The organism is Burkholderia sp. MSMB1826 (assembly GCF_001526325.1).
Classification (GTDB): domain Bacteria; phylum Pseudomonadota; class Gammaproteobacteria; order Burkholderiales; family Burkholderiaceae; genus Burkholderia.
Window position 1 is genome coordinate 1 of sequence record NZ_LOYN01000057.1, and the last position, 57,671, is coordinate 57,671.

At 64.7% G+C, this 57,671-nt stretch carries 47 protein-coding genes and 6 pseudogenes (1 of these 53 running past the window's edge); 25 read left to right on the plus strand and 28 right to left on the minus strand.

Going from position 1 to position 57,671, the window contains the following annotated elements; translation table 11 throughout:
• Window positions 1–122: 122 nt before the first annotated feature.
• A pseudogene (locus WS95_RS36205) lies at window positions 123–1,117 on the minus strand (IS110 family transposase); the annotation flags it as partial.
• 234 nt (window positions 1,118–1,351) lie between these two features.
• On the opposite strand from WS95_RS36205, the pseudogene WS95_RS34385 reads away from it, so the two are divergent.
• Window positions 1,352–1,573 (plus strand): annotated as a pseudogene (locus tag WS95_RS34385) (transposase); the annotation flags it as partial.
• On the opposite strand, the gene WS95_RS36160 reads toward WS95_RS34385, so the two are convergent.
• The 10 genes and pseudogenes from WS95_RS36160 to WS95_RS34410 form a co-directional block, all read right to left on the minus strand.
• Window positions 1,466–1,834, minus strand: coding sequence for an FRG domain-containing protein (locus tag WS95_RS36160; RefSeq protein WP_373557174.1), 369 nt, complete (start codon window positions 1,832–1,834; stop codon window positions 1,466–1,468). The pseudogene WS95_RS34385 and the gene WS95_RS36160 sit on opposite strands and share 108 nt — an antisense overlap.
• 33 nt (window positions 1,835–1,867) lie before the next feature.
• Window positions 1,868–2,143, minus strand: coding sequence for a hypothetical protein (locus tag WS95_RS36165; RefSeq protein ID WP_373557171.1), 276 nt, complete (start codon window positions 2,141–2,143; stop codon window positions 1,868–1,870).
• A 275-nt stretch (window positions 2,144–2,418) separates the two neighbouring features.
• Window positions 2,419–2,847, minus strand: a complete 429-nt coding sequence (locus tag WS95_RS34390) for a hypothetical protein (RefSeq protein ID WP_082747032.1) — start codon at window positions 2,845–2,847, stop codon at window positions 2,419–2,421.
• Window positions 2,848–2,950: 103 nt separating this feature from the next.
• Window positions 2,951–3,944 (minus strand): annotated as a pseudogene (locus WS95_RS30250) (PDDEXK nuclease domain-containing protein); the annotation flags it as partial.
• A gap of 159 nt (window positions 3,945–4,103) precedes the next feature.
• Window positions 4,104–4,298: pseudogene (locus tag WS95_RS34395) on the minus strand (HU family DNA-binding protein); the annotation flags it as partial.
• 546 nt (window positions 4,299–4,844) lie between these two features.
• Window positions 4,845–5,469 (minus strand): annotated as a pseudogene (locus WS95_RS34400) (porin).
• Window positions 5,470–5,520: 51 nt separating this feature from the next.
• Complete coding sequence (locus WS95_RS34405) at window positions 5,521–6,066, minus strand: amino acid synthesis family protein (RefSeq protein WP_082747040.1); 546 nt, start codon at window positions 6,064–6,066, stop codon at window positions 5,521–5,523.
• A gap of 2 nt (window positions 6,067–6,068) precedes the next feature.
• Window positions 6,069–7,478: an amidase family protein gene (locus WS95_RS30255; protein WP_059827706.1), complete on the minus strand. Its 1,410-nt coding sequence runs from the start codon at window positions 7,476–7,478 to the stop codon at window positions 6,069–6,071.
• A 51-nt stretch (window positions 7,479–7,529) separates the two neighbouring features.
• A complete protein-coding gene (locus WS95_RS30260) occupies window positions 7,530–8,708 on the minus strand; it encodes an ABC transporter substrate-binding protein (protein ID WP_059827885.1) in 1,179 nt (392 codons plus the stop codon).
• Between the two features lie 7 nt (window positions 8,709–8,715).
• Window positions 8,716–9,324: pseudogene (locus WS95_RS34410) on the minus strand (ABC transporter ATP-binding protein); the annotation flags it as partial.
• A 198-nt stretch (window positions 9,325–9,522) separates the two neighbouring features.
• On the opposite strand from WS95_RS34410, the gene WS95_RS30270 reads away from it, so the two are divergent.
• From WS95_RS30270 to WS95_RS34415, 3 genes are all read left to right on the plus strand, one after another.
• Window positions 9,523–10,452: a 3-oxoacyl-ACP synthase gene (locus WS95_RS30270; RefSeq protein ID WP_059827710.1), complete on the plus strand. Its 930-nt coding sequence runs from the start codon at window positions 9,523–9,525 to the stop codon at window positions 10,450–10,452.
• Between the two features lie 256 nt (window positions 10,453–10,708).
• Window positions 10,709–11,524, plus strand: coding sequence for a LuxR family transcriptional regulator (locus WS95_RS30275; RefSeq protein ID WP_082747034.1), 816 nt, complete (start codon window positions 10,709–10,711; stop codon window positions 11,522–11,524).
• A 238-nt stretch (window positions 11,525–11,762) separates the two neighbouring features.
• A complete protein-coding gene (locus WS95_RS34415) occupies window positions 11,763–12,425 on the plus strand; it encodes an acyl-homoserine-lactone synthase (protein WP_082747041.1) in 663 nt (220 codons plus the stop codon).
• A gap of 107 nt (window positions 12,426–12,532) precedes the next feature.
• Here WS95_RS34415 and WS95_RS30280 read toward each other — a convergent pair whose 3' ends face one another.
• On the minus strand, window positions 12,533–13,099 hold the full coding sequence (locus tag WS95_RS30280; RefSeq protein ID WP_059827714.1) for a hypothetical protein: 567 nt from the start codon (window positions 13,097–13,099) through the stop codon (window positions 12,533–12,535).
• Window positions 13,100–13,553: 454 nt separating this feature from the next.
• On the opposite strand from WS95_RS30280, the gene WS95_RS34420 reads away from it, so the two are divergent.
• Window positions 13,554–13,850, plus strand: a complete 297-nt coding sequence (locus tag WS95_RS34420; protein ID WP_082742129.1) for an H-NS histone family protein — start codon at window positions 13,554–13,556, stop codon at window positions 13,848–13,850.
• 408 nt (window positions 13,851–14,258) lie between these two features.
• Here the strand turns inward: WS95_RS34420 and WS95_RS30285 are convergent, their stop codons facing one another.
• Together WS95_RS30285 and WS95_RS30290 are read right to left on the minus strand one after the other, a co-directional pair.
• Window positions 14,259–15,842, minus strand: coding sequence for a DHA2 family efflux MFS transporter permease subunit (locus WS95_RS30285; RefSeq protein ID WP_059827716.1), 1,584 nt, complete (start codon window positions 15,840–15,842; stop codon window positions 14,259–14,261).
• Window positions 15,839–16,252 carry an efflux RND transporter periplasmic adaptor subunit gene (locus WS95_RS30290; RefSeq protein WP_373557173.1) on the minus strand — a complete coding sequence of 138 codons (414 nt, stop codon included), beginning with the start codon at window positions 16,250–16,252 and terminating at the stop codon, window positions 15,839–15,841. Before WS95_RS30290 ends, WS95_RS30285 begins: the two co-directional genes overlap by 4 nt.
• Window positions 16,253–16,446: 194 nt before the next feature.
• Between WS95_RS30290 and WS95_RS30295 the strand changes: the two genes are divergently transcribed.
• Together WS95_RS30295 and WS95_RS30300 are read left to right on the plus strand one after the other, a co-directional pair.
• The gene (locus tag WS95_RS30295; RefSeq protein WP_059827718.1) at window positions 16,447–17,433 is read left to right on the plus strand and encodes a LysR family transcriptional regulator; all 987 of its coding nucleotides are present in this window, start codon (window positions 16,447–16,449) and stop codon (window positions 17,431–17,433) included.
• A 68-nt stretch (window positions 17,434–17,501) separates the two neighbouring features.
• Window positions 17,502–18,215 carry an autoinducer binding domain-containing protein gene (locus tag WS95_RS30300; protein ID WP_257139970.1) on the plus strand — a complete coding sequence of 238 codons (714 nt, stop codon included), beginning with the start codon at window positions 17,502–17,504 and terminating at the stop codon, window positions 18,213–18,215.
• A 69-nt stretch (window positions 18,216–18,284) separates the two neighbouring features.
• On the opposite strand, the gene leuA is transcribed toward WS95_RS30300, so the two are convergent.
• Window positions 18,285–19,994 carry a 2-isopropylmalate synthase gene (leuA, locus tag WS95_RS30305; protein WP_179950243.1) on the minus strand — a complete coding sequence of 570 codons (1,710 nt, stop codon included), beginning with the start codon at window positions 19,992–19,994 and terminating at the stop codon, window positions 18,285–18,287.
• A gap of 935 nt (window positions 19,995–20,929) precedes the next feature.
• On the opposite strand from leuA, the gene WS95_RS30310 reads away from it, so the two are divergent.
• Window positions 20,930–21,319, plus strand: coding sequence for a fucose-binding lectin II (locus tag WS95_RS30310; protein ID WP_059827722.1), 390 nt, complete (start codon window positions 20,930–20,932; stop codon window positions 21,317–21,319).
• Between the two features lie 106 nt (window positions 21,320–21,425).
• Complete coding sequence (locus WS95_RS30315) at window positions 21,426–22,262, plus strand: fucose-binding lectin II (protein ID WP_059827725.1); 837 nt, start codon at window positions 21,426–21,428, stop codon at window positions 22,260–22,262.
• 72 nt (window positions 22,263–22,334) lie between these two features.
• Here WS95_RS30315 and WS95_RS30320 read toward each other — a convergent pair whose 3' ends face one another.
• The 4 genes from WS95_RS30320 to WS95_RS30335 all read right to left on the minus strand — a co-directional run bounded on the left by WS95_RS30320 (window position 22,335) and on the right by WS95_RS30335 (window position 32,970).
• A complete protein-coding gene (locus tag WS95_RS30320) occupies window positions 22,335–24,089 on the minus strand; it encodes a ShlB/FhaC/HecB family hemolysin secretion/activation protein (protein ID WP_156444615.1) in 1,755 nt (584 codons plus the stop codon).
• 318 nt (window positions 24,090–24,407) lie between these two features.
• Window positions 24,408–27,260 (minus strand): two-partner secretion domain-containing protein, encoded by a 2,853-nt coding sequence (locus tag WS95_RS30325; RefSeq protein ID WP_059827729.1) that lies wholly within the window; start codon window positions 27,258–27,260, stop codon window positions 24,408–24,410.
• A 724-nt stretch (window positions 27,261–27,984) separates the two neighbouring features.
• The gene (locus WS95_RS30330) at window positions 27,985–31,284 is read right to left on the minus strand and encodes an autotransporter outer membrane beta-barrel domain-containing protein (RefSeq protein WP_059827731.1); all 3,300 of its coding nucleotides are present in this window, start codon (window positions 31,282–31,284) and stop codon (window positions 27,985–27,987) included.
• Between the two features lie 495 nt (window positions 31,285–31,779).
• A complete protein-coding gene (locus WS95_RS30335) occupies window positions 31,780–32,970 on the minus strand; it encodes a M23 family metallopeptidase (RefSeq protein ID WP_257139972.1) in 1,191 nt (396 codons plus the stop codon).
• A 24-nt stretch (window positions 32,971–32,994) separates the two neighbouring features.
• Between WS95_RS30335 and WS95_RS35955 the strand changes: the two genes are divergently transcribed.
• The 8 genes from WS95_RS35955 to dbpA all read left to right on the plus strand — a co-directional run bounded on the left by WS95_RS35955 (window position 32,995) and on the right by dbpA (window position 40,648).
• Window positions 32,995–33,267: a hypothetical protein gene (locus WS95_RS35955; RefSeq protein WP_257128007.1), complete on the plus strand. Its 273-nt coding sequence runs from the start codon at window positions 32,995–32,997 to the stop codon at window positions 33,265–33,267.
• A gap of 186 nt (window positions 33,268–33,453) precedes the next feature.
• Window positions 33,454–34,323 carry a mechanosensitive ion channel family protein gene (locus WS95_RS30340; protein ID WP_059827735.1) on the plus strand — a complete coding sequence of 290 codons (870 nt, stop codon included), beginning with the start codon at window positions 33,454–33,456 and terminating at the stop codon, window positions 34,321–34,323.
• Between the two features lie 287 nt (window positions 34,324–34,610).
• Window positions 34,611–35,033, plus strand: coding sequence for an NUDIX hydrolase (locus WS95_RS30345; protein WP_059827737.1), 423 nt, complete (start codon window positions 34,611–34,613; stop codon window positions 35,031–35,033).
• A 536-nt stretch (window positions 35,034–35,569) separates the two neighbouring features.
• Complete coding sequence (locus tag WS95_RS30350; protein ID WP_059827889.1) at window positions 35,570–35,797, plus strand: DUF2191 domain-containing protein; 228 nt, start codon at window positions 35,570–35,572, stop codon at window positions 35,795–35,797.
• Between the two features lie 148 nt (window positions 35,798–35,945).
• The gene (locus WS95_RS35960; protein ID WP_257139973.1) at window positions 35,946–36,203 is read left to right on the plus strand and encodes a hypothetical protein; all 258 of its coding nucleotides are present in this window, start codon (window positions 35,946–35,948) and stop codon (window positions 36,201–36,203) included.
• A 763-nt stretch (window positions 36,204–36,966) separates the two neighbouring features.
• Window positions 36,967–38,613 carry a malate dehydrogenase (quinone) gene (gene mqo, locus WS95_RS30360; protein ID WP_034205692.1) on the plus strand — a complete coding sequence of 549 codons (1,647 nt, stop codon included), beginning with the start codon at window positions 36,967–36,969 and terminating at the stop codon, window positions 38,611–38,613.
• Window positions 38,614–39,056: 443 nt separating this feature from the next.
• Window positions 39,057–39,254, plus strand: coding sequence for a hypothetical protein (locus WS95_RS30365; protein WP_006483193.1), 198 nt, complete (start codon window positions 39,057–39,059; stop codon window positions 39,252–39,254).
• Window positions 39,251–40,648 (plus strand): ATP-dependent RNA helicase DbpA, encoded by a 1,398-nt coding sequence (dbpA, locus tag WS95_RS30370; RefSeq protein WP_059827739.1) that lies wholly within the window; start codon window positions 39,251–39,253, stop codon window positions 40,646–40,648. Before WS95_RS30365 ends, dbpA begins: the two co-directional genes overlap by 4 nt.
• A gap of 45 nt (window positions 40,649–40,693) precedes the next feature.
• Here dbpA and WS95_RS30375 read toward each other — a convergent pair whose 3' ends face one another.
• The gene (locus WS95_RS30375) at window positions 40,694–41,518 is read right to left on the minus strand and encodes a phosphate/phosphite/phosphonate ABC transporter substrate-binding protein (RefSeq protein WP_059827741.1); all 825 of its coding nucleotides are present in this window, start codon (window positions 41,516–41,518) and stop codon (window positions 40,694–40,696) included.
• A 244-nt stretch (window positions 41,519–41,762) separates the two neighbouring features.
• Between WS95_RS30375 and WS95_RS30380 the strand changes: the two genes are divergently transcribed.
• Both WS95_RS30380 and WS95_RS30385 read left to right on the plus strand, forming a co-directional pair.
• A complete protein-coding gene (locus WS95_RS30380; RefSeq protein ID WP_059827743.1) occupies window positions 41,763–42,788 on the plus strand; it encodes a fatty acid desaturase in 1,026 nt (341 codons plus the stop codon).
• A gap of 190 nt (window positions 42,789–42,978) precedes the next feature.
• A complete protein-coding gene (locus tag WS95_RS30385) occupies window positions 42,979–44,181 on the plus strand; it encodes a benzoate/H(+) symporter BenE family transporter (RefSeq protein ID WP_059827745.1) in 1,203 nt (400 codons plus the stop codon).
• A 23-nt stretch (window positions 44,182–44,204) separates the two neighbouring features.
• Here WS95_RS30385 and WS95_RS30390 read toward each other — a convergent pair whose 3' ends face one another.
• Together WS95_RS30390 and WS95_RS30395 are read right to left on the minus strand one after the other, a co-directional pair.
• A complete protein-coding gene (locus tag WS95_RS30390) occupies window positions 44,205–45,092 on the minus strand; it encodes an NAD(P)H-binding protein (protein WP_059827747.1) in 888 nt (295 codons plus the stop codon).
• Between the two features lie 324 nt (window positions 45,093–45,416).
• Window positions 45,417–46,334 (minus strand): AraC family transcriptional regulator, encoded by a 918-nt coding sequence (locus WS95_RS30395; RefSeq protein ID WP_059827749.1) that lies wholly within the window; start codon window positions 46,332–46,334, stop codon window positions 45,417–45,419.
• Window positions 46,335–46,526: 192 nt separating this feature from the next.
• On the opposite strand from WS95_RS30395, the gene WS95_RS30400 reads away from it, so the two are divergent.
• Window positions 46,527–46,721, plus strand: coding sequence for a hypothetical protein (locus tag WS95_RS30400; protein ID WP_059827751.1), 195 nt, complete (start codon window positions 46,527–46,529; stop codon window positions 46,719–46,721).
• Window positions 46,722–46,768: 47 nt separating this feature from the next.
• On the opposite strand, the gene WS95_RS30405 is transcribed toward WS95_RS30400, so the two are convergent.
• The gene (locus WS95_RS30405) at window positions 46,769–47,722 is read right to left on the minus strand and encodes a LysR family transcriptional regulator (RefSeq protein WP_059827753.1); all 954 of its coding nucleotides are present in this window, start codon (window positions 47,720–47,722) and stop codon (window positions 46,769–46,771) included.
• Window positions 47,723–47,822: 100 nt separating this feature from the next.
• Here WS95_RS30405 and WS95_RS30410 point away from each other — a divergent pair, with 100 nt between their 5' ends.
• The 3 genes from WS95_RS30410 (at window position 47,823) to WS95_RS30420 (ending at window position 51,750) form a co-directional block, all read left to right on the plus strand.
• Window positions 47,823–49,181: an NAD(P)/FAD-dependent oxidoreductase gene (locus tag WS95_RS30410; protein WP_059827755.1), complete on the plus strand. Its 1,359-nt coding sequence runs from the start codon at window positions 47,823–47,825 to the stop codon at window positions 49,179–49,181.
• A gap of 326 nt (window positions 49,182–49,507) precedes the next feature.
• Window positions 49,508–49,942 carry a phosphatase gene (locus tag WS95_RS30415; protein ID WP_059827757.1) on the plus strand — a complete coding sequence of 145 codons (435 nt, stop codon included), beginning with the start codon at window positions 49,508–49,510 and terminating at the stop codon, window positions 49,940–49,942.
• A gap of 182 nt (window positions 49,943–50,124) precedes the next feature.
• A complete protein-coding gene (locus tag WS95_RS30420) occupies window positions 50,125–51,750 on the plus strand; it encodes a histidine-type phosphatase (RefSeq protein WP_059827760.1) in 1,626 nt (541 codons plus the stop codon).
• 89 nt (window positions 51,751–51,839) lie between these two features.
• On the opposite strand, the gene WS95_RS30425 is transcribed toward WS95_RS30420, so the two are convergent.
• Complete coding sequence (locus WS95_RS30425; protein ID WP_059827762.1) at window positions 51,840–52,370, minus strand: YcxB family protein; 531 nt, start codon at window positions 52,368–52,370, stop codon at window positions 51,840–51,842.
• Window positions 52,371–52,696: 326 nt separating this feature from the next.
• Between WS95_RS30425 and WS95_RS30430 the strand changes: the two genes are divergently transcribed.
• Both WS95_RS30430 and WS95_RS30435 read left to right on the plus strand, forming a co-directional pair.
• Window positions 52,697–53,008, plus strand: a complete 312-nt coding sequence (locus tag WS95_RS30430) for a hypothetical protein (RefSeq protein ID WP_059827764.1) — start codon at window positions 52,697–52,699, stop codon at window positions 53,006–53,008.
• Window positions 53,009–53,442: 434 nt separating this feature from the next.
• On the plus strand, window positions 53,443–55,047 hold the full coding sequence (locus WS95_RS30435) for an EAL domain-containing protein (protein ID WP_059827891.1): 1,605 nt from the start codon (window positions 53,443–53,445) through the stop codon (window positions 55,045–55,047).
• 18 nt (window positions 55,048–55,065) lie between these two features.
• Here the strand turns inward: WS95_RS30435 and WS95_RS30440 are convergent, their stop codons facing one another.
• The 4 genes from WS95_RS30440 to kduI all read right to left on the minus strand — a co-directional run.
• Window positions 55,066–55,437, minus strand: a complete 372-nt coding sequence (locus WS95_RS30440) for a hypothetical protein (protein ID WP_059827892.1) — start codon at window positions 55,435–55,437, stop codon at window positions 55,066–55,068.
• Window positions 55,438–55,499: 62 nt separating this feature from the next.
• Window positions 55,500–56,381: a DNA-binding transcriptional regulator KdgR gene (kdgR, locus tag WS95_RS30445; RefSeq protein ID WP_059786455.1), complete on the minus strand. Its 882-nt coding sequence runs from the start codon at window positions 56,379–56,381 to the stop codon at window positions 55,500–55,502.
• Window positions 56,382–56,440: 59 nt separating this feature from the next.
• Window positions 56,441–57,247, minus strand: a complete 807-nt coding sequence (gene kduD / locus WS95_RS30450) for a 2-dehydro-3-deoxy-D-gluconate 5-dehydrogenase KduD (RefSeq protein ID WP_059827766.1) — start codon at window positions 57,245–57,247, stop codon at window positions 56,441–56,443.
• A 4-nt stretch (window positions 57,248–57,251) separates the two neighbouring features.
• Window positions 57,252–57,671: the 3' portion of a 5-dehydro-4-deoxy-D-glucuronate isomerase gene (gene kduI / locus WS95_RS30455; protein ID WP_059827768.1), read on the minus strand. Its footprint extends 417 nt past the window's final position; the window shows 420 of its 837 coding nt (coding positions 418–837); its start codon lies off the right edge, out of view; its stop codon occupies window positions 57,252–57,254.

The following is a 57,671-nucleotide window of genomic DNA, read 5'->3' on the forward strand; positions in this document are numbered from 1 at the left end:
AGGCCGGCTTCGGCTTCCTTCAGAAAGCCGATGATTTGCTCTTCCGTAAAGCGCTTCTTCATGTTCGTCTTCTCCGAAAACGAACTTTACTAGGTTCCGGTTGGCCCTGTTTACTGGGGGCAGGTCAACGCGGGACGGTCCCACGCGAACGGCTCGTCGCGTGTCAGCACATACCATACGATCACTGCGAGTTTCCGAGCGGTCGCGACGACGGCAATTTGCTGGCCGCGGCGATCGCGCACGCGCAGGAAGAAGGCGCGCAGCGGCCCAGGCGCCTGCGTGGCGCCCCAGGCAGCCTCGACCAGCATCGCCCGTGCGTAAGAGCGCCCGCGCTTGGTGATGTGGCCGTGCCTGGCCGGTGTCGGGCCGGACTGATAGACCGACGGATTGAGTCCGAAGTAGCTCACCAGCTTCTCCGGATTCGGAAACCGCTCGATGTCGCCAATGGCAGATAGCAGCCCGATCGCCACCGTGGTGTTGACGCCGGTGATCGTCAGCATCACGCGCAATCGCGCGTCGTCGATGGTCGCTTGCGCGAGTGCTTGCTCGACCTCGCGCAGATCCTCGCCGAGGCGGTCCAGTTCGCGCAGACGCTGCTCAACACCGAGTCGCTCGTCCAACGGAAGCGGTTGAACGTCGAGCCAGGCACGCCTCTTCTTGCCAAACAGATCGGTGGCGGGGCATCGCTCGATCAGATGCGCGACCAGAACCGCATGAATCTCGTTCTTCAACCGCGTGCGCTGCCGCACCAGCTGTGAACGACGCGAGATCTGTCGACGCAACGCCAGCGTGTGCTCGTCCGGCATCCATACTTCCGGCAGAAAGCCGCTTGCATACAGCTGATCTTGTCCGTCTTGACGCGAGCCTCCGCGATCAGCCGAACTTGCAGCGGATTGGCAATTGCCACGCGCGCGACGTGTTGACGAAGCACGTTGACGATGGCGGCAGTGTTGCCGGTTGCTTCGAGCACGACATGATCGGTGGCGCGCAGCTTCTCGGCAAAACGCTCCAGTTCGTCGCGTCGCAACCCGGTGCGGCCGCCTGCATGCAGCGTGCCATCCTCCAGGTACGCGATCTCGGCCACTGAGCGCGAGACATCAAACCCCACGATTCGCATAACCGTCTCCCGTATCAGATCACTGCTGGGAGCCGGTGGGACAGCACGACAACTACGGATTCGCGCTCACAGCGCAACCGGGCGGGTCGCAGGGGCGGCCAACTACAAACACGAGCTCGCGGCTCATCGTGTAACAACGGCCTGCCCACCCGAAGTGCTCCCCAGTGCCCCTGTCCCGGATGGTCACACCATACGCTCAAACCGCTCGGCGCGGGAACGCGAGGCACCGGCTATATCATGCCGGTTACGAACGCGATTGAAAATATCAACTCGCAGTAGCGCAAGATCATCAAGACCCGTGGTCACTTCCCGACCGACGAGGCCGCCACCAAGCTCATCTGGCTGGCCTTACGCAACATCACCGCGAATTGGGGAAGCGCCGCGCATGACTGGAAGACGGCCATGAACCAGTTCGCTATCCTTTATGCAGATCGGTTCGTTCGACCTTCCGTGTAATTGTTCCACCCGCTTTGAACACGGAAATCCTGCCCCCCCAGCCCGCGGATCTTTGCTCTCCTCGGAGGAGATCAGATCGCCATGCGTCACGGGCAGCATCCAGCCCGCGCCCGGCCACACGCCGCAGCCCTCCTCGCTTTCACACGAGCGGTTCTTGCACGGTTTCTCGGCGGCCGGCTTTCTCACAGCGAACCAGAGTGCCGACAATGCACTCCCCGACCAATCCAGCAAGCGGGTTGGCATCGCGTGGTGTTGCGCGATCGCGAGTCAGTCGGCATTCGTCAGCTCCACGGTCTATTCGACGTGAGGTACGGCACGCTGCCTGAACTCGTCGAGCATGCGTTGCTCGGTGCCCGGCCGAAGCCGCATCTGGTACGGTGCACGTCCAATGGAGGGCAGGAGCCGCCACGACTCGACTTCCTGACCGCGAAACAACGGGAAATCGAGATCCATCCCAGGGACGCTGGCAAGCCACTTGTCGACGTGTTGTAGAAAGCTCACGAGGTCCGTCGCTTCCCCGACACATTGGGCATCGCGGAGATTGGGATCGAGACTGGATGAAGTGCTCATCGGGGAGTCCTTTGTTCTTGGGTCAGGGGTACCGTCATCCTGATGCCCCTTCATTCCACTAGATCCCGCCACGGAATAGAACCACTTCGACAAAGAGCATAGCGGTGCCCTTTGACGATATAACTACACACGTCGTGACTCGCTTCCTAGAGTTTCTACGTAGAAACTGTCGACTACCAGGTCCACACACGGATCACGCATTGGCAGCCTCGCAGATTTATCCGTGCACATCAACCGACGGCGTATTCGCCACGACAGGCAGAAAATGTTCAGCATCAGTCCGATTCGATCGGCGGGTTAAAGGAAGGCGTGCCAACATGCTGCACCTGCTCCAACGCTTCAAGATAGCGATGGACCGCTACCGCAGCAAGTTGCTTATCATGAACAAGAAGCAACGCTTCGAGTGCAGTTCGTTCCGCGTCTGTCAAAGTCCACTTACCACCCCGCTCTGCCCGCGCAATGCATTGGTTGAGTGCGGAATCCGCGGAGCGATACAGTTCCGCTTCGCCGTCGGAACGCAAATAGAACGCGAGCGCGAGCATATTGGACAGCGTGGCGATCGACTCAACATCACCACTGCCGTCGCAAAGCAGCGCAAGTGCGAGATGGTGCTTGAGAGAAAGACGACGGACTTGGTCAACCGGAAGAGGTAGTAGTTGCGCCTTCGTCAGTGGTCGTCGGCGCACGGTAGAGTGTTTTCGCATAGCTTGATTGCCCTGCCAGTAACATCAAATTTTACCGCGCGACCGCTTCATCGTATTCGCCGATCCGCGCGCGTTTAAGCACTTCGGAACCTCGGACGGGAAGTCACGCCTTGCGGCCCCGGCGCTCCAGTTCGATCCTGGTACGTTCCAATTCTCGCGCGAACGTGGCCTCATCCGGGAGGACCGTCTGATACTCCGCCGCGAGTATCTTGTTCGGCAAGTTGTCGAGTGCATAATGCGCCTCGGCCGCGCCTTTTTCAGCACACAGAATCAAGCCAACCGGGGGGTTTTCACCGGGCTTCATCCAATGTTCACGCGCGTAGTTGAGGTAGAGATGCATCTGCCCCGCGTCCGCATAGCTGAAGCGCCCAACCTTCAAATCGATAATGAGCAGGCATCGCAAGCGCCGGTGAAAAAACACGAGATCGACTCGAAACCAGGCGTCATCGATCCGTAGACGCCGCTGCCGACCTATGAACGCAAAGTCATCGCCGAGCTCGAGGAGGAAATCCGCCAAATGCTGGATCAAGGCCGCCTCGAGATCCGACTCCGAATATTCGTCCTTCATGTCAAGAAATTCGAGGACAAACGGATCGCGGATCGCTTCCTCAGGCGATAGAAGATCGCCGGGTTGCGCTACAGCCGCCTTCCCGAGCAAGGACGCCTTGTTGCGTGATAGCACCAGCCGCTCATAGAGCTGACTGCTGATCTGACGGTCAAGCTGTCGCGCTGACCAGCCCCCACGCAACGCTTCAGCCTCGTAAAAGTCGCGAGCAGCTTGCGCTTTCACCGCGAGGAGGCGAACGTAGGCGGACCAGGGCAACGGAAAAGCCTGAGCGATAGAATTTAGCTCAAACGCCACGCCCGGCGGCGCCTTCTCCGCCGCCTTGGTTGATTTTGCAGACGCTGTCGGGACAATCCGGGCGGGCGTGGATTGTGCAGACAGTGCCTGCACAATTAAATAAGGGTCGAATTATATAAAATGCGCGCATTGCTCTAGATTTCTGCCAACAGAAGCCTTGGGGCAAGCGCTCTGACAGGTCAGCACTCAGACCGCCGATTATGGCCTCGCCACATGCCGCCCTTTCCCCGCCGCCTGCGCGAACTCCACAATACGCCATACCATCTACCAAGTGGTGGTCGCCATCAGAGTGGCCACTGTGCATGCCGTGGACGCGCCGGTACAGTGACTTCGGCAATTTCACGATGCAGCCCGCCATAGACTGCCTCCGCCTTCGGGTAGCGTCATGGGCTGCTCACCGCATCCTTGAACACCTTGCCGGCAGTGAACTCACGGCATTTGCCGCTGCAATGGGATTCTCGGCGCCTGTCGTCGGATTGCGACCGGTACGTATGGCACGCTGCCCTTGCGAGACCGCGCCGAAATCAATCAGCTGTACCGTTTCGCCGCGACTCACTGCGTCCGTAATGACATCCAGCACCGCCTGGACAGTATTGCTCTCTTCGCTTTTACCGGCACCCGTGCCAGCAGCAGCCGCGTCGACGAGTTCCTATCTGTTCATTGACGGTTTCGCTCCTAAAGTCAAAGTCGCACCCTACCGCATCCGAAGATCAACAAACAAACCGCGGGGCCAATGCGGGGCACCCATCCCAGTCCGCCCACTTATAGTCGCGGTCACGAGACAGTTAGCGGTGAGCCCACGACGCATCAGCGTCGGCTCTATAACTCATGCCGGCGCTGCGCCATCGGCGCCGGCACGCCGAAAACTCGCGGGGAACAGCAATGGAACAGAAATTTTCCGACCTTCCGCGGCGTTTTAACCGTGATAAGTCGTATGTTTTATCACGATTGCATTTAACGACCGAAGAATGGGCCTATGCGCGTCGCCGACGGCCAGTTCATACCTCATACGAGCGCGCACGTCGCACTGAAATGCAACTACGTAGTGACGCCGCCTGGCACCGCAGGTCGAGGCTCGTCGCCCCGGAATGATTGATGAATGATTCTGCTCTCGCCCCGTAGCATCGTAGGTGGATCAAAATCGCATCCGCATTCCAGCCCCCAAGCTATTACCCGACGATGCGCCTGTGATGCAGTCGTAGCGCCACGCTGCATAGACATCCGTGCGTTTCGACAGTGGATAGTCGTATCCCAAGGCGAGCGTCGACCAGCGCAGTGCGGAACCAACGGCGGGACGTCGGCGCGTAGCTATGCGCCACTATCGGCGAGAACGCGAACGAATTGCCAAACGGGTTGAACAGCAGCGTCGATACGAACAATGGCGCCGTATTGCGACCTATCGTTACCTCGCCGAAACGCCCGCTCAATCCAACAAAGGCGTTGCGGCCAAAGAATGACTGGCCATTGAACGATCCGATCTGACCGCTATTGACCCTAAAAAAGCTCTCCAACGTGAATACCGCCTTCATCCCACGTCCGAGATCCTCCGACCCGGACAGGCCCCAATATGAAGTCGTCATCCCACCTGAACTGACCTGCCAGGCACTTCCGGCGCTGCCGGGCATGTGCGTGTCGCCAACAAAAGCATCGACCAACCCGTAAAGCGACACTGAAGATTGAGCGTGTGCGATCGTTGCGAAACCCCATATCCCCATTACCATCGCACACACCCGGCCTAAACCACGAAACGCTTTCTGCATTGGTTCTCCTCGCTGTCGTTTGTTTTCTTTGCCGAAACACGTGTGTGTGCGCTACGCCGGTGTGACGCGCGCAAGCGGCCGCCCTCGCTCGGACAGCGCGACGGCTACCACGATCTCATGCGGTGCAGGTGAATCCGGCACAACGAGCGACGCCGTATCAAAGTGGTCAAAGCTCCACATATCCAGAGCACCATGCACAGGAATATCCATGCATGCGCCGGCCGCACCGCGCTTGGTAACAGACGGGATAAGCGATATGGTGCCGGGCAGACACGCACGTATTGCCTTGCCCATTCGCGGATGCAGAATCGCCGCCGCACATTCAAGCGGCACGGCAGTGCCCACGAGCGCGGCCTTGCCATACGCCTGAATCTGCGCGCGCGGTGCGTCCAGAACATCTCTCGCACGCTCGCTCAATAGCGTCCCGAGCTCCGCACCAACTTCGTACAGAGGCTCGAGCGAAGTATCCGTACGCCAGTTTTTCGATGTCAGAACCGCGGCTGCAATCGCTTGGCGATGTGCCGGATGGACCGCAATACCAAGCTCCGCGCGCCGTTCGATCACGTGAACAACAATCTTCTCAATCTGTATGTTCACGGTCATACCTCAGCGACCATCGCATTCTCGGCTGGTGCTGCGGCCGGTATGGGAAACGCCCCGCGTGCAGACTCATAAGCCCGTGCCGCGCGCAGCACAAGAGCATCTCCGTGCAAGGGGCCAACAATCTGAACGCCGGTCGGCAGCCCTGCGGGCAATCCACAAGGAACACTGATGGCGGGCAACCCAGTTTGGTTGCACCACGACGTCTGCTGAGGTGCCGTAAGCAGCGTCTCAGGCAGACCTGGAACGGGCAGCGGCCCACAGTGGAACACTGGCGTCACAAGCAAGTCATAGCGCTCAAAAAACGCCGCCATCTCGACGCCGAGCGCGTGGCGCGCACGCAATGCGTCGGCAAGCTCGAGCGCGGTGACGCGCAAACCGGCCCGCACAAGCGCTTGTACGTCCGCATCGAGCTGCATGCGTTGTGGCTCCGTCAATGCGCAGGCGCGCTGCGCAAAAAACACCGACCATTGGATCGCGTGCATGCGACTACCCAGATAGTCGCCGAGCGGCTTTACGTCGACTTGCTCGACCTGTGCGCCCAATGTTTCGATCACCTCTGCGGCGTGCGCCACACTCGCGGCAATCACAGGGTCCACGATGACACCCGGGATGGATGGGCAATATGCAATACGCAGCCCCGCGACGCCCTCTTCCAGACCCACTCGATAATCCTGCGGGGCGACATAGCCCGATGGCCCAGATCCATGTTGACCGGCTACCACACTCAGCATCAACGCTGCATCGCGCACATTGCGCGCCATCGGCCCGAACGTAGACAGGCGTGTCCACGAACCGGCCACGCCCGTCGGAACACGGTCGAACGTTGGTTTAAATCCCACCACCCCAGTCCAGCAGGCGGGCACACGAATCGACCCACCACCATCGGTCGCCAGCGCGAGCGGCCCCATACCGAGCGCGATTGCCACTGATGAACCACCGCTACTCCCACCTGGCGTTAAACGCCGGTCCCAAGGATTGCGCGTGATGCCGGTCAGCGGACAATCAGTCACGATCTTGTTGCCGTATTCCGAAGTGGTTGTCTTGCCAAAAAGCAGCGCACCGGCCCGCCGCAGACGCGCCACGGCGGGCCCGTCCTCGCGCTGGGGCGTGTCCGACGTCGTCAACGATCCGTATCGCGTCGGAAATCCGGCTACATCGATCAAATCCTTGACCGATACAGGCACGCCATCGAGCAGCCCGCATGGCTCACGCCGCATCCAGCGCCGCTCCGATTCGCGCGCCGCCTCCAGCGCCGCCTCCTCGTCAAGGGCGCACATACAGTTCACAAGGGGATTGAAGCGCTCAACGCGGTCCAGGACCGCTTTCATGCTCTCAAGCGGAGAAAGCGCATGACGCCGATACTCAGTAATCAGCTCTTCCGCGCTCATCGATGCAATGTCACTCATATGTATTCCTAATTGATAAAATTAAGTTGATAGAAGCGCCCCGAGACTGCCCTACCTCTGACACACTGCTTGGATCGACCCGATCGAATCCAAAACTACAAAGCTGTTGTCGGCGCGCGCCTGAGCAATACGTGCCTCACAAGTAACGTGGTCGCCGCCTTGGCTCACACCCGCCTTGCCTCGCGGCAAATCCAGCGAAATGCTCGGCAAGACGGACTTGATGCGCGCCACATCGAGACTGCCGGCTGCGCGCACGGCCTGCGCGAAGAGCCGGACGCCTGCGTACGTGCATTCGCCGTGCGGAAGCATCACCGCATAAGAGCCCAATCGGGGAACATGAGTATCGGCTACGCGCGCGGTATAACGTGCAAGGAAGGTTCGGTTTTCGAAACTATCGAGACTCATAAAGTAGGACGAGACACCGACGATGCCCGTCGACGCACCGGCAGTAGCAATCGACAGCGACTCGTGCGCAATATCCGTCACCAACTGCGGCTTCATCGCAAATGACCGATACTGCTTGACGAACGTCACCGGATCGTCGCCGACGCTGTGCCAAACAAGCTGCGGCTGCTCCCCAGCAATCCGCTGAAGCACTGCCCCATAGTCACGCGTGCCGAACGGCAACCAGTACACACTGAGAAACCGACCGCCGTGACGCGTGACGGCCGCCTCCAGCGAGGGAATCAGTACCTTACGGTTGCTGCCGACGTCCGACACCACCGCGCTCACGCTCTTGCCGCCGGCACGCATCAGCCAACCAATGAGCGGCTCGACCCGTTGCGCGACACTGAGCCCCGTGCTCAACAACTGCGGATCACAGCGCCCCTCGTCGAAGTTCGGGTAGACGACAAGACGAGCCGCGCCTCTGGCCGCCTGCAGCGCTGCTTCGCGTTCGGCTGGCAGCACCATGCCCGTAATCATTGCCGCCTCATCGCGCATAAAGAGTTGCCGCGCTTTCTCGAGCGTCACGGTCGTCGACATCTGCGTGTCCTCGACAGCCAGTTGCAGCGGTCGCCCCAGTAGTCCGCCCGCTGCATTGATTTCTTCGATAGCAAGCGCCGCACAATGTCGATTTGTTTCACCCACACGGGTGAGCGGCCCGCTCAACGGCGCGAGCAAACCGATCTTGATGGGCGCCACCGTACGCGCGCGCGTCGGATAAGTGGAGGCGGCCAATGCGCCAACCACACCGAGCATCGTCATACGTGAAAAATCGCGTCGATTCATGATCATTTCATTCGATAGGCGCTGCCGGCGAACCCATGGTTCGTTCCGCAGCAGGTGACAGAAAGTGAGCCAGCGGGTGGGCGCTGCTAGCACCGTGTCGGGGTTCAACTGCGCCTGCATGCACAAGTCGACCGTTTTTCAGAACGATGCATCGTTGCGCGCAGCGCAATACCAGATTGAGGTTCTGCTCGACCAGAAGCACAGCGAGCTTCGATCGATGACAAAGCGTCGGAATGACGTCACCGATCAGCTCAACAAGATTTGGTTGCACGCCGTCTGAGGGTTCGTCCAACAGCAACAACTTCGGGCGGCCGCACAACGCTCGCGCGATGGCCAGGACCTGCTGTTCGCCTCCTGACAATGTCCCTCCATGCTGAGCAAGTCTTGATTTCAATACTGGGAAATACTCGAATACCTCGTCCAGAATCTCGCCGTCACCAGCGGCCGCGGTACCCATTGCTAGGTTCTCCCGCACTGTGAGCTTGGGAAAAATCCAACGTCCCTGCGGCACCAGGCCGATGCCCAGTCGAGCGATTTCATGCGTGCGCAAACCCCGAATGGCCCGCCCGCCGAAGCGAATATCACCACTCACGCGCGGCAACAGTCCCATGCGCGCCCATGCGCGCTGTCATGATGCGCACCTCGGTGCAGTAGAACCAATCATCCAACTGACCGAGAGGCTGGAGGCCAACACACTGCCTACACGCGGTCCTGTCCTGATATGGGGGATGAGCGTGTGCGGCTACGTGGGCTGCGCACTGCTCGAGGCGCGCGATGCGACCACCATCTCGCGCGACCCCGGTCGGAGCAATCGATGACGGACGTGTCAATCGGTATTCCGTACGTCGCATACTATCTGCCCGAGCGTGTCGACACGGTCCGGGCATGGGGCCGCCGTACGCGCCAGCCAGACACGATCATCGCAAAGCTCGAACGATCTGGCGTACGCGATTTTCACGTGGCATATGAGCAAAGTGCGCTAAGCCTTGCGATCAATGCCGTCGAGTCGTTGTTGCGCACCGCACCAATAGCACCAGACTCGATCGACTATCTCGTGTACACCCATACGCTGCAAGGCAGCATCGCGCCGCCGCCGCAGTCGCTGCCGCGCGCGCTATGCGAGCGATTCGGGTTGAGCCGAGCGCAGTCGTTCTCGTTTGCCCAACAGCACTGCGCGTCCTCGCTCGGCGCGCTGCGCATTGTGCGCGCGCTATTCGCCGCGCACCGCTCGCTCAATCGCGTGCTGCTCGTCGGAGCAGACACGATGCCCATTGAGGCAGAGCGCCGCATGGGTACCTCCGCGCTTCTGGGCGACGGGGCGTTTGCTGCAGCGATTGAGCGCCACGCCCATATCAACCGCCTTGTTGCGATAGCCACGCATGCCACCGGACAAGGTTGGCGCGGCATGCTTGACCAGGCCGATCCGAATTTCGTCGCCCAATACCAGCTTGCCGCCAGAAAGCTCATTACGCATCTCGCGAACAGCGCCCAGATCGCGCTAGCCGATGCGTGTCACATCTTGCCACCGCATCTCGACCTGCCGTCGTGGCAGCGGCTCGTTCAGTCGCTGGGCCTGCCACCTGTCCGTCTTTTTATTCGCAACTTCTCGCGCATCGCACACGTGACGGTGAGCGATCCCTTTATCAACCTTGCCGACTGCCATGCGCTCGCGCCAGGCACCCCGCTCATACTCTACGCGCAGGGTGTAGGCGGTTTTTCCGCGGCAACGCTACTCATTCATTAGGCGCGCCGTTCGAACGCAGCCATGGGCAAGCGCGCAACCTGAGGCCCGGATATAGCGAATCGCCCTACTGTGTATGCTGGCTGGTTGCTCGTTGATGTATCGCGACGCTAAATATTGATACCCACGATTGGCCCACAAGCGTCTAGAATAATGGCGGGCAACACGCATATATTCGTCACGATTAAAACAAGCGCCATTGCCAAGCATTGTGTTGTTTGAGTCTGAATTTTGCGCGCATGGTCATCACGCGAATGCGATGCGCGACGATTTTCTGCGAGGAACATCGGTGGATCAGATCTTTCCCTGCAGCGTGGGCAACACGCCCGTCGCGGCGCTGCAACCTTCACACGCGATTGCGCGATGGGCACCACTGGCTACATCCTTTCTCGATACCGTGGATCTCTCGTCACTCGTGAAGCTCTTCGGTGACGTGGCCGCTTCGTTAGGGTTTCCTCGTTTTGCCGTCAGCCGGCTCTCGCGCGCACGTGCTCGCTCGCGCGCAGCGATGGCCGTCGATACGCTTTGCGCGCGCTATCCCGATAATTGGGTTTTTCATTATGCGAAGCACGACTATGGTCCGGTCGATCCCGTTCATCGCATGGCGCTCGTGCACGCCACACCCTATCGCTGGACCGATATAGCGGGGTTAAACCACATCGAGCAGCGCGTGCTCGACGAAGCGCGCGAAGCCGGATTGGCTAATGGGGTAAGCATCCCGATTCACGAGCCCGATGGCAACATCTTGCTCGTCAATCTCGCAAGCCCCTCACCGGAGATCAAGACCGAGGTCAACTTGCGGCTCGCAAGCCTCATTAGCGCACTGTTTCACCAAGAGCTGAATCGATTGGCCCGCCCGCGCTGTGTCAGTCCCTTGCCCAAGCTATCCCCGCGCCAAAAAGAATGTCTTGCGTGGGTCGCGCGCGGCAAATCATCATGGGAGATCGCTGGCATTCTCGGGATATCGCCCCATACGGTTGACTACCACATCGACGAGGCAAAGAGGAGCCTGCGCATCAATAGCCGAACCGCCGCGGCCGTGTATGCGGCCGCCCGCGGATTGATTCTGGTCTGATCGGCAGTTCGTCAGCCCAGCGCGCCGCATCATCTCACGCGGCATCTCGCACATGCCTTACGCTGCCGGCATACCCGATGCCTCTCGCGCACACACATCACAGCGGCACTAACGTTCGCACTCTCGTGTGCGCATCCGCACGCGCCTTTCCCGACCTACACCCTCCCTATATCACTAGTTCCGTTCAAACTGCCTGCTTGCTAGCGTGATACGGTTTCTTGAGTGCGAGGGAAAAATCGTGCAATCGATCTTTGCAGGCAGGCTTGTCGATATACCCGATCCATTACGCCTTGGTCTTGGCAAGTTCCGATATGAAGTCTTCGTTAAGCGCCTCGGTTGGCAGTTGCCCAATGCCGATGCCCTCAGCGCCACCGAATGGGACCACTTCGACCGAGGAGATACGATCCACGTTGTGTTACTGGATCCGATGGAACAAGTCTGCGGCTGTGCGAGGCTGATGCCAACGACCAAACCGTATTTGCTCCAGACGCTGCACGCACATGCACCGAATTGCGCATTACCCATCTCGCACACCGTATGGGAGCTATCTCGGTTTGCCGCCAGCACCCCGCTCGTTCGATCAAAGGGCCGCTCGAACGGGATGCAGTTCTTCCCACCAGTCCTTGCGATCGCGGCTTCATTAGGTGCAACGCGCGTTATCGGTGCGCTTTCTCACGCGATAGCGCGCCTTTACCGCCGCGCCGGGCTTGAACTCGAAACTCTGCCAATTGCCGAACGTGCGAATGTGGCGAACTATCTCGTCTGCGCCATCAATCTCCGCGCTTCGACGTTCGAGCGGTTGGGCTGCGATGCCAGCGCATTGCTACGCAATGTGACCTGGCTCAGCCCGTGCTCTGCCGCCTTGTTTGCGAGCTCGGCCGGTCACACCCCCATCCCATGATCGTTGGGCATACAACCGTTCTCAAAGTGACCCGTTGAGCGTGGTGCTCGGTGCCGGCCTTAAATCGTGCGGCAATTTTGCATCTGCAACGCCAGTCCGTGGCCGGCTCAGTGTCGCTGCCCGTGACGACGATGTCGGCGATCTGCGTCTTTGACCCAATCGGGGCGAATTGCCGACGCATATGCCTGACCGCTGCGAGACGCTTCGCCGTTAGTTTGAGCGGCCAGCCCCAGGCGCGCATCGATCGCATGCGCGACAGCAGAGGATTTGGGTAAGCGCTGAGGATCGCAGTCAGCCCAGAATTCGAACATGCTATCGAACAACACGGACAGGATGCTGGTTATATAAGGCAGCTTTACAGTGATGAGACTATCCGACGAATCAACATTGACGAAGGCGTTGGAATTCGACACTGCGCTACTGCACACGCCGGTGCGCGCCGCGTCGAGCTCACGTTGCAACCTTGTCTCAACATCACAATGAACAATCGAGAAATTGACGATGACCCGACTCAGCCTGTCAAGCTCCTGGGTCTTGAGCCCCAGGCAGTTTTGCAACCGACCGATTTCCAGTTCCGCAAGCCGCAGCCGCTCGCGCAACTCCGCGCACTCGTCAGTCGGCAGCGTGCATGCCACCTTCTCATCGGATTGACACGTATTCTCACGTTGCTCCATGGATTTGCCTCAACCTGAATGCGAACATTCTCAAGTCGTACCGGCATTCGCTCATCACGTACCATTTCGCTCGAGACGGTCCACTTGCACCACACACCCATTTGTCAGGGGCTTGCCACGGCATTGTTGGTTCGTGTATTGCGGATCGTCAACTACCAAACTCGGGAGGATAGAGGCGCTCGATCTTCGTGACAAAATGTCATTCGCACGTATCACACATCATTCTTAAAAACGCATTACCAAAATTTCGCTCGATATTTCTGAAATTGAAACAGTTTCTGGTTATTTTACGATGACGTTGCAAATTTTTCATCCAGCACCGGCCGATACCGGTAAATTCATGTCGGTGATTGAAATTTAAATATATGTAGCCACATCGTATTGCTCGCGCTTCACGTGTTTGAGTGGGACAGTCCCGTCTATAGTCGCAGTACATCCGACAGGAGGAACTTCGATGGCAACGTATCTCGAGCTGAAAGCCCAAGCAGAACAACTGATGCAGCAAGCGGAGCAAGCACGACAAGCGGAGCTTGAAGCCGTCCTTCAGGAAGTGCGCGCCCGCGTGGCCGAATATGGGATAACGCCTGAGCAAGTCTTCGGGCGTCGCCGGGCGGCACCTGGCACACGTGCAGCTCAAAGCAGCGTGCCACCCAAATATCGTGATCCAAAGACAGGCGCAACGTGGAGCGGTCGCGGACGCGAACCGGGTTGGATTAGGGGTAAAAGGCGTGAGCGGTTCCTGATCGAGTAGGAGTAAGCGCGTGCTAGATGGCCCGTGGCGCGAAATACCGTGGCCACGGGTCGCATCAGACGCGTTCGTTACATGCGTTGCGCGATGTTGCCGTCTTACTGCGGTGCCTCACGTGCCCTCGGCGTGCCCGCCACGCCGCTATGCGCTCCGCACTACGCTCGTCGATTGAGTGCGCGGAAAACACGCGATACCCCCGTGACATCGGCCGAGAACAACTACCCACGACACCCAACGAGATCGGCATCGCCGCGCGACAATGTGTAGCGCCAGGCTTGACGTTCGATCCGCATCGCTTCTCAGACGCCGCGTGTCGCCAATTGAAAGCGGGGCGAGCTACGCGAAGCTAGCCGTACGGGCCGGCCCTGTGGAGGCGCGAACGGCCGCCTTCGACATGTCCCATCTGCTGCGTCATGCCTGCTTCTTGCCCTTGAGTATGAACGCAGCTGCCGTACACCCGATCATCACGATGCCTGCGATCAGGAACGTATCGCTGTACGCCATGAGCAGCGCCTCGCGCATCACGCGCTGGTTGACGAGCCCGAGCGCCAGCTCGTGCACGCCAGAAATCGATCCGCCGGGCAGCACGTCCGCGCGCGGCGCATGTACGCGGGCAAGCAACCGCGCGAGCATCGCCATGCGTTCCTGGAACGCTTCGGAAAACGGCGTGACCGCCTCGCCGATGCGCATCGCATGCAGCTTCTGCCGCTCGACGACGATCTGGCTCATCACCGCGATGCCGATCGCGCCGCCGACGTTGCGGACCATGTTGAACACGCCCGACGCGGAGCCAAGCTGCGCCTTCTCGATCCCGTCGACGGCCATCACGGCCAGCGCGATCACGACGAACGACTGCCCGATCCCACGCACGATCAGCGACGGGATGATCACATTCGACGCCGCATCGGCGTCGAGGTGAATGTTCATCAGGCAGCCGGCCGCGACCAGCACGAAGCCGAGCACGATCGTCGTGCGCGGGCTCGTGCGGCGCATCAAGGGCGGCGTCAGGAACGACATCGCGAACTGCACGAGCCCGTACGGAATCATCGCGAGACCGATGTCGCGCGCGCTGTAGCCGTGCAGCTCGGCAAAATAGTTCGGCACGAGAAACACCACGCCGAACACCACCGCGCCGAACAGGAACTGCATCAGGCTCGCGATCCCGAAGTTGTATTGGCCGAGCAGCCGCAGGTTGATGAACGGCTCCTTGCGCCGCAGCTCGATCGCGACGAACGCGGCCAGCCCGAGCGCCGCGACGATCGACAGCTCGACGATCAGGTCCGACGCGAACCAGTCCTTGCGCCCGCCCTCCTCCAGCACGATCTGCAGCGCGCTCAGGCCCACCGCCATCGTCGCGATCCCGAACCAGTCGGCGCGCCTGAGCATCCCGAGCTGCACCGGCACGGGACGGATCGCCCAGCCGATTGCCGCGACCAGCGCAATCGCCGGCGGAATCTGCAGATAGAAGATCCAGCGCCACGAATACATGTCGGTCAGCCAGCCGCCGACCGACGGGCCCGCTGCCTGCGCGAAGTTGTTCGCGATCGCGAATAGCGCCATCCCGAGCGGATGTTTCGACGGCGGCAATTCCGTGACGATCAGCTGGAACGACAGCGGAATCAGCACGCCGCCGAACGCCCCCTGCAACGCCCGCGCGATGATCATCGTCGAGATGCTCGGCGCGACCGAGCACGCGAGCGAAAACGCGAGAAAGCCGGTGGCGCCAACCAACAGCACGCGTCGCGCGGAAAACACCTGCACGAGCCAGCCAGTGAGCGGAATCACGACGATCTCGGCAACCAGGTACGCGGTGGTGATCCACGAGCCTTCCTCGAAGCTCGCGCCGAGCGAGCCGCGGATGTCGGGCAGCGACGCATTGGTCACGTGCACGTTCATGCCGGCCATGAAGCAGCCGAACACGCCGCCGAGCACGGCGACCCACGCGCGAAGCGAAACGGTGTCTTCGTGCGCAACCTGCACGGTTGTCGCGCTCACGAGCCGGCCCCCTGCGTGCCGCGCGTGTCCACGCGCGCGATCACGGACATACCGGGCCGCAGCACGACGCCGGCCGGCGGCGCATCGACGCGGATCTTCACCGGGATGCGCTGCACGATCTTCGTGAAGTTGCCGGTCGCGTTGTCGGGCGGCAGCAGCGCGAATTGCGCGCCGGAGCCCGGCGCCAGGCCGGTCACGCGGCCGTGCAGCGTGTGACCCGAATAGGTTTCGACGTCGATCTCGACGGGCTGGCCGTCGTGCATCGCGCCCAACTGCGTTTCCTTGAAGTTCGCGACCACGTACACGTCGCTCAGCGGCACCACCGCGAGCAGCGGCAGCCCGACCTCGACGTACTGGCCCGCCCGCACCTCGCGCTGGCCGACGCTGCCGTCGCGCGTCGCTCGGATCACCGTGTGGTCGAGATCGAGCTGCGCGAGCGCAAGGCGCTCGGCGTCGCGCCGAGCGAATACTTCCGACGGCGCTGACCCGTCCGCCGATTGTCCGTTTTGCGACGATCGATCGCTGATGCGCGCGCGCGGCGTGCCGCGGCCGTCGCTACAGTAGCGGCATTGCCATCTGGCCAGCCGGAGGTTTCGTTATCCCGATGGATCTGATTCAAAGCATGCAGGCGTTCGTCACGCTCGCGGACGCGGGCACCTTCACCGAGACCGGCAAACGGCTCGGCATCACGACCGCACACGTCAGCCGGCTCGTCGCGTCGCTCGAGCATCGTCTCGGCATCCGGCTGCTGAACCGCACGACGCGTTCGATGTGCCTGACCGAAGCGGGCGAGCGCTATCTGGCGCGCGCCCGCGACATCACGCTGGCCGTCGATGCGAGCGAGCGGGAGGCGCGCGACGCGCGCGTGCATCCGCACGGCCGGCTGCGCGAGCATTGCAGCGCCAGCATCGCGAACCATTTCGTGATTCCGCTGATCGAGCAATTCCAGGCGCGCTACCCGGACGTCAGCGTCGACCTGACGCTCGCGCCGCACTTGCCGAAACTGGTGCGCGACAGCTACGACGTCGCGGTGATCGCGATGCCGAGCCTGCCGAGTTCCGAACAGGTCGCAATCGATGTCGGCCGCATCCGCAGCGTGCTATGCGCATCGCCCGCGTATCTCGATGCGCACGGCGCGCCCGATTCGCCCGGCGCGCTCGTTCACCATCGCTGCGTACAGCTGGTCGCGCCCGCGTATCACGAGCGCATCTGGACACTGTGGAACGGCGGGCAAGCACAAACGGTGGACGTCAATCCGTCGATGACGGCCGACGTCGCCGCGTCGCTTGCGATCGCGGTGCGCGAAGGCGCGGGGATCGGCTTGCTGCCGGACTTCGTCGCCGCGGCAGACTTGCGCTCGGGCGCGCTGGTGCGCGTGCTGCCCGACTACCAGGCGGAAGAAATCGGCGTGTTCCTGGTGTACGCGTCACGTCAGCATCTCGATGCGAAAACGCGCGCGTGGGTCGACTTCATGAAGGCCGCGCTACACGATGCGTTCGCACAGATGCACGACGATGCGTGCGCACCACCGACCAGGAAAAAAAGCCAGGCGCCGGGCAAGGCTCGCGCGTGTGCCGGCGCCGCCGCGTAGCGGCATGGCGCCGGCGGGCGATGCACGGTTACTGCGGCTTAAACAGCGCGCGCAGGTTCGTCATCGCCATGTCGAGGAAGCCGGTGACGAACGCGTCGAATTCCGGCTGGCGCGCGGCGCCGCCGTGCGACGGTTTCCCGCCGATTGCCGCCGCCGCGGCCGCGCTCGGATTCCGGTATTGCGTGTACGGCTTGCGCCGCACGCTGCCGCTCGCCCGGCCCGACATGCAGATCGTCGGCAATCATCCACGCGAATGGGAACACCGTTATGTGAAATTCGGCTACGTCGCCATCGATCCGATCATCAAGCGGGTCGCGAACCAGCCGCGGCCGGTCGTATGGAATGCGTTCGACGAACCGGGCGACACCGCGTTCTGGCACGACGCGGCGTGCTTCGGGATGCGTTACGGCTGGTCGCACGGCGGCTACGATCGGGCCGGCAACCTCGGCGTGCTGACGCTCGTGCGCGACACGACACCGCTCGATGCGGACGAGATCTCGCGGCTGCGCGCACCGTGTGCGAGCCTCTCGCATGCGGCGCACGCGTACCTGATGCCGCGCCTCGCCGATCCGATCGCGCCGGTCGGCACCGGGCTGACGCTGCGCGAGCGCGAGGTGCTGGCGTGGACGGCCGACGGCAAGACGGCCTACGAAATCGGGATGATCTTCGGGATCACGGAGCGAACCGTGAAGTTCCATCTGCAGAACGCCGTCGTGAAGCTCGACGCGATGAACAAGACGCATGCGGCCACCAAGGCCGCGATGCTCGGGCTGCTGCCCTGACGGCGCGCACGTGCGCCGTGACCTGAAAAAGAAACCCGGGTCGGCCCTGCCGCCCGGGTTTCGACCCGCTTATGCGACGGCCTGCACCGCCGGCTGTCCGGCAAAGAAGGTTGCCTGCGCAACCTCATCCGCACGGGCATACGCGCGGTTCACGCCGCTGATCACCGCGCGAATCGACGCGGTCGTCAGGTTCGCATCGACGCCGGCGCCGAACGCGCTGCCGCGCACGCCCGTGCCGGCCAGCTCGGCGATTGCGATCGCCTTCGCATCGGCACCCTGCGACAGTGCGCGCTCCTCGTAATGCTGGATCCGCAGCGGCGTGTGCAGCGCGTGCATCAGCGCGTCGAGCGGACCGTTGCCTTCACCGCGCAGCACGCGGCGCTCGCCGTGCACGTCGGCGGTCAGCACGATCGTCTCGCGGCCGTCGCGCTCGGTCAGCTCGTGGCTAACATAGCGCAGCGGCGTGTCGCTTTCGACGTACTCCTGCTGGAACAGCGCCCAGATCTGCGCGCTCGTCACCTCGTGTCCGCTGTCGTCGGTCAGGCGCTGCACGGCCGCGCTGAAGTCGACCTGCATGCGGCGCGGCAGCGCGACGCCGTAGCCCTGTTCGAGCAGGTACGCGATACCGCCCTTGCCCGACTGGCTGTTCACGCGAATGATCGAATCGTACGTGCGGCCGAGGTCGTTCGGATCGATCGGCAGGTACGGAACTTCCCATACGGTGTCCGCGCGCTGGACCGCAAAGCCCTTCTTGATCGCGTCCTGGTGCGAGCCGGAGAACGCGGTGAACACAAGGTCGCCGACATACGGATGACGCGGGTGGATCGGCAACTGCGTGCACTCCTCGGACGTGCGCGCGACTTCGTTGATCTGCGAGAAATCGAGGCCCGGATCGACGCCCTGCGTGTACAGGTTCAGCGCAAGCGTGACGAGATCGACGTTACCCGTGCGTTCGCCGTTGCCGAACAGGCAGCCCTCGATACGGTCCGCGCCGGCCATCACCGCGAGCTCGGCCGCCGCGACCGCGGTGCCGCGGTCGTTGTGCGGATGCACGGACAAGATCAGCGAATCGCGGCGCGCGAGGTTGCGGTGCATCCACTCGATCTGGTCCGCATAGTAATTCGGCGTGCCGATTTCCACCGTGGCCGGCAGGTTCACGATCGACTTGCGCTCGGGCGTCGGCTGCCACACGTCGAACACCGCGTCGCAGACTTCCTTCGCGAAGTCGAGCTCAGTCGCGGTAAACGTTTCCGGGCTGTACTGCAGCGTGAATTGCGTGTCGGTCGCCGCATCGGCGCACCGCTTGATCGTGCGCGCCGCGTTCACCGCCAGTTGCTTCACGCCGTCGCGATCGAGATTGAACACGATCTTGCGGAATTCCGGCGCGGTCGCGTTGTACAAGTGCACGATCGCGCGCTTCGCACCGCGCAGCGATGCGAAGGTGCGCTCGATCAGGTCGTCGCGCGCCTGCGTGAGCACCTCGATCGTCACGTCGTCGGGAATGTGGCCACCCTCGATCAGTTCGCGAACGAAATTGAAGTCGGTTTCGGACGCGGACGGGAACGCGACCTCGATCTCCTTGAAGCCGATCGCCACCAGCGTCTTGAACATCCGCATCTTGCGCGTGGCGTCCATCGGCTCGAACAGCGCCTGGTTGCCGTCGCGCAGGTCGGTGCTCATCCAGATCGGCGCCTGCGTGATCGTGCGCGACGGCCACGTGCGGTCGGGCAGGTTGACGGGCGTAAACGATCGGTATTTGATCGCGGGGTTCTTCAGCATCATGATGTCGGTCCTCGGTCTGTTTGTCGGTGAAGCGCGGCGCGGCAACCATCGTCGTGATGAGCCGGGTCCATACGCAGGAGTCGAAACGGCAAAAAAGCGGCACAACGGCAAAGCGGTACGGCAAACGACGGCCTTGGCGGTTGAGCGACCGGAGCGGAGCAATGACGGAAGAAAGACGAACTCAGGCGCCGGTCGACAACCGGGGCCAGGTCGGTGATGCGGGGAAAATCTGGCGCTTCAGGAAAGAAGCAGACGGAAAGCGCGCAGCCGCAGACCCAGCCCGGACAAGCGGGCTAGTAGTCGTAGCGAGAAGATGAATTGGGCGGCGTGCATGACCGGGATCAAATCACAGGGTGACCACGGCTGTCAACCGGGCGCGCATTTATTCCACTCCATCCCCCGACACGTGCGTTTGCGCAAAATCAGCCCTGTCCGATAGGCGGCGGCTTCCCGCGTCGATATGCTTCACGGGTGCGGCGCCGGTGAGGTCCTATTCATTTTCGGAGTGAGTCGGTCCATCCTCTTCGCCGGTCGCCGCACCCCTCCCTGCAATCGGGCTTCGGTGTGGGCGTTCGACGGTGGCCGGTGGGCGCGGCCACGACAGAGATGCCGATGTTGAAACGAAACGCTGCCATATGCGAACGCCGAGCGCCTGCTCCGAAGCCCGATCTTCCCCGCCTTGCGCGCTCGCGCATCGTTCAAGAAATCGATACACCCATTGATATAATTCATTGAACATATCGAAATCGACGTCATTAATTACGCTCCATTAAATCAAATAGCGCCGCTTTTCGATTTGCTAAACAATAACCGTTCTCGACTGAATATTTTTTTATTTATTTTTCGTCATGCTTGGTATGTCGCGCTTCAAACAGCAAACGTTTGCGCGGCAAGGCCCCTTGGCCTTATCTAACAAGCCACAGGAGAACAGCATGGCCGACTCTCAAACATCATCCAATCGCGCCGGCGAGTTTTCGATTCCGCCGAATACCGATTTCCGCGCGATTTTCTTCGCGAATGCCGCCGAACAACAGCACATCAAATTGTTCATCGGCGATAGTCAGGAACCCGCCGCGTATCACAAGCTGACGACGCGCGACGGCCCGCGCGAAGCCAAGCTGAATTCCGGCAACGGCAAGATCCGTTTCGAAGTGTCGGTGAACGGCAAGCCGTCGCCGACCGACGCGCGCCTCGCGCCGATCACCGGCAAGAAGTCGGACGGTTCGCCGTTCACGGTCAACTTCGGAATCGTCGTGTCGGAAGACGGACACGACAGCGATTACAACGACGGGATCGTCGTGCTCCAGTGGCCGATCGGCTGATCGGCCGGCCCATGACCGCCGGGACGCCGCATGCCGGGCCGACCGGCGGTTTCGCGCATGACCGCGCAACCACCTCATCAAACCGTTTGGCCTTCAGGAGACATCCGTGCCCATCCTTTCGGCTTCAATCACCAGCGCACCGGTATTGACCTCAGAGACTTACGTCGACATTCCGGGCCTGCATCTCGACATCGCTAAAGAGAACATTCGCGATGGCAAGCTCCTCGTCACGCTCAACGTGCCGACGCCGTATGCTACCGGCAACAACTATCCCGGCATCTATTTCGCAATCGCGACCGACAAGGGCGTCGTCGCGGACGGCTGCTTCACGCATTCGACCAAGGCGCCGGAGACCAGCGGCCGCATGCCGTTCACGCTTGTCGTCGCGATCGACGTCGACAGCGGCGTCACGTTCGTGAAAGGCCAGTGGAAAAGCGTGCGCGGCAGCACGATGCATATCGATTCGTTTGCGAGCCTTTCTGCGATCGGCGAAGCGTCCGCACCATCGCCGTCGCAAGACGTCGGGAATCAGGGTGCCGACACCGGTAACGGCAACAGCGGAAGCGGCAGCGCCGGCAACATCGGCGGCGGCGGCGAACGCGACGGCACGTTCAACCTCCCGCCGAACACCAAGTTCGGCGTAACCGCGCTCACCAATGCGGCGAACGACCAGACGATCGACGTCTACATCGACGACAACCCGCAACCGGCCGCCACGTTCAAGGGCGCCGGCGTGCAGGACCAGAATCTCGGCACGAAGGTGCTCGACTCCGGCAAGGGACGCGTGCGCGTGATCGTGACGGTGAACGGCAAGCCGTCGCGGCTCGGTTCGCGCCAGGTCGACATCTTCAAGAAGTCGTACTTCGGGATCGTCGGCTCGGAAGACGGCACCGATGACGACTACAACGACGGCATCGTGTTCCTGAACTGGCCGCTGGGCTGAGCATCGCTCGGTGCCTGTGCGCACGCGCCGGCGATCGCCGGGCCACGGCCCGGCGGCCCGGGCGTGCGACGCTCAGAAATTGAGCGTCGCCGTAACCCAAGTCTGTCCGGCGTCCGGCCGCTGGCCGGCCGGTGCGCCGACCCTGAACGCATGAGACACGTCGACGCGCGCCCGGGCCTTGTACTGATACGACAGCCCCACGCCGTAGCCGCGCGCGTTCCACGTGTTGTCCGCGCCGGCGAGCGAGCGCGACTTGTTGATCTGACCGCGGCCGACGTCCGCGAACACGCGCGCCGACAGGCCGGGCACCGCGACGATCTCCTGCGTCAGATCGACCGACGCAATCGCCCCCTGATCGACGCTCGGCGCGTCGTATCCATAGGCGCGCACCGCATTCGGTCCGCCCAGCGACATCTGTTCCGACGGATCGAGGTGCGTGCTCGCGAACTGCGCGCTCATGCGTGCGCGAATGTTGGCGCCCGGCCACAGCATCTGCGTGAAATCGGCGGAGCCGCCCCACTTCACGAAGCGTCCCTGCGTGGACGGGTCACCCAATCCGACATCGAGCTGTTTCACGTCGCCGGCATCGACCGTGAACGCATATTGCAGTCCATTTGCCCGCCCTTTCCAGTCGCCGAAATGCGAACCGTTCAGCGAGACGCTCGCTACGTTCGAGCGCCGGCGAAACGCGTAGGAAAAGAACGAGTCCTTCAGCAGCTTCCGGTTGTATGCGACACCGACGCTCAGATCGTCCTTGGGCGCCGATACCAGCGGATGCCTGACGTATGCGCCGATGACGTCCGCATAGCCGTCGCCCAGATCCTGCAACGGCCCGCCCAGCGCGTACTGGACGCGCGAGTACTGAACGCCGCCGCGCGTTCCCGCGCCGCCCAGCGGGATATCGTACGAAGCGAGGCCGATCCACGTCTTGCCATGCGCGCCGTCCCGATCCTGAATCGCGGACGGCGCGTTGTAGGCCAGCACGCGCGCGCGATCGCCGATGCCCAACGGGCTGTTCGCGGTCACTTGCGCGCCGACCCGGTAGCGTCCGGTACTCGGCGATCCGCCATTGTCGGCGACCGCCGTCGCTTCGATGGCCGGCTCGGGCGCGACATCGAGCACCACGCGCGTGCCGCCCTCGGTCTCGCCTTGCGTGAGCATCGGCGTCACGGACGCGACACCGGGCAATGTGCGCGCGATCTGCGCCGCGTGCTGCACGTCGCGCAGATCGGGTCGCGTGATCGGGAGCAACGCAGCTCCGCTCCTTCCTGCACCCGGCACGACTCGCTCGAGCGTCGCGTCCGACACACGCGAGCGATTGTTCAGTTCGATGCTCTCGACATGTCCGCGCACGATCGTGAAGCGCACGACGCCGTTGCGCGCATCCTGCTCCGGCAGGACCGCAAACACCAGCAAGCCGAGTTGCCGACGCAGCAGCGCGTTGAGCTGCATGCGCACCATCGTGATCTGCTCGAACGTCAGATCGCGGCCCGCCGCGCTCGCGAACAGCCGCGCGACGTCGCTGTCGAGCGGTTCGCCCAGTTGCTCGTTCAACTCGAAGCGCGTGACGTGCAGCGTCGCCGTGCCGCTTCCGGCAGCGCCGGCGCGATCGTCGACGACCACATCGTCCGCACCTTCCTGCCGGCGCACGCCATCGACGCCGGGGGACAACAGAGACTGATTCTGCTGCAGCAACTGGCCTGCGTTACCGGGCGGCTGCAAAGTCTGCCCGTCGGCACGCGCAGCGGCGAACAGCAGCAACGCGGACGCCGAGATGCGCGCCGTCGCGCCGTCCATGCGACGACCGATGGTTAACGTCGATTTCATGATGAGTTCCGCCAACAAATAGCCGCAAGTCAGGCGCGGAGGCCGTGCTGCGGCTTCCGGTCTTGCGACTCTTCGAGAGATTCGGGATACGACGCCGCAAGCCTGCGTTGCAGCGGATATGACGGAAATCGTGCGGCGCGAAGCCGGGCATCCGTCGGATGAAGCATTCGCGACACGCGCCGCGACGACTACCGATGAATTCAAGATAGGGCAGGCGTAACGATCGCCTGCCCCGGAACGCGCGAAGGCGAACGCAAGCGTCACGTTTGCGTTCGCCTATGCCGCACGGAAGGCATTCCGCGCGGCATGCGGCGCGGTTTATCGCGACGTGTTGATGTTGCTCATCGACAACTGGCCGGACGTGTTCAGCGGCCCGTCCTGCACGTACGTGGCGTTATCGCCCACGCCCTGCACTGTCGCATCGCCGTTGATCGTCGCGCCGGTCGATGCGATCGCCACGCGCCGGCCGGCCAGCGTCACGCCATAGTCGGGACCGACGTTGCGCGTGCCCAGCGTGGCGCCGTTCGACAGATTCAGGTCGCCGGTGCTGGCCAGGCGGATGTTCTGCCCGGTGATCCGGCCGCGGATGTTGACGATACCGCCCTGGTCGCCATCGTCGGCATTGCGGCCGCTGATCAGCACGTCGCCCCGGCTCAGGCCGGTTGCCGACCGGCTCGCGTTCGACCGGTTGATCGCGTCGATCTGGCCGCGGTTGCGCGCCACCTCCGCATCGGCCGCGCCGGATGCGTAGGCCTGCAGGCTCGCATAGCCGTTGTCGGCCGTGATCCGACCGTCGTTCGCCACCAGCGCGCGATCGGTCGCATCCGTCACGTCGACCTGGTTCAGGCTGCCGTCCGCGTTCAGCGACATCGTTGCGCCGCCGCCTGCGGCCAGCGCGACGTTGCCGTTGCCGCTCGTGATCCGTCCGGACGCGAGGTTGCTCGCCTCGCGGCCGATCAGCGCCGCGCCGGTGCGCGACGCGATCGTCCCTTCGTTGCGGACGAACCCGCGCTTGGCCGGATCCATGTTGAAGCGCAGCGCGCGCTTCTGCATGAAGTCGTCGTCCGACGTGTCGGCGGCCGCGAGCGTCACGCCGTTCGCGTTGATCGTGGCGTCCTTGCCGACCACGATGCCGTCCGGATTCAGCACGAAGACGCGGCCGTTCGCGTTCAGCGCGCCGTCGATCGACGTGACCTTGCCGGATGCAACGCGGTTGAGCACGGCTGCATTCGCATTCGGTTGCCGGAAATTGATGGCCTCGTCGCGCGCGATGTCGAAATCCTTCCAGTTCACGACCATGCGGTCGGTCGACTGCTGGACGTCTGTGACCTTGCCGTCCTGTTCGATGGTGCCCGCGCCGGCAACGATCGAACCGCCCCGGCCCGGCTGCACCGGAACGACCGGATCGACCGGTGCGACGGTCGCGCCGTGCGCCTGACCGGGCGCGTAGTCGCCCGGAGCATAGAAAGTCGAAGCATATCGATCCGTCGCTTCCGGCACTGCGACGGTATAACCGCGCGGCGCGTGAACCGCGCCGTTGAGCACGACGTGACCGTTCTCGTTAGCCGTGACCCGCAAAGATCCGCCACTGCGTAAAACCCCGTTCGGCGACTGCTCGACTCCTTGAGACCCGAAGAGCAAGACCTGTCCCTTGCCGTCAACGACGCCGTCGATTCGAAGCACACCGCCGCCACCGTCGGTCGTCGCGATAATCAGATTTCCGAACCGCGATGCATCCGGCGTCGCCACCTCACCGGCAATATTCACGTTTTTACCAAACAGCCCTGCGCTACGGATCGCGTGGACCTTTCCGTCGACATTCAGATCGTTATTTGCATTCAACGTCGCGATCCCAGCGCTGATCGTACCGTTTCCGGCGACGTTCAGGTCGTTGTTTGCTTCCAGTACGACAGTGTCGGCGCCGACAGCGCCAGTTCCTGCGACGGTCAAATTGCCACCGGCGGTCGCCTTCAGGAGGTCGGGCGTCGTCACATTGCCGATTGAGATCTCGCGCGCGGAAAGATCGACAGGGCCTCTTGCGTACAACAGCCCGTCGCTCTGAGCGATCCGATCGAACCCCGAAGCGCTCATGCCGCCATTGGTCACGACCAGATCGCCCTGCTGAAGATAAGTCGCATCCGTTCCACGTCCGGTGATATTCAGCGTGCCATCGGACGTCGCGCCATTCGACGATACGGTAACCCGATTGGCCTGCACGGCTGTATCGCTTCCGCGGCGCCTACCGTCTCCAGCGCGGGTATTCAGTGTCGCGCCGTCGAGCGTCACACCGGAACCGCTGACAAAGACATCGCCCGCGCTGATATTGCCGCCGAGACGAATATCCGCGGTCCTCGGTGTGTCTCCAGTGGCGAAGATGTTAACTGCGCCCGTGCCGTCCTTTGCGCCCAACCCCGAAAGCGACGTCGCTTCGAGGTGGCCGGTATTGCGTACGACTTCGGCACGCAGCGCATCGGTCGTATAGCCTTCGAGTCGCGCCCAGCCATTTTCGGCCGATACCACTCCGTCGTTGGCCGCCAACGCATTCCGCGCACCGGCGCTGACGTAGACGGACTCCATGTTGCCGTCGGGACCGAGCTGGAGCATCACCTTGTCACCCGCCGCGAGCGCGACGTTGCCGTTCCGGGCCGACACGATCCCGTCCGGGCCGTTGATCACGCGCGCGCCCGCGAGCAGCGCGCCGCTCTGCGTCTCGATCGAGCCGTCGTTTCGCACGGTGCCTGCCGCGCCGTTGTCGTTGTGCAACGTCATTGAGCGATTCGCCATGAAGTCGCCGTCCGACACGTCGGCAGCGGACAGCACCACGCTGTTCGCATTGATCGTCGCGCCCTTGCCGACCACGATGCCGTTCGGGTTCACGACGAACACGCGCCCATTCGCGTTCAACGCGCCTTGAATCGACGTCAGGTCGCCCGACTGCACGCGGTTCAGGATCGCGGCATTGGCGTTCGGCTGCGCGATGTTGACGGTCTCGCCCTTGCCGATGTCGAAATTCTTCCAGTTGACGATCATATTCGACGACGTCTGGTCGATCTGCGTATTCGGGCCGTTGTGCGCGATGCTGCCCGCGCCGGCCGCGATCGTGCCGCCTTGAGCCGCATACGCATGGCCGGCCGCAATCAGCGGAATCAACACGGCGAGCGGCTTCAGCACGCACTGGCGTGCACGCCTCGTATTCAATTGCAAGGACTGCTTTGAATTCATTTTCCTGCTTCCTCATCTGGCCGATCACGGAGCGGATTCCGCGCGCATCGATGTTCTCCGTTGCATCGGGCCGAAAGAGCCGAATGGATGCGGAATCCCGGCGTACGACATACAGCGACCGATGCAATCGCTTGATGCTACGCAGGCACTTTCGGCGGGTCCATCGGACTGGGATGATTCGGCGCACGGGCGCACAGTTGTTGACATTTCCGCTACGAAGGCGGCGCCGATGGCGAGACGATTCAGGTCATGCAATCGTCGAAGGCGCGCGGGGAACGACCTGCGACCGATGGTGCCGAGGAGAGGAAACACGGAGAACGATGGGTCTTCGATTTGGCCGACAGACCTGATGGTTCGCCGCGACCGACGTGGATTCGGACCGGGCTGATTGGCCTGCGCCGTGCTCCAGGCTACGCTGTCGACGTGCGATTCCGGTTCGACGAGCGACCGGCGATCGAGGTTTGCTGCGGCAGCCTCCGACCGCCGGCCATCCGGATACCGCGCACGGTCCGGCTGCGGCGCGGGCGTTCGATGGTGGCCGGTGGGCGCGGCCACAGGGTTCAAACGCCGTTGTGCTCCAAACGATACGCTGCCAGATGCGAGCATCGAGCGCTCGCGCCGCAGCCGGACCGCTGCCCGCGGTCGTCCGCCGCGACGATCGACGCGCCGGGCTTCACCACGCCCAGCGCACGCCCGCGTTCCCGGTAATCGTGCGCTGGTGCTCGCCGCCGAGGTTCGTCAGATAGCTGACCGTCGCATACACGCTGCCGCGCTTCGTCAGTTGAGCGACGAGCCCCGCGCCGATCTGCCCGGCCGTCTGCCCCACCTGCGTGCCGATCGTCGTCGCGCCGCCGAAGGTCGTCTTGTCGTCCGCGCCGAACGAACGCAGCACGTTCAGCCGCAGATACGGCTTCCAGCTCACGCCGTTCGCCTCGAACGCATATTGCAGCCGCGCGCCGATCCGGCCGAGGAACGTGTTGCCGTTGTTCCAGGTGACGTCCGACACGCCGTCGTTGAACTTGCCCAACGACAGCCATTGCCACACCAGCTGCGCCTGCGGCTCCAGCGTCAGCCCGCCGCCCAGCGCCACCGGCAAGCCGGCTTCCACGGAACCCGTGAACGCATTGCCGTCCGTCGAACCGTTCACGTGGTCGTTCGAATGCGTGCGCACCGTGAGTGCGCTGCCCATCACGACCGCATCCGTGTACCAGCCGCCCGGGCCGATGTGCGTCCAGTAGCCGCCGAGGTTGTATGCGTTGACCTGCAGCGAACCCACGCCCATGTCCTGCTGCGCGAGCGCGAAGCCGTTCACGTCGCCCACGGCACGCGAGAAACCGAGGAAGAAACCGTAGTGATTGCGGTGGCCCCTGGCGGTGGTGTCGGCATACAGATCCTGCCCGACCTGCATCCCCCATACCGTGCCATCGAACGACGGCGTCACGTCACCCTTCTGCTTGATGTCGCCATGACCGCCCCACACGCGCGCCCACGCCGCAGGCACCGAACCGTTCTCGGCCAGCAGCCCCTGTTCGCCCTGGCGATCGTGGAAGGTATCGATCTGCAGCAACCCGAGCTGCCGCGCGACAGCCGGCGCTTCCGCGTACAGCGGTACCTCGGGACGGTACACGGGTTCGGACGTGCCTCCGGTGCCTGCGTGATCCACGGCTTCGACGATCGATTCGGGCGTGCCTTCGGCCGGCGTGATCGGCGGTTCGGTCGGCGGCGTCGGCTGGCCTGGCTGAACGACCGGTGGCACCGGCTTTGGCGGCACCGTATTGCGCAGATACCAGCTTTCACCGGTGCCGTTCGATGCGCCGCCCTTCGCGAGAAAATATGTATAGGCGCCTGCGCTGACCGATCCTCCCGACAGCGAGAAGGCGCTCGCGCTCGTGGTCGCGCCGTTCGTCGCCTGCACGACCTGGATGCCGTCGCCCGTCGTCTGCGCGCCCGCGCCGCCGACGTTCGTCACCTTCAGCGTGCTCGCACCGCTCGCCACGCCGCCGCTGACGATCAGCTTGTCCGACGGTGCGCCGTCGCCGGCGAGCGTCGTGTTCAGGGCGAGCGTCGCGTTCTGCCCGATGTAGTTGCCGGCGACCGTCAGCGTATTGCCCACGCCGCTGCCGCCGAGCTGCGCGAGGCCCGCGTTGGTCAGGCTGCCGTTGATCCGGAAATTGCCGGTCGCGCCGCTGGCGAGGCTCGCGAGCGCATTCCCGACCGAGAGCGTGCCGCTGTTCGTCACGTCGCCCGTCACGCTGCCGTAGCCGCCGAGCGTCGCGCCCGCGGCGATCGTCACCGGCCCGCCGCCGTCCAGCGCCGCCGATGCGCTCGTGCCGTCGCCGACGACCACGGTGCCCGCATTCACGTTCGTGCCGCCTGCGTAGCTGTTCGATCCATTCAGCGTCAGCGTGCCGCTACCGAGCTTCGTCAGCGAACCGGCGCCCGTGACGTTCTGCGCGATCGTCGAGTTGAAGCCCTGCGTATCGATCGTGCCATTGTTCGACGTGATCGATACCGCACGGCTCACCGCGAGATCGAACGCGCTGCCGAGTTGCAGCGTGCCGCCGTTGAAAGTCAGTGTTCCTGACGAAGCGCCGAGCGCATTGTCGGCTGCGACCGACAGCGTGCCTTGGGTGATCGTCGTTCCGCCCGAATAAGTGTTTCCGCCCGCTCCCGACGGCGCGAGCGCGAGCGTGCCCGCACCGGTTTTCTCCACGGCGCCACTTCCGCCGATCGTGCCGGCATACGTGCCGGCGCTATCCTGCTGGAACCGCACGAGCCCGTTATCGGTCACGGACAGCGGCAGGTTCGATGCATTCGCCTGCAGCGTCGCGCCTGCGTTGACGGTCGCGACGACCGACGCCGTCGTCGTGCCGAGCGTACCCGTGAGGTTCAGCGTGCCGCTCTGCACGAGCGCGGTCGAGAACGTGCCGGTGCCGGCCCACGTCCAGTCGGCGCCGGCCATCGTCAGGCTCTGGAAATTCGTGAATGCGTTCGACGCGGTGCCCGTGCCCTGCAGCGTCACCGTGTTGGTACCGGCTCCCCCGTTCGCCGTGCCGACGATCTGCGAGCCGGTCTGCAGGATCAGCGTCACGTTGCCGTTGCCGCCCTGGATCGCGGTGCCGCCGCCGCCCTGGATCAGCCCCGCGTTGGTGATCGTCGTCGCCCCGTTGGTCGAGCGCACGCCGATGCCGTTGTTGCTGACGATTCTGCCGCCGGCCTGGTTCGTGATCGTCGCGGTAAACGAGCTGCCGAGCGTGTTCGACACGACCGCGTCGACGCTGCCGCCGCTCGTCGCGGTGCCGGTAGTCTGGATCGTGCCGCTGTTGACCAGCGTGTCGTTGTTGCCCTGCATGTAGACGGCCGGCGCGTCCTTGCCGTTCGACGTCAGCGTGCCGCTGTTGGTGATCGTACCGTTGCCGCCGAGCAGCGATGCCGCGCGTGCGTTGCTGCCGGATGTCGTCACGGTGCCCGTGTTGACGATCTGGTTGCCCGACGCGCCCGGGTTGCTCTGCCCCCACGCGGCCGTCATCCCGTACGCGTTGTTGCCGGTGGTCGTGATCGCGCCGTTGTTGACGAGCGTGTTGTTGTTGCCGTTCGCGGCCATCCCGTCGTTGTACGCGCCCGTCGTCGAGATCGTGCCGCTCGCGCCGTTCGTGAGCGTGTTGCCGTTGTTCACGCCGAGCAGCGCCGCGCCGCGGTTCGCGACGCCCGTGCCGTTGCCGGACATCGACACGCTGCCGTTGTTGGCGATCGCGCTCGACGTGTCGACGGAGAACGGCGTCGGCGTGGCGCTCAGCACATAGCTGCCCGTCGCGGTCGCATCGAGATTGATCGTCACGTTGGTACTGCCGGCCGTGGCCACGACCGAAGGGATGCCAGCGCCGGAACACGTGACCGTCGCGCCGCTGCCTGGCGCCGTGGCCGAACACGCCGCATGGACGCCCACCGGCATCGCGCCGGTCAGGATCGCCATCCCACCCAAACCCAGGTGCCTCGTTTTTCTTTTCATCGTTCCGCCGGCCTTTATTGATGATGTTATTGCTATCAATCGGTACGTGAAACGCGTTATAGCACCTGTCTCGAAATAATCACAAGAACCAAATGAGATATATCGACAATCAGAGGTGGATTAATTTCGTACTGGGAAACAATGAAGGAAAATTTGCTGCGTCGCAGAAAAGCGGGATATCTGCAAACTTCGCAGGCTGGCTAAACGGAAACCGGTGAAATTTGCCGGGTTTCGTTGCCGCATTGAAAGTCCATCGTGTTGCAATCCGAAACGATCGGAAAATTTGACATCGTTCGTCGAACGATTCACTGCGCACGGGTCATACGCCATTCAGCGATGTTGCTTCGCATGATGTCTTGCCGTGCGAATTCGGACGCACCGGCGAACCGGCGCGCGAATGCGCAATCATGCACGCCGGCGGCCCGACACTGGCCGAGACGGACGGGCACCCACCGACACTCAGCCTGCGCTCGGCGTGACCGTCGCCGACATCGCGACCGGCTGTGACCACGCGGCCGACGCCAGTTGCGTCCGCGCGGCATGCGTCGCACGGTTGAACGCCACGCGCCGTTCTCCCTTCAGCTTCGCCGCGCGGGCCGCCTGTACCAGTTCGATCGGATCGACGAGACGGTCGTGCCGCCGCACCTCGAAATGCAGATGCGGGCCGGTCGCCGTACCCGTGCTGCCGACCGCGCCGACGCGCTCGCCGCGCACGACGCGCGCGCCCACTCGCAGCGTCGGCTCGAACGCCGACAGGTGCGCGTAGTACGACGCGTAACCGTCGTCATGACGAATCACCACGTACTTGCCGTAGCCGCGCGGCTCGGTGCCGATGAACGTCACGACGCCGTGCGCCGACGCATGGACGGCACGACCTGCCGACGCCGCGAGATCGACACCCGAATGCACGTGACGCGCACCGCTCACCGGATGCACGCGCGTGCCGAACTGCGAGCTGATCCGCGACGCCGCGACCGGCATCGCGAAGTGTGCGCCGGCGAGCGGCATGCCGTCGAAGTCGTAATAGGCGCCCGACGCGTGTGCCCCTGTTGCGAACCACACACCTGAAACCCGCTGGCCGCGGAAACGGACGTCGAACGCCGTCGCGCGCACGCGGCCCGGCGCCGCCGCACTGTCGTCGGGTTCGTATGCCACGCGGAAGGTGTCGCCGACCGCGCCGCGTTGCTTCGCATCGATACGGCCGGTCAACGCGCGCAGGACCTGCGCGGCAACGCCGTCGGGCAGCTCGGCGAGCGCCAGCGACGCCTGCAGCGTGCCATCGATCGCACCGGCTCGCGCGCCGCGATCGGGCTGCGCGAGCACGAACGGTTCGGCGGAAGTCAAATCGACGGGACGCCGCTCGAATACCGCCGACGACCCCAGCACGGACAGCGGCGACGCAAGCCCGTAATCGAACCGGGTCGCGTACGCGCGTTCGACCGCACCGCGCGCCGTGTCGCACAGCACGCGGTACGCCACGCATGCGCCGAAGCGCGCGACAGGGTCGTCGCTATCGCCGCTCGACGAGAAGTTCGATGCATGCGGCGCGTACGCGACGTCGAGCGGCGCTGCCGATACACGCAGGCCACCCCACGTCGTGCGCGCGGAATTGAAGAAAGGCACGTCGCCAAGGTCGGTGGCTTCCGCCATCGCGAATGCGAAGGGGGCGACATCGTGAGCGCTCTGAGCTGGCGCGCTCTGGGCGCCGGCCACGCAGGCTGCCGCGATGACGCCGCGCAACAGCGCGCGGTACATCGGGAAACGCGCGACGCCGCATCGGGCGGATCGACCTTGTTCGCGTGCGAGACGGGAACGCAGGTCGAACCGCATGACGTCGTCACTCGCTATCAATGGAAATTCGGGAAAACCGGGTATCGCGGAGGAACAGGCGTCGCGATCCGGCAATATGAAATCGAGTGTATCGGGCGGCTTGAAACGGGCAAATAGGACCAATCCTATTTTCCTGGAACAACGTTTAGTACTGGAACGAAATCCGGATGTACCGTTCATCCGGCACAACAACGACTCCGCCTCCACTCACGCGTGCGAACCATCGCGCGCCGTGCATGGTCGAACGCTGCCTGCGCACGCTCATGCGCGCCGCGCATCGTTTCATTCAACCGGATTCCCGTCATGTTTCTCGATCAACTTCATCCGGAACGCTGGACGTTCCTGTGGAACGCGTTGTCCACGCTCTCCATCAAACTCTGCGCCGCAGTGGCGCTGCTCGTCGCCGGCTGGTGGCTGTCGAAACGCATCGGCAACTGGCTGAACCGGCTGCTCTCGAACAAGGAACGCGTCGACGACACGCTGCGGCCGATCCTCTGCGACGTCGCCGTATGGGGCGTCCGCATCGTCGCGATCGTCGGCGCGCTGTCGCAGCTCGGCATCGAAACCGCGAGCATCGTCGCGGTGCTCGGCGCGGCCGGCCTGGCCATCGGGCTCGCGCTGCAGGGCACGATGCAGAACATCGCGGCCGGCATCATGCTTCTGCTGCTGCGGCCGTTCAAGGTCGGCGACTACATCGACGGCGGCACGGGCGTCGCGGGCACCGTCGAAGAGGTCGGGCTCTTCATGACGCGCCTCACGAAGCCGGACGGCATCTGCGAATACGTGCCGAACAGCGCACTGTGGGGCAGCGCGATCCGCAACTACACGCGCAACCCGACGCGCCGCCTCGATCTCGAAGTGGAAGTGTCCGTGCACGACGATATCGATCGCGCGCTCGAGGCGCTGCACGCACTGGCCGTGGCCGATCCCGACGTGCTGCAGGACCCGGCGCCGGACGTGATGGTGATGCGCTTCGACGACAGCACAGCCGTCGCGAACATGCGCGTGTGGACGCATACCGACAAGTTCTGGGCGATGCGCTGGCGCCTCGCGCGCCAGGTGCGCAAGACGCTCGCCGATGCGGAGTGCGCGCTGCCGATCCGCACGCGGGAACTGCACATCGTGCACGACGCGGAGCGTCGCACGGACAGCACGCGCGTCCGACGCGTGTAATCGCCGCGGCGGCGGGCGCGCCCGGAGCGCCCCACCGCCATCACGACCACGGCGCCGATTGCCGCGTCGCGGTACGCAACCGCCCCGGGTCGAGTTTCCGCCCGATCCGCCTTCGAATCGGACCCGTCCGATTCACTGCGCGACATCGTCTCGCGACAATGGCCGTGCTGGACGAAACGGTCATCTCGTCCTGCACGCAGTAGCGAACCTGTCCTTACCTTGCCGCCCTTCGCGGGCGGCGTCTTTTTGTCCGCCGTTCGACGCGGGCATGCAATCAGGAAACCGAAATGAAAGAACGCGCCACCGTCCTTTGTCGACGCGGCGACCGGATCCTTCTGGTCGCCCGGTTGAATGCCCGCTGGGCGCTGCCCGGCGGCAAGCCGCACGACGGCGAATCGCTGCGCGACGCCGCGCGGCGCGAGCTGCTGGAGGAAACCGGGCTCACATGCGGCCGCGCCCGTTATCTGTTCCGGATCGCGGGCACGCACAAGCTGCATCACGTGTTTCTCGCCGAGATCGATCCGGCTGCGATCGCGCGTCCCGCGCAGGAGATCGCACACTGCGCGTGGATCGACCGTGAATCGCTCAGGTCGCTACATTGCAGCCGGCCGACGCCGATGATCGTCGAGCTCGCGTTCGAGTGGTTGCGGCAGCCGCGCCTCGTGCCCGGTGTGATCGACCGCGACGTGTTCGCCGATATCGCGGCCTGAGGTCTTCGCCTGCGGCTGGCGCGCGATACCGGCCGCCCCGCATTGCATCCTGACGCTGTCGAGCAGCGCCGTCCTGCCGCTCTTGTACGCGAACACCGAGATCGCGCCGTGCTTCAGGTCGCCTTGCGGCGTGAGGACGGACGTATCCGTCCCGATGTCGCTGCTTCTGGCGTCGTTACGCGGATGCGGTAGCCTGAGCGCGATTGCAGGCGCCCCTGCGGCTGACTGCCCCTCTCAAAGGTGCGGATCCTGTGCATCAGGTCGGCATATGCACCCGTTACAGGTAGCGAAGGTTCCTGCGCCGGTCATTTCGCACCTCGACGGAGCGCCAGCATGCAGAACCGGATCGATCACCCGCGGTATGGAGCGCACAATAATTTCCATAAAATCAAATATTTGATTGAATACCCGGGTCGAATTTCCGATAAATCAAAGGCGCTGCCATACTTCGGAGCCTCTTGATGACTGATGCTTGATGTTTGAAGCGGTCGTAGTAAAAATGGGTGGCGTTTGATGCCGAATGGGAGAACCACCTCATGCGTACCACGATCGATATCGATGACGACGTCCTCGCATTCGCCAGGGAACGTGCAAGGCCGGGTATGAGTATCGGCAAGGTCATTTCCGAACTCGCTCGCGCCGAATTGCAGCGAACGCCGGCCAGCCAGACGAGCCGCAACGGGTTACCTCTGATGCCGGTCTCGTCGTCGCCCCACCCGGTCACGCTCGAGACTGTTAATCAACTTAGTGACGATTCGCTTTGAATCATCTACCTTCCCGACGTCAAAGTTCTTATTGCATTGCTGGACCCTTCGCACGTTCAGCACGAATCCGCGCACGCATGGTTCGGTCGCGTCGGATACGCTAGCTGGGCCACATGCCCCCTGACCGAGAACGGCGTACCCGAATACGATGGGTTCGCCGGTATCCGTTGCGCCGCTCGTCGCGCAACTGCGGGGCCACGCAGGCCATACTTTCTGGCCGGACGATGTGAGCTTGCTTGACGCAGAACACGTCGATGCGACTCGCTTGTTGTCCTCTGCGCAGCTGACCGACACGTATCTGCTCGCGCTCGCTCGCGCGCACGGCGGCAAGCTCGCGAGCTTCGATCGGCGACTTGTCGTCGATGCAGTGCCGAACGGCAGAAAACACTTCGAATTGATTTCTTGAACGTCAGTCGAAGAAAAAGCGAGGCTGCGACGAACGTCGGGTTTCGTTCAGCCGTTCCGACTCGTTTCGTTCGAAGCGACGCGGGCGGAAGGGGAGGCGACGGCACGTCAACCGGCCCCCACCCGTGGAACCGGCACTCGCCACAGCCAGTAATTTGCGCAAAGATGGACTCGACCCACTCTCCATCGTAGCCGCGCGCGCCGGTCACGATACGGCTCGAGTCCGCCGCTTGCGCTTTCCTTCAGCCATCGCACGGCGCAGCCGGTCAACCTCGCCGGCGAAGCATTGACGTCGGCCGCCCGACGCCCCTGCGCTTCCCCCGGAATCTCGCTTTCCCGCACCGCCATTCCGGAAACCCGGACGCACGAAAAACCCCACAAAAACAGGGATATTCAGCGTCTGCGACACGTTGTCCGAGTTCGGTTATATTACGCGCCCCTTGCCGTCCCGCCCTGGCAAAACGCGCCGCACGCGGCCGCTTTCGACGCGGCCCGAAGCGCCGTCCGCCCAGGCTTGCCACCACGGCCCGGACGCGTGGCGCACCGTCGCGACGCAGGCGCTCGCCGGCTCGCGGGAATCCGATCCGAAGGTGTCCTTCCGAATGGCTTCGCGTGCGCAAATGCAACGGCGCGCAGCGTCGATCCGGAGTTCCGGATTCGCGGTCCGGATCTCCGGACCCGTGTTTCGGCGTAACGAAATCGCGGGAACCGTGCGCCGGGCGGCATGGCAAACCGATGCATCCAAGTTGAAAAAGGGATCTGCTGTGATCAAAACGTTACGGGTAATACTGTCGGCGCTCGCGCTGTGCGTCGCGACATCGTCCGCGCACGCCGCCGACACGAAGAAGGTCGACGTCCTGCTGGTGGGCGGCGGCATCATGAGCTCGACGCTCGGCGTCTGGCTGCACGAACTCCAGCCCGACTGGTCGATGACGATGGTCGAGCGCCTCGATGGCGTCGCGCTGGAAAGCTCGAACGGCTGGAACAACGCCGGCACCGGCCACTCGGCGCTCGCGGAGCTGAACTACACGCCGGAGAAGGCGGACGGCAAGATCGACATCTCGAAGGCGATCGAGATCAACGAGTCGTTCCAGATCTCGCGCCAGTTCTGGGCGTGGCAGGTGAAACAGGGCGTGCTGAAGAACCCGCATTCGTTCATCAACTCGACGCCGCACATGAGCTTCGTCTGGGGCGACGACAACGTCCGCTTCCTGAAGAAGCGCTACGAAGCGCTGCAGGCCAGCCCGCTGTTCCGCGGGATGCAGTATTCGGAAGACTACGACCAGATCAAGCAGTGGGTGCCGCTGATGATGGAAGGCCGCGATCGCAACCAGAAGGTGGCCGCGACGTGGACGCCGATCGGCACCGACGTGAACTTCGGCGAGATCACGCGCCAGTTCGTCGGCTACCTGAAGACGCAGCCGAACTTCACGCTGTCGCTGTCGAGCGAAGTACGCGAGATCTCGCGCAACGCCGACGGCACGTGGCACGTGTCGTGGGTCAAGCTGCACTCGGACGAACCGCCGCAAGCGGTCGACGCGAAATTCGTGTTCATCGGCGCGGGCGGCGGTGCGCTGCACCTGCTGCAGGCGTCGGGCATCCCCGAAGCGAAGGACTACGGCGCGTTCCCGGTCGGCGGCTCATTCCTCGTGACCGACAACCCCGAGGTCGTGAAGCAGCATCTCGCGAAGGCATACGGCAAGGCGTCGGTTGGCTCGCCGCCGATGTCGGTGCCGCACCTCGACACGCGGATCATCGACGGCAAGAAGATCATCCTGTTCGGGCCGTTCGCGACGTTCTCGACCAAGTTCCTGAAGAACGGCTCGTACTTCGACCTCGCGAAGAGCACCAATCTGCACAACGTCGCGCCGATGATGCGCGTGGGCGTCGACGAATTCCCGCTGGTGCAGTACCTCGCCGGCCAGTTGATGCTGTCCGACGACGACCGCTTCAACGCGCTGAAGGAATACTTCCCGAACGCGAAGAAGGAAGACTGGCGCCTGTGGCAGGCCGGCCAGCGCGTGCAGATCATCAAGCGCGACCCGGTCAAGGGCGGCGTGCTGAAGCTCGGCACCGAGATCGTCAGCTCGAAGGACGGCAGCATCGCGGGCCTGCTCGGCGCGTCGCCGGGCGCATCGACCGCCGCGCCGATCATGCTGAATCTGATGCAGAAGGTGTTCAAGGACAAGGTCGCGACGCCCGAGTGGCAGCAGAAGATCCGCCAGATCGTGCCGAGCTACGGCACCAAGCTGAACGACAGCCCGGCGAAGGTCGTCGAGGAATGGACCTACACGAGCGACGTGCTGCAACTCGCGCCGCCGCCGAAGATCGACCTGGGCGCGCCGGCTCCGTCCGGCGCCGGTGCCGCACCGGCCCGCCCGGCGAAGGCGTCGGCCGACATGGCGCTGTAACGCGCCGAACCGCGACACGCCACGCGAACCCGACGGGCGACCGTCGCCCGTTCCGGCCTGTTTCGCGTGAAAGGCGGACATCGTCTCGCCCCGGAGCACGGGGAGGCAGGCCGCGATCCACGGCCATCCGGGAGGATGGCCGTTTTTGCGTCGGCGCCCGGCGCGCGCGATGCTGGCCACCGGCCGCACGCCCGCGACGCCCGGGCGAAATCGACCGATTGCGCCGGTTCCGCCGCATCCGGCCCGGCGTCGCGCGCGGTATCCGCTAGAATTGCGGCACGCGCGATCCCGAATCGCCCTCCCGATCCATCATCCGCAGCGTCGCACCCTTACGCCTCCGTCCGCACCGCCCCGCGCCCGCGGGTGCACGCGAGCGCCGCGGCCGTGCGACGCCCGCGCCCGCCCACAAAGGGCGCACAACCGAATTCAGCTGGAGAAAGACCGTGTTTACCTGCCGAAACCAGAGCTGCGGCACGCAGTGGGAGCAGTCCGACGTCGTCATCAAGGACGAGGGCCAGGGGCTGCTGTTCCGCTGCCCGCTGTGCGGCGCCCGCAACTATCTCGAACGCTTCGAGGACGACGAAGGCAACGTCGTCTACGAGCAGATGGAAGGCCGCCCCTACCTCGGAGACCTGTCTTGACCCAACCGACCGCCACGCCGTTCAGCGCGCTGCCGCTGACGCCCGCCACGCTCGCGAACCTCGCGCAGCTCGGCTATGTCGACATGACGCCGATCCAGGCCGCCAGCCTGCCGGTCGCGCTGGCCGGCCAGGACCTGATCGCGCAGGCGAAGACGGGCAGCGGCAAGACCGCCGCGTTCTCGCTCGCGCTGCTCGCGCGCCTCGATGCGCGCCGTTTCGACGTGCAGGCGATGATCCTGTGCCCGACGCGCGAGCTCGCCGACCAGGTCGCGCAGGAAGTGCGCCGCCTCGCGCGCGCCGAGGAAAACGTGAAGGTGCTGACGCTGTGCGGCGGCACGCCGATGCGTCCGCAGGCGCAGAGCCTCGAGCACGGTGCGCATATCGTCGTCGGCACGCCGGGCCGCATCATGGATCACCTCGATCGCGGCAACCTGAAGCTCGACGCGCTGACTACGCTGGTGCTCGACGAAGCCGACCGGATGCTCGACATGGGCTTCTTCGACGACATCGCGAAGGTCGCGCGGATGTGCCCGACGACGCGCCAGACGCTGCTGTTCTCCGCGACCTATCCGGACGGCATCGCGAAGCTGAGCCAACAGTTCCTGCGCAATCCGAAGGAAATCAAGCTCGCGGAACGCCACGACGACAGCAAGATCCGCCAGCGCTTCTATGAAGTGACCGAGGACGAGCGGCTGCATGCGGTCGGCCAGTTGCTGAACCACTATCGGCCGGTGAGCACGATCGCGTTCTGCAACACCAAGCAGCAGTGCCGCGATCTGCTCGCCGTGCTGCACGCGCAAGGCTTTCACGCGCTCGCGCTGCACGGCGAGCTCGATCAGCGCGAGCGCGACCAGGTGCTGATCCAGTTCGCGAACCGCAGCTGCTCGGTGCTGGTCGCGACCGACGTCGCCGCGCGCGGGCTCGACATCGCGCAGCTCGAGGCGGTGATCAACGTCGACGTGACGCCCGACCCCGAAGTGCACGTGCACCGCATCGGTCGCACGGGCCGCGCGGATCAGGACGGCTGGGCGCTGAGCCTCGCGAGCATGGACGAGATGGGCCGCGTCGGCGCGATCGAACAGGCGCAGAAGCGCGATGTCGAATGGCATCCGCTCGCCGAATTGACGCCGGGGGACGACAGCGTGCTGCTGCCGCCGATGGAAACGCTGCAGATTCTCGGCGGACGCAAGGACAAGATTCGTCCAGGCGACGTGCTCGGCGCACTGACCGGCGACGCCGGGTTCGACGGCAAGCAGATCGGCAAGATCAACGTGACCGAGTTCTCGACCTATGTCGCGATCGAGCGCGGCGTCGCACGCGACGCGCTGCGCAAGCTCAATGCCGGGAAGATCAAGGGCAAGCGGGTCAAGGTCCGGTTGATGGACGAGGAGTAAACGGGCCGTGGGGCGGACGGCCGCGGCGCCGCCGCGCCCCGTGCGTCACGCGAGTTCGGGATAGCCGAGCGCGACGGCTTCCCGCTCGAACCGCGCAATCGCGTCGTAGTCGGCTGGCGACAGCCGGTCGAATCCCTTCAGCCTCAGCACGCGCGCGCGCTGCGCATCGGCCGCGACCGCGCGATCGAGCGCATCCTGCAACGCGCCGACCTGCGTGTCCGCCAGCGCCCGCGATGCGATGAACGGCAATCCCGGCGCGGATGCCGTCGCGCCGACGATCCGGATATCCGTCAGCAGACCGGGCAGCGCGTCGCGCACGTACGCGAACGTCACGCAGTCGATCGCCGCGCAATCGGCCTCTCCCGACGCCAGCGCACGCAGCACGTTCAGGTGCGAACCGAACGGCGTGACCGAGCCGAAAAACCGGCCGTCGCGCGCATGCGGCGCGATCGCGTGCCGGAATGCACTCATCCCGCTGTGTGAATCCTCGCCGTTGAAGGCAGCTCGCAATCCGCGGCATGCGGCGAGCGTCGTCGCGCCGCCCGCATGCGCGCGCGCCGACACGACCAGCACGCTGCTGTAGCGCGCACCGTCGCAACCGGGCGCGTCGAACACCGGGGTCGCGATCAATCGCACGGTATCGCGCAGGCCCAGCATCCGGTACGGATAGCCGCAGGTCTGCGACAGCAGCAGATCGTCGCGCCGCCACAGTGCTTGCAGGTCGTCGAACGGCGCGTCGGGCAGCGCGACGCCGGCGGGCCCGCCCGCCTTCGCGAACCCATCGAGCGCGTCGCGCAGCAGCGCGCGCCACAGGGTCGTGTGGCGCGGCGTCACGTTGTACATCGGCAAGACTGCGATCCAGGGCTTCATGCGGACATTCTACGCATCGGCGGCGGCCCCGATGCTTATCGGCGCCGGCACGATAAGCAAATGCGAATCGATTGGTTGGCGTCGCCGCGCCGCCCCGGTACCGTTCGAATGCCTGTCGGCGCCGCCACCGCGCGCGACGCCGTGCAGGTCGACCGTGATCCGCGAGACACCAGCGCACCCGGGCCGAGCGCCCCGGTTCCCCCGCTCGTTCCCCGCACTGCCCGATCCACCCCGCCTCAACGCCATGGCCGAATATTTCGACGTCGACCACGCGCGCGCGATCGCCGCGCTCGACGCCCGCTTCACCGCCCGCACCGAGTGGCCGACCTGGCTGCTGGTCGTCGTCATCTACGGCGGCTGGCTCGCCGTGCTGCTGCTCGTGCGCGACGGGCACCTGTCGCTCGCCGCCGCGACGCCGCCGCTGATCCTGCTCGGCGCGTGGCATCTGTCGCTGCAGCACGAACTGCTGCACGGCCACCCGACGCGTTCCGCGTTCGTGAACAAGCTGCTCGGCTATCCGCCGCTGACCGTCTGGTATCCGTACACGCTGTATCGCGACACGCACCTCGACCATCACCGCGACGAAGACCTGACCGTGCCGGGCGTCGATCCCGAAACGAACTACGTGACGCGCGCACGCTGGGCGCGGCTGCCACGCTGGCGCCGGGCGCTGACGGTCGCGCGCAAGACTTTCGCCGGACGAATCGTCGTCGGGCCGCCGCTGGCCATCGCCGCGACGTTCGGCGAGGCGTTCGCCGCGTTCCGGCGCGGCGACTTCCGTTATCTGCCGATGTGGGCGACGCATGCCGCGTGCGTGGCGGCGCTGCTCGCGTGGCTGCAATGCGCGATCGGCGTGCCGTGGTGGTACTACCTGCTGCTCGTGACATGGCCCGCGCTGTCGCTCGCGATGATCCGCTCGCTGTACGAGCATCGCGCCGCACCGCATCCGAAGGCGCGCATCGCGATCAACGAAGCCGGGTTCGCGATGCGGCTGCTGTACCTGAACAACAACTATCACCTCGTCCATCACGACCTGCCGAAGCTGCCGTGGTACGACCTGCCGCGCGCGTACCGGATGCGACGCGACGCCTACGCGCGCAAATGCGGGGGCTTCGTGATCCGCGGCGGCTATCGCGAACTGCTCGCACGCCATGCGTGGACGCCGACCGATCCGCCCGTGCATCCGTTCGGCGAGGGCACGGCGTCGCTGTCGACGGGCAGCGGGATCAAAGTGGCGGTGATCGACGAGGTGTTGCAGATCAGCACGTGACGTCGCCCGGCACGCGCTGTCGCCCCTCCGGGCTTGCGCGCCAATTCTTACGAAATGCCGACAATGCCGCTCGGCCGCGCCCGAATTGCCAATTGCGTCGGCAATGTCCAGAATGGCGGCTCATCCGGGCTTCCGACCATCATTCGCCCCGGCTCCGCCGCCCGGCCGCGCGCCGCATTCCCCGACGACGATGCAACCGAACACCCCACCCGGCGCGATCCGCACGCTCGGCCACGACTGGTCCGTTTCCGCGATCACCGCGGGTTTTCTCGCGGTCCTGATTTCCTATGCAGGCCCGCTCGCGATCTTCTTCCAGGCGTCGCAGGCCGCGCATGCGTCCAACGACATGGTGTCGTCGTGGGTCTGGGCGATCTCGATCGGCGCGGGCGTGTCGGGCCTCGTCGCCAGCTGGAAGCTGAAGGTGCCGGTCGTCACCGCGTGGTCGGCGCCCGGCACCGCGCTGCTCGTCGGCCTGTTTCCGCAACTGACGCTCAATCAGGCCGTCGGCGCGTACATCACGGCTGCGCTGATCATCCTGGCGATCGGCGTCTCCGGCTATTTCGACCGGCTGGTGCGTCACATCCCGCGCGGCATCGCCTGCGGGATGATGGCCGGCATCCTGCTGCCGTTCGGCATGCATGCGTTCTCGGCCGCGTCCGCGCAGCCCGCGCTCGCGTTCGGGATGATCGCGGCCTACGTGATCTTCAGGCGCCTGCTGCCGCGCTACAGCATCGTGCTCGTGCTGCTGACGGGCGCCGCGCTCGCGACGCTGCTCGGGATGACGCATCTCGGCAACGTGTCGCCGAGCCTCGCGCGGCCGATCTTCATCGCCCCCGAGTGGACGCTCGGCACGACGCTCAGCCTGGCGCTGCCGCTCGTCGTCGTCAGCCTCACCGGCCAGTTCCTGCCGGGGATGACGATTTTGCGCGTGTCCGGCTATCGCACGCCGGCGCGCCCGATCATTACCGCGACCAGCGTGATGTCGCTGGTCGTCGCGTGCTTCGGCGGGATCACGATCGTCGTCGCGGCGATTACCGCGGCGCTGTGCACCGGCAAGGACGCGCACGAGGATGCGGAACGACGGTACGTCGCCGGGCTCGCGAACGGCGCGTTCTACCTGATCGGCGGACTCTTCGCCGGCACGATCGTCACGGTGTTCTTCGCACTGCCGAAGGCGTTCGTCGCGATTCTGGCGGGGCTCGCGCTGATCGGCGCGATCGGCGCGAACGTGCACGGGATCTTCGAGGACGAGAACCATCGCGAAGCGTCGGTGATCACGTTCCTCGCGACCGCGTCGGGAATGACGTGGCTCGGGCTCGGGTCCGCGTTCTGGGGGATCGTGATCGGATCCCTGTCGTATGCGGTGTTGAACAGGGTGCGACGGCCTGCGTGACGCGCCGCGCGCCGACGCTTCGCTCAACGCGCATGCCGGCGCACCAGTTGCGCGAGGGCCTCCTCCAGCGGAGTCGTACCGTACACCCGCTCCGACACGTCGGCCTCGACGTCGATCCGCCCCGCGTTGTGCACGTCGTACAAATCGACGATCAGCTGCGCATGGCGTTCGCCGAGCCCGGCGCGCAGCAGCGTCGCGCTCCACGTGTCGCGCGGCAGCTCGTGCGCGACGATCGCACGGCCCGCGGCCGCGCCCAACGTATCCGCGATCGCCGTCACGCTCACCCGCCGCGGCCCTTCGACGCTGACGATACGCGGCCCGCCACGGCCTTCCGGCGCATCGAGCAGCAGCCGCGCCGCGACGACGCCCACGTCGGGCGCCCAGACCGTCGGAAACACCTTGTCGACCGGATGGTGGAAGCTCGGCAGCACGCCGGTGCCCAGCGCGACCGGCAGCACGCGCGCCCAGTTCTGCACATGCTCGGCCGAGCGCAGCAGCGTCAACTGCGTCGGAATCGTCTTCAGTCGCTCCTCGAAGTCATGGAACAGGCGCGTGATACCCGTATTGCCTTCAAGCTCCGCACCGTAGTCCGACAACGCGAGCAGCGCCGGCGGCGGATTCGCTGCGAGCGCGGCGGCGGCCGCGTCGATCGTCCGCGTCATCGTCGCGGCCGGATCGGGGTCGGCAACCGGCACCGGGCACAGCATCTGCACGGCCTGCGCGCCGTCGATCGCCGCGGCGATCGCGTGCGCGTCCGTCAGGTCCGCGATCGCGACATCGCAGCCGAGTTGCACGAAGCGTTCACGATGGCGTGCGTCGCGCAGCACCGCGCGCACGGAATGGCCTGCGTTGCGCAAGGTCGTCACGGTCGACTGGCCGACGTTGCCGGATGCGCCGAAGATCACGAACACGATTCGCTCCTTGGGGGATGGAAGTGCTGTGATTGTCGGCATGCGCGGCCCGGGTGGCGCGCACGGACGGATGAATCGAGCAGGAAAGGATGGCGGGATGAACGGCCGTGGCCATGCGCTGCTCGATGCGACACCGATCGCGTCGCGTCGGGCGATCTGCCGATCACAAGGCACAACCCACCTGAAACGAACCGCCGCTCACATCCGACGCGTCGCGCTTCGACAGCGCTCGTGGGCGCCGGAGAAGCGAACGCGGCAATTGTCCGACACCCTGTCGGACAATTGCCGTCGGATCGAACGAAACGCCCGTGCATCGCTGTTCCGTTATGCGTCCCTGCATCCATCCTCGCCGTCATAGGCCAGCCGCAACCCGCCCCGCGCGCCCGACCGCGCAATCTCCGTCGGCGTCGCGCCGAGCACGCGGTTCATCCAGTTCGCCATGTGACTCTGATGCGCGAACCCGGCTTCCAGCGCGATCTGGCTGATGCTGAGCCGGCCTTCGAGCAGCAGCGCCTTCGCGCGCTCCACCCGGCGCCGCACGACGTACTGATGCACGGGCATCCCGAGCGTTTCGCGGAACAGTACCTTGAAATGCGGCACGCTGATCGACACGAGCGCCGCGAGCTCGGCCAGTGTCATGCGCCGATCGAGATTCGCTTCGACATAGTCGATCACGCGCGCAGCGGCCTTCGGCGCGAGCGTGCGCCGGCGTTCGCGAAACGCGGGCTGACCGTCGACCAGCCGCGCGACGAGCGCCGTGCACAGGCTTTCCGCATAGAGCGGATCCGATGCGTCTTCCGCTTCGAGTTCGGCGGCCATCGCCCATGCAATGTGCTGCAGCCGCGGGTCGCGCACCTGCAGCCGCCGGCGGATCTGCGCGTGCGACGGCTTCAGTTCGAGCTGCTCGACCGTGCGCCGCACGAAGGTGTCGCTGAGCGCGATGTGCAGAATCCGGCAGTCGGCGCTGTCGGTCCACTGGCCGGGCAGGCCGGCCGGAATCACGTCGACGTCGCCGTGCGCCTGGATACGCGACACGCGCTCGCCGTCGCATACGCAATCCGCCCGCACCGGCGCGCCGATGTGCACGCCGATCCGGTGATGCTCGGCTGCCGGGATCCGGTACGTGCCCGCGCGGATCTCCAGCAGCGACGCGCCGAAGCCCTGCCAGCCGAGCCCGCGGCTGGAGCGCAGGCTGACCGGGACGCCGTTGTCCGTCGGCGCGGCAAGAATCGGATCGCTCATCGAGGGTCTCCACCAGATCGGGTGACGAATGCGCATTGTGACGCGTTTCGCGCCGACGTGCCGGCCGTGCCCGGCCGTCTGCGCATCGAGCACAAAAAGATCATCCGTTTCTGCTCGGGACGATCCTTGCGTGCGCGCCGACGGACGCCGCGCCGCTTACGATCGGCTCATCCGACACCTACGGAGCCCGTCATGCCCCATTACTGTCCGCAACGCGCGGCGTTCGTCGCGCGCTCGCCCCGCGCCGCCCGCCCTTCATCCGGCCCCCACGCCCGCCACGGCCGCCCGGCCATCGCCGCGTGGTGCCTGCGGATCGTCGGCTGGTACCGGCTCGAACGGCTGCTCGCGTCGATTCCCGACAGCAACGACGATTTCGGGCTCGTCTGACCGGCCGGTCGACATCCCGCCTACTTGCGTCGCCTACTTGCGGCCGCCTACTTGCGCCGCCGCTCGTGCGGCGCCACCGTCGCGCCGTCGATCACCGGCGCGCCCTGCTTGATCAGGAAATCGCGAAACAACCCCGTCACCTGCGAGATGCGCCGGTCGGCGAGGGTCACCACATACCATTCGCGCTCGATCGGGTTGCCGGGAAACGGCAGTTGCCCAAGCAGCCCCGTGCGCAGTTCGAGCGCACACGCGTGCAACGACAGGAACGCGACGCCGAGCCCGGCTTCGGCCATCTGCTTGATCGCCTCGTTGCTCGACAGTTCGGAGCCCACATGAAAGCGGTGGCCCGCGTTCTTGAACAGGCTCTCGACGGTCGAGCGCGTGCCGGCGCCGCGTTCGCGCACGAGCAGGTGCGCGGATTCGAGATCCTTCAGCGCGACGCGCTTGCGCCGCATCAGCGGATGGTCGGGCGCCGCGACGAACACCATCGGGTGCTTCGCGAACTCGACCGCATGCGTACGCAGCTCCTTCGGTGCGCTGCCCATCACCGCGAGATCGATTTCATGCGTCGCGAGCATGCGGATGATGTCGTCGCGATTACCGACCTTGAAATACGTCTTCACGTGCGGACGCGTGGCAGTGAATTTGACGAGCAGTGGCGGGATCAGGTATTCGGCCGTCGTGATCGCGCCGATCCGCAACGTGCCGCCGAGATCGCCCGTCAGCGCGGCCACTTCGTCGCCGGCCTCGCTCCACAGATGCAGGATCTCGCGCGCGTAGCGCGCCACGATCTCGCCGGCCGCGGTCAGTTGCACGCCGCGCCCCACTCGCTGCAGCAACGCGGCGCCCACGGCCTCCTCGAGCAGCCGAACCTGCAGCGACACGGCCGGCTGCGTCAGGTTCAGTTCCTCGGCCGCGCGCGACACGCTGCCGAGCCGCGCAATCATGTCCAGCGCCTTCAACTGCCGGAACGTCGCGGTCTTTCTTATAAGTGAATACATATGAGTTGCTTATAAACATTAAATTGTTCGAGTGGGTTCGAAACTATATCGTCGGTTCCTGAGCAATGTCATCCGAATCGTCATTCAGCGGGAGCCCAACATGGACAACACCACGCCCCACCTTGCAGCGAACCGCGCACCGCGCCTGCCGCGCATCGTGATCGTCGGCGGCGGCGCCGGCGGCCTGCAGCTCGCGACGCGTCTCGCCGATACGGTCGGACGCCGCGGGCAGGCCGAGGTCGTGCTCGTCGACCGCTATCCGACGCATTTCTGGAAGCCGCTGCTGCACGAAGCCGCATCGGGCCATCGCGATCCGGCTTCCCACACGATCGAATACGCGGCGCAGGCGAAGCGCCACGGCTTCCGCTTCGTGCAGGGCGCGCTGCAGCAGGTCGATCGCGCGGCACGCACGGCGACAATCGCGGCCGTGCAGGATGCGGACGGCACGGAAATCCTGCCGCAGCGCGTGCTCGACTACGACGATCTCGTATTGGCGGTCGGCAGCGTGACGAACTTCTTCAACGTGCCGGGCGCCGCGCATCATGCGCTGCCGCTCGAAAACCTCGACCAGGCCGAGGATTTCCGCCGCAAGTTCCTTGCTGCCTGCACGAAGGCGAATCACCTGGCCGAGCAGCAGCCGGCACGGCGCGGCGCGCCGATCTGCATCAACGTGATCGGTGCGGGCGCGACGGGCGTCGAGCTGGCCGCCGCGCTGCGACATGCGGTCCAGCAACTGACGACGTACCGCTTCAAGGCGCTGGTGTCCGCGCGCGACGTGCACATCCGGCTGATCGAAGGCGGCCCGCGCATCCTGCCGGCGCTCGACGAACGGCTGTCCGGCAAGATGCACGCGCAGCTTCGCGCGCTGAACGTCGACGTGCTGACCGATACGCGCGTGGCGGAAGTCGGCGCGGATGCCGTGACGACCGCGACCGGCGAACGCCTCGCGAGCGACATCACGATCTGGGCAGCCGGCGTCGCCGGCCCCGCGATGCTGCGGGACATCGGCGACATCGCGCTGAACCGCTCGAACCAGGTGATCGTGACCGACACGCTGCAGACGCCCGACGATCCGCACGTGTTCGCGTTCGGCGACTGCGCCGCGTGCCCGTCGACCGGTGCGGGCGGATTCCTGCCGCCGCGTGCGCAAGTCGCGTACCAGCAGGCCGTGTATCTGGTCGACGCATTCGCGCGCCGCGTCGCCGGCAAGCCGGTGCCCGGCTTCACGTTCCGCGATGCGGGCACCGTCGTGTCGCTCGGGCATGCGGGCGCCGTGTATCAGGCGGATATCGGCATGCGCTCGCGCTCGCTGATCGTCGACGGGCTGGCGGCGATCGGGCTGTACAAGTTCCTGTATCGCAAGCACCTGTTCAGCGTGGTCGGCATCAAGCGCGCGCTGTTCCAGTCGCTGAGCCACTGGCTGCAAAGCCGCAACCAGCCGTCGATCAAGCTGCATTGATCGTCGCCGTTCGCACGCAGCCTCGCAGCGCGGCAGATCGGGCGAGCATCGTCCGATATGCCGTTTTTCCATATGGATATGCGCGATGCAGCCGGAATGTGCGCCACGCCGGTGCATCGCATCGAAGGCCGTCGATGCGGTGCAATTCGTGCGTGAAATGCCGTGTCACGCGTATCCCGCGCCCGCTCTGGCTTGCCACTCCATTCATTAGTCGAATCGTATGAGTCGGCTATAAATATTGATTGGTCGCGTTTTCCGCATCGACGCTAAGGTGTGTGGCATTCCCGTCGGCGAACGGATCATCACGTTTCTGAAAAGGAATCACCGTGGTCATCGAAGCCATCGTCACCCGTCTCGACGCAGCATTCGCGCAGATCGAAGCAACGCCGGATTCGCGCGAGTCGCGCCATCAACGCGACGCGATCATCCGTTGGCTGGACCGGGCATCGGAAGAAGGATATCGGCTCGGCCTCGTCACGACGCTGCCGGCCGCGCGGCTCAACGACATGTTCGAAGGCCAGTTCGGCCGCGCGAACCTCGACCGCTTCTCGGTCGTCGTCACGGACACCGATCAACAGGACTCCCGATCGAATCAGCATCCGTTCGATGTCGCGCTGCAGGCGCTCGGCGTACCGCGGGAGCGCGCGGTCGGCGTCGCGAGCAGCGAACCGGAACGCCGCGAAGCCGAGCATTTCGGGTTGTCGCGCTGTGTGAACATCACCGATACGGTACGCTCGATCGCATCGGCCGAGCTGCACTGAACGCCGGCACCCGGGCCGGCTCGAGCCGGCCATCGTCGTCGATCCGGCGGCAATCCGACGATTGCCCGACCGCATCCTGACATTCTGCTGTCAAAGTCGCTTGCAACACTGCGGGGCTCGACCACATTCCCCCGGCGACGGGACGACGCTCATGCGCATCGTCCCGTCCGTTGCCCGCCACGATGACACGCCCGATCCGCACCGCCGCCGCTCTCACGCTTGCCTGCCTGTTGCTCGCCGCTTGCGGCGGGGACGACTCGACGCCCCCCGCCACGTCGGCCGACAACAACGGCACGGCGCCCGCGCCGCAGCCTCAACCTCAGCCCGCGCCGGCCCCGACACCCGCGACCTACTACCAGACGAAGACGCCGTACCGCCCGCAGCAGGACGCCGCAACGTACGAAGCGCCGCCGGCCGGCTACGCGCCGGTCTATACCGAACTCGTCGCACGTCACGGCTCGCGCGGGCTGTCGGGCTTCAAGTACGACGGCGCGATCTACGCGATGCTGGCCAAGGCCGAGGCCGACGGCGCGCTGACCACGCTCGGCGCGCAGCTCAAGGCCGACACGTACGCGATGATGAAGGCCAATGCGCTGCTCGGCTACGGCGTGCAGGGCATCTCGACGCCCGGATACGGCAACCTGACTCAAACCGGCATCCGCGAACATCAGCAACTCGCCGCACGTCTCGCGCAGCGGTTGCCCGCGCTGTTCGCCACGGGCAACCGGCAGGTGGTCGTCGTCAACTCGGGCCAGGATCGCGCGGTCGACAGCTCGACGTATTTCTCGGCGGCGCTCGTCGCCGCGCAGCCGGCACTGGCGCCGGCCATCACGCTGCCGGCCGCGCCGGCCGGCTATCCGGCGAGCGCACCGGTCGCGCAGCCGGCCGGCACCAACCGTTTCCTGCTGTATTTCCACTCGCTGAAGCCGGCCACCGATCTCGTGACCGACACGAGCGATCCGTACTACGCAAACTATCAGGCAAGCCAGGCGTACCAGGCCTATGCAAACGACGCGACGGTGGCCGCGAAGCTGAAAGCGATCAAGGCCGCGCCGCAGGCGGCCGACGTCGCGCAAACGGTGCTGTCCGCACTCGTGTCGCCGGCCTTCATCGCGAAGCTCGGCTCCGACGGCTACACGTTCGCGAACACCGGCACCTATGCGTTCACGTCGTCGGACGGCAAGTTCACCAACACGCTGAAGGGCGACGGCAAGACGAAGATCGCGACGGCCGTCGACGCGGTGAACGTGCTGTACAACCTGCTGCAGGTTGCGCCCGCCATGACCGCGGAAACCGGCGGCGTCACGATGGAGAAGTACATCGGCGCCGACCAGGCGCAGTATCTCGCGTATCTGCAGGATGCCGAGGACTACTATCAGAAAGGGCCCGGCATCCAGGAAGCGAACCCGGTGACGTACCGGATGGCGAAGGTGCTGCAGGACGACTTCTTCGGCGAAGTCGACGCGATCGCGCGCGGGGACCTGACACACGCCGCGAAGCTGCGCTTCACGCATGCGGAGATCGTGATTCCGTTCGCGTCGATCATGAATCTGAAGAACGTGTTCGTGCCGACGCCGCAGGCGCAGACGTACACGTATGCGAACAACCCGTGGCGCGGCGACCAGGTGTCACCGATGGCCGCGAACATGCAGTGGGATGTCTATCGCAACGGATCGCGGCTCATCGTGAAGATGCTGTACAACGAGCGCGAAACGGATTTCCAGGCCGCGTGCGACGGCGCGAAGATCGCGCCGGGCAGCCACTTCTACGACTACGCGGGGCTGAAGCAGTGTTACGGGTATCAGTGACGTGACACGCGGGGCCGTCTGGCCGGGGCCGCACGTTGAATCCCGGACGGCGCAGACCGTCCGGACTTCGTCATGGGCTCCGCGGCCCGCTAGACTTTGCGCACGCCGTGCTGAAGCAGCACTCGATGCAGGAATGCCGCTTGTCCGTCGCTCAGCACGCGCGTCGGCACCACGCGGAACATCACCGATGACTGATACAGCAGGATCATTTGACGATCCTCGCTCCAGTGGATGAGATCCGCATAGTGAATTTCGTCGCGCGAAGTCGGCGTTTCGACAATGAACCGGTCGCCTTGGAAAATGACCGTGTGAACCTGATGAAGCGTCCTTTGCTGGTCGTAAATCTTGCGACCCGCGCGCGGCAATATCAGATGATTCAGGACGGGCACGCCGATCGCAACGACAGCCGCGATTCCCGCAGCCGTCCACACATAGCGCCATTCCGGAAAATGTCCGCTTGCTACGCGGATGCCGCCGACGAGCAGGACGACGTACACGGTCGTAACGATCGCAAAAGACTTGAGCAGGTATTTCCGGTTGTACCTGCGCCAAAGATTCAGCCGGTATGCGTGGACGAGATCATCCGCGGTGATTTGAAAAACAACTTCGGTATCGCTCATGGGCGGGCTCGGAACGTTCTCTGGTTCTTGTCATTGTTGTTGGCGCTCCACCGCGAGCGCCGTGCTCCGGCGGGTTGGCAGTGCGCGCACACGTAACGGGCAAACGAAGCCGCGCGATATCGCCGGCCGGTCGATGCACGGCGACAATATACATGCGTGGAACGACACCCGTGCGGGGATCGCCGCGGCAGTGGCGCAGCCGCCAGCCGGGGGCGCAGCCAGCGTCGGATGCGGCCGGGTGGCCGGTTCGGGAACATGACACGCATCTTGCGCCGACGAACTCGCGGCGACTCGCGATGGTCGAACGACCATCACCGGAGAATCTCATGAAACGCGTCGTCCTTGTCGCTGCCCTGACCCTGTTTACCGCCGTCAGCATGCCCGTGCCGGCAATCGCCGGCGCCTCCTCCGGCGCCGTCGCGCCGGCTCCGGCTCCGGCATACGCGAAAAATTGCGTGCCGTCGCGGGATGCGTCGCAAGGCGCCCGTTCCCCCTCCAGCGCGCCGCCGATCCGCGTCTGCGTCGGCGATTCCGACACGCAACTGAACCTGCCGTGGTTCCTGACCGATGTCCTCACCGCCGTGGACACGCACCAGTCGCCCAGCGGCCTGCTCCACAAGATGCGCAACGATTTCTGAAGCGCCGCGGGCACCGCATCGTTCATGACGGGGCGGCAGTCGACCGACAACGACGTCGCATGAAAATGTTTCTTTTTGAGACACAATCGCGAAATCTCATCAATATTTAGACAACAATATTTCGCAATGGCGCGCCGCATCTTATACTTGCCGCGCACCATCCTCGTGCCAAGAGACGGTGTCTTTCGTCCCGGCTGCACACACTGTGCGGCCGGGGCTTTTTTCGGTACGCTGCGTCCATATACATGCTCGATGCGAGCATGTTATTACGGAATGCTGCCGGATAGATGGCCGATCGCGACAGGCGCGTGCCGATGCCCGCCGCAACGGCCGACTCGACCGGCGTCCCGAAGCCGGCGCGCGAGCCGCATGGCCCGGATCAGGCATGCGGCATGCGCGCCGTTTGCACATCGACCGGTTCGATTTGCCACGCCATGCGAACAACCACAAAGGCAACCGGAGGACCGTGGGCGCGCGCCCGCGGCTCGAAGCCCGTTTTCCACCGCAGCGGCGCGTGGCCGCGCGTCGTGTTTCTCGCCGCCGCGATCATTTGCGTGTTGGTGCCCGCGTTCGCGATCGTGCTGGCCGACCGCTACGCGCGCGACGCCGTCACCGCGCACGAGCGCGTCGTCGCAAACGACATCGTGACCTCCGTGGACCGCATCCTGGACGGCGTTCGCCTTCGGCACGCGGACGAACTGACCGCACTCGTCGGACGCCCCTGCGCGACGGTGTTCCGGACGCTGGCCGAAGTGGGCACTCGCCTGCGTTACCTGCGTGCGGTCGCGCTGGTGAACGACGGGCGCGTCATGTGCTCGTCGGCGCTCGGGTCGATCGACCTGCCGCTCGCCGTCTACGCACGCGAACCGGACCCGGGATCGACGGTCGTCACGCTGCTGCGCCAGACGCCGTTCCAGCACGACATTCCGGTGCTGTCCGCATTTCGCGCCACCGCGCGCGGCGCCGGCGTCCTGTACCTGATCGAAGGCGACTACGTGGCCGACGCGCTCGCCCACGGCACCGGCAATGAAGCGGCGACGGCCGTGCTGTCGATCGCGGGTTCGGGCCGTCTCGACCAGCACGGGAAGTTCACGCCGGAAACGGACGCCGGCCCCACGGGCGGCAGCACGATTGCTTCGCAGCACTGGCCGTTCACGGTGTCGGTCGTCGCCTCGGCGCACTACGCGTCACAGGTCCAGCGCCACTACCGGCTGATCTGCGCGACGATCGTGCTGTTGGCCGACAGCCTCGTGATGGCCGCCTACCTGCTCGCGATGGCGCCGCGCCGACTGTTGCTGAAGGCGGTGCGTCAGGCGCTCCGGCGCAACGAATTCCATATCGTGTACCAGCCGATCGTCGACGTGCAGACGCGCAGGACGGTCGGCGTCGAAGCGCTGCTGCGCTGGCACCATCCGAAGTGGGGGGCCATCAGCCCGGCCGTGTTCATCCCGCAGGTGGAGTCGAGCACCGTGCTGCCGAAGGTCACCGAATTCGTGCTGCGCACCGCCGTGTCGGAGCTGACCGCGCTGACGCCGTCCGCGCCTCTGCGCATCGCCGTGAACGTTGCGCCGCAGGACCTCGAGCGCGGGCGGTTCGTGGCCGTCGTCGAGGAAGCGATCCGCGCGCTGCCGCCCGGCTTCACGCTGGTGCTCGAAGTCACCGAGCGCATCCTGCTCGAGAAGAACGCGCGAACCACCGAGATCTTCCAGGCGCTGCGGTCGAAAGGCGCGAAGTTCGCGATCGACGATTTCGGCACGCATCACAGCAATCTCGACATGCTGTCGCGCTTTCCGTTCGACTACGTGAAGATCGACCGACAGTTCGTCTCGCAACTGGACCATGGCAGCGCGAGGCTGATCGAGGGGATCGCCGCCGTCGCGCATCACTACGGCCTGAAGATCATCGCGGAAGGCGTGGAGACGGAAGCGCAGCATCGCGCGCTGCATGCGGTCGGGATCCAGTACGCGCAGGGCTACCTGTATCGGCGACCCATGCGCGCGGCGCACCTGACGCGGGATTTCGCGTCGGCGACGGTGTAGCGGCGCCGCAAACGGCGACTACTGCGCGCCGTATTGACCGCCGAGGTGCACGCGGCTCTGCTCGACCCATCCTTCGACGTCGTTGCCGGTCTTGCCGTTCACGTACATGACGTTGTACCAGCGCCCGTGCGACTTGTAGACGGTCACCGAATCGCCGGGGACGATGAAGGTCCGCTTCGTGACGCACTGCGCGTCGGGCGCCGAGTAGAAATACGCGCGCCCCGCCCCGACGACCGTGCCGGACGCCGGCGGTCGGAAGTTGTCGTCCGGGCCGCTCGCGACTGCGTCGAGCTTCCCGCAATCGACCGAGTTCTTCGCGTGCGCGCCGTGCACGCCCAGGCTCGCGCCGAGCACCAGCATCGCGATGCCGATGTGCATCGTCGTCTTCATCTGCATGGTTCGTTCGTGAACGCCGTATTTTTTCGGTTTGCCGGTTCGCGTCCGGCCCACGCTCAATCCTGCGCGACCGTCGTCGCTTCGACGCCGGCCGCTTCCGGATGATGCCCGAGCCGCGCGGAAATCGCCTGCCCGGCCTCCTTCAGCAACGCGACGTAATGCGCCTTCGTGTCCGCGCCGCACCGCATCGTCGGAAACGACAGCGACAACCCCGCGATCACGCGACCGAAACGATCGAACACGGGCACCGCGAGGCACAGCAGGCCATCCTCCTGCTCCTCGTTGTCCTCGCCGTAGCCCTGCCGCCGCACGTGCGGCAGGATGCTCATCACCGCATCCGCCGACGCGAGCGTTTTCGCGGTCGACTTCCTGAACTCGATGCCGGCCAGCACCGCCCGCGCGTCGGCCGGCGACATCCATGCGAGCAGCACCTTGCCGATCGCCGTGCTGTACAGCGGATTGCGCCGGCCGATGCGCGACTGCATGCGCAGCCCGTAATCGGCGTCGATCTTGTGGATGTAGATGATCGCGTCCTCGTCGAACGCGCCGAGATGCACGGCCTCGCGCGTCAGTTGCCCGATGCGGCGCATCTCGAGATCGGCCTCGCGCACGAGATCCACGCTCTCCAGTGCCTTGCTGCCGAGCTCGAACAGCCGGATCGTCAGCCGGTAGCGATCGGTCTCGCCTTCCTGCGCGACATAGCCGAGCGCCTTGAGCGTCTGCAGGAAGCGATGCACCGTCGTCTTCGACATGCCGAGCTGGTGCGACAGTTCGCTGATGCCGATCTCGCGGCGCTCGCCGAGCGCGGCGAGGATCGTAAAGACCTTGCCGACGGCGGCAACCGAATCGGGCTTCTCGACGGCGCCTGCCGCCGCAAGGTCCGCCCCGGTTTCCTGGTTCGCCTGATCGCGCTTGCGCTGCCTGGGCGTTGCTGTCATGTCCGTGAATCCGTGAGATGCGAATCGGGAGAGCATAACGCGTTCGTCGCGCGATCCGGTCAGCACGCGAGCCATCCGCCGTCGACGGCGAGCGTGTGACCGTGCACGTAGTCCGACGCGCGCGACGCGAGAAACACCGCCGCGCCCGCGAGATCGTCCGGCACGCCCCAGCGGCCGGCCGGGATGCGGGCGAGGATTTCGTCGCTGCGCCGGCTGTCCTCGCGCAACGGCGCGGTGTTGTCGGTCGCCATGTAGCCGGGCGCGATCGCGTTCACGTTGATCCCGCGCGCGGCCCATTCGTTCGCGAGCAACCGCGTGAGGCCCAGCACGCCGCTCTTCGACGCCGTGTACGACGGCACGCGAATGCCGCCCTGGAACGACAGCATCGACGCGACGTTCACGATCTTGCCGCCGCGCCCCTGCCGCACCATCTGCCGCGCGACCGCCTGCGACAGAAAAAATACGCTCTTCAGGTTCACGTCGATCACGGCGTCCCAGTCGGCTTCGGTGAACTCGAGCGCATCGCAACGGCGGATCATGCCCGCGTTGTTGACGAGGATGTCGACATGGCCGAAAGCATCCAGCGCGCCGCCGACGATCCGCTCGACCGGCTCGAGCGTCGACAGATCCGCGCGCACGTCGACGAAACGCCGCCCCACGGCCGCCACGCGCGCCGACGTTGCATCGGACGACGAACGGTTCGCGCCGACGATGTCGCACCCGGCCGACGCGAGCGCGACGGCCATCGCCGCGCCGAGCCCCGTGTTGCAGCCGGTGACGATCGCGACCTTGCCGGTCAGGTCGAACAGGCCGGCGAGCACGGCATGCGCATCGGCGGCGGGAAGATCGGGTGTATCGCGTTTCATGATGTCAGCGCAGGTCGGCAATGGCGATGTGGTCCATGTCCTTAAACACCTGGTTCTCGCCCGCCATCCCCCAGATGAACGTGTACGCCTGCGTGCCGACGCCGGAATGAATCGACCAGCTCGGCGAGATCACGGCCTGCTCGTCGTGCACCACCACGTGACGCGTCTCCTGCGGCTCGCCGAGCATGTGGAACACGGCCGCGTCGGCGGCGAGGTTGAAGTAGAAATACACTTCCATCCGCCGCTCGTGCGTATGGCACGGCATCGTGTTCCACACGCTGCCGGGCTCGAGTTTCGTCATCCCCATCGACAACTGGCAGGTCGGCAATACATCGGGCACGATGAACTTGTAGATCGTGCGGCGGTTGCTCGTGGCCGCGTCGCCGAGCGTTTCCGGCGATGCCTGCGCGAGCGTGATCGTGCG

Bases quoted from the DNA above. Each gene is read 5' to 3' on its own strand.
- WS95_RS34390 (WP_082747032.1), bottom strand. From the start codon at position 2,847: ATGCGAAAACACTCTACCGTGCGCCGACGACCACTGACGAAGGCGCAA.
- WS95_RS30330 (WP_059827731.1), bottom strand. From the start codon at position 31,284: ATGGCGATCCTGACCGGCGCGATGCCGGTGGGCGTCCATGCGGCGTGT.
- kduD (WP_059827766.1), bottom strand. From the start codon at position 57,247: ATGAAACGCGATACACCCGATCTTCCCGCCGCCGATGCGCATGCCGTG.
- WS95_RS30405 (WP_059827753.1), bottom strand. From the start codon at position 47,722: ATGTATTCACTTATAAGAAAGACCGCGACGTTCCGGCAGTTGAAGGCG.
- WS95_RS30395 (WP_059827749.1), bottom strand. From the start codon at position 46,334: ATGAGCGATCCGATTCTTGCCGCGCCGACGGACAACGGCGTCCCGGTC.
- WS95_RS30310 (WP_059827722.1), top strand. From the start codon at position 20,930: ATGGCCGACTCTCAAACATCATCCAATCGCGCCGGCGAGTTTTCGATT.
- WS95_RS35960 (WP_257139973.1), top strand. From the start codon at position 35,946: ATGGGTTCGCCGGTATCCGTTGCGCCGCTCGTCGCGCAACTGCGGGGC.
- kdgR (WP_059786455.1), bottom strand. From the start codon at position 56,381: ATGACAGCAACGCCCAGGCAGCGCAAGCGCGATCAGGCGAACCAGGAA.
- WS95_RS30295 (WP_059827718.1), top strand. From the start codon at position 16,447: ATGGATCTGATTCAAAGCATGCAGGCGTTCGTCACGCTCGCGGACGCG.
- WS95_RS30375 (WP_059827741.1), bottom strand. From the start codon at position 41,518: ATGAAGCCCTGGATCGCAGTCTTGCCGATGTACAACGTGACGCCGCGC.
- WS95_RS30400 (WP_059827751.1), top strand. From the start codon at position 46,527: ATGCCCCATTACTGTCCGCAACGCGCGGCGTTCGTCGCGCGCTCGCCC.
- WS95_RS30410 (WP_059827755.1), top strand. From the start codon at position 47,823: ATGGACAACACCACGCCCCACCTTGCAGCGAACCGCGCACCGCGCCTG.
- WS95_RS30335 (WP_257139972.1), bottom strand. From the start codon at position 32,970: ATGGCGGAAGCCACCGACCTTGGCGACGTGCCTTTCTTCAATTCCGCG.
- WS95_RS30255 (WP_059827706.1), bottom strand. From the start codon at position 7,478: ATGAGTGACATTGCATCGATGAGCGCGGAAGAGCTGATTACTGAGTAT.
- WS95_RS36165 (WP_373557171.1), bottom strand. From the start codon at position 2,143: ATGAGCACTTCATCCAGTCTCGATCCCAATCTCCGCGATGCCCAATGT.
- WS95_RS30280 (WP_059827714.1), bottom strand. From the start codon at position 13,099: ATGGAGCAACGTGAGAATACGTGTCAATCCGATGAGAAGGTGGCATGC.
- WS95_RS30260 (WP_059827885.1), bottom strand. From the start codon at position 8,708: ATGAATCGACGCGATTTTTCACGTATGACGATGCTCGGTGTGGTTGGC.
- WS95_RS30430 (WP_059827764.1), top strand. From the start codon at position 52,697: ATGAAACGCGTCGTCCTTGTCGCTGCCCTGACCCTGTTTACCGCCGTC.
- WS95_RS30380 (WP_059827743.1), top strand. From the start codon at position 41,763: ATGGCCGAATATTTCGACGTCGACCACGCGCGCGCGATCGCCGCGCTC.
- WS95_RS30320 (WP_156444615.1), bottom strand. From the start codon at position 24,089: ATGAAATCGACGTTAACCATCGGTCGTCGCATGGACGGCGCGACGGCG.
- WS95_RS30350 (WP_059827889.1), top strand. From the start codon at position 35,570: ATGCGTACCACGATCGATATCGATGACGACGTCCTCGCATTCGCCAGG.
- leuA (WP_179950243.1), bottom strand. From the start codon at position 19,994: ATGCTGAAGAACCCCGCGATCAAATACCGATCGTTTACGCCCGTCAAC.
- WS95_RS34420 (WP_082742129.1), top strand. From the start codon at position 13,554: ATGGCAACGTATCTCGAGCTGAAAGCCCAAGCAGAACAACTGATGCAG.
- WS95_RS30440 (WP_059827892.1), bottom strand. From the start codon at position 55,437: ATGAAGACGACGATGCACATCGGCATCGCGATGCTGGTGCTCGGCGCG.
- WS95_RS30425 (WP_059827762.1), bottom strand. From the start codon at position 52,370: ATGAGCGATACCGAAGTTGTTTTTCAAATCACCGCGGATGATCTCGTC.
- WS95_RS30275 (WP_082747034.1), top strand. From the start codon at position 10,709: ATGCGCGACGATTTTCTGCGAGGAACATCGGTGGATCAGATCTTTCCC.
- WS95_RS30340 (WP_059827735.1), top strand. From the start codon at position 33,454: ATGTTTCTCGATCAACTTCATCCGGAACGCTGGACGTTCCTGTGGAAC.
- WS95_RS30270 (WP_059827710.1), top strand. From the start codon at position 9,523: ATGACGGACGTGTCAATCGGTATTCCGTACGTCGCATACTATCTGCCC.
- WS95_RS30345 (WP_059827737.1), top strand. From the start codon at position 34,611: ATGAAAGAACGCGCCACCGTCCTTTGTCGACGCGGCGACCGGATCCTT.
- WS95_RS30385 (WP_059827745.1), top strand. From the start codon at position 42,979: ATGCAACCGAACACCCCACCCGGCGCGATCCGCACGCTCGGCCACGAC.
- WS95_RS30420 (WP_059827760.1), top strand. From the start codon at position 50,125: ATGACACGCCCGATCCGCACCGCCGCCGCTCTCACGCTTGCCTGCCTG.
- WS95_RS30300 (WP_257139970.1), top strand. From the start codon at position 17,502: ATGTCGAGGAAGCCGGTGACGAACGCGTCGAATTCCGGCTGGCGCGCG.
- WS95_RS30435 (WP_059827891.1), top strand. From the start codon at position 53,443: ATGCGAACAACCACAAAGGCAACCGGAGGACCGTGGGCGCGCGCCCGC.